Annotated in this window: 40 protein-coding genes and 1 pseudogene (1 of these 41 only partly in view); 21 read left to right on the top strand and 20 right to left on the bottom strand. The window is 47.9% G+C overall.

Features of this window, described 5'->3' with window-relative positions:
* Positions 1-63: 63 nt before the first annotated feature.
* The 5 genes from EOO50_RS08435 to EOO50_RS08415 all read left to right on the top strand — a co-directional run bounded on the left by EOO50_RS08435 (position 64) and on the right by EOO50_RS08415 (position 3,250).
* On the top strand, positions 64-825 hold the full coding sequence (locus EOO50_RS08435) for an enoyl-CoA hydratase/isomerase family protein (RefSeq protein ID WP_290839219.1): 762 nt from the start codon (positions 64-66) through the stop codon (positions 823-825).
* Positions 825-1,373 (top strand): YfiT family bacillithiol transferase, encoded by a 549-nt coding sequence (locus EOO50_RS08430; protein WP_290839218.1) that lies wholly within the window; start codon positions 825-827, stop codon positions 1,371-1,373. Before EOO50_RS08435 ends, EOO50_RS08430 begins: the two co-directional genes overlap by 1 nt.
* A gap of 99 nt (positions 1,374-1,472) precedes the next feature.
* A complete protein-coding gene (locus EOO50_RS08425; RefSeq protein ID WP_290839217.1) occupies positions 1,473-1,928 on the top strand; it encodes a 6-carboxytetrahydropterin synthase in 456 nt (151 codons plus the stop codon).
* A 66-nt stretch (positions 1,929-1,994) separates the two neighbouring features.
* A complete protein-coding gene (locus EOO50_RS08420; RefSeq protein ID WP_290839215.1) occupies positions 1,995-2,783 on the top strand; it encodes a UDP-2,3-diacylglucosamine diphosphatase in 789 nt (262 codons plus the stop codon).
* Entirely contained in the window at positions 2,780-3,250 is a 471-nt protein-coding gene (locus EOO50_RS08415; protein ID WP_290839214.1) for a hypothetical protein, read from the top strand. Before EOO50_RS08420 ends, EOO50_RS08415 begins: the two co-directional genes overlap by 4 nt.
* Here EOO50_RS08415 and EOO50_RS08410 read toward each other — a convergent pair.
* On the bottom strand, positions 3,247-3,600 hold the full coding sequence (locus EOO50_RS08410) for a hypothetical protein (RefSeq protein WP_290839213.1): 354 nt from the start codon (positions 3,598-3,600) through the stop codon (positions 3,247-3,249). The two genes, EOO50_RS08415 and EOO50_RS08410, sit on opposite strands and share 4 nt — an antisense overlap.
* A 76-nt stretch (positions 3,601-3,676) precedes the next feature.
* On the bottom strand, positions 3,677-5,374 hold the full coding sequence (recJ, locus tag EOO50_RS08405) for a single-stranded-DNA-specific exonuclease RecJ (protein WP_290839212.1): 1,698 nt from the start codon (positions 5,372-5,374) through the stop codon (positions 3,677-3,679).
* Positions 5,375-5,661: 287 nt separating this feature from the next.
* Between recJ and ade the strand changes: the two genes are divergently transcribed.
* A complete protein-coding gene (gene ade / locus EOO50_RS08400; protein ID WP_290839211.1) occupies positions 5,662-7,281 on the top strand; it encodes an adenine deaminase in 1,620 nt (539 codons plus the stop codon).
* Positions 7,282-7,518: 237 nt separating this feature from the next.
* Here the strand turns inward: ade and yiaA are convergent, their stop codons facing one another.
* The 4 genes from yiaA to EOO50_RS08380 all read right to left on the bottom strand — a co-directional run bounded on the left by yiaA (position 7,519) and on the right by EOO50_RS08380 (position 11,096).
* Positions 7,519-7,911, bottom strand: coding sequence for an inner membrane protein YiaA (gene yiaA / locus EOO50_RS08395; RefSeq protein ID WP_290839209.1), 393 nt, complete (start codon positions 7,909-7,911; stop codon positions 7,519-7,521).
* Positions 7,912-8,021: 110 nt separating this feature from the next.
* On the bottom strand, positions 8,022-9,071 hold the full coding sequence (locus EOO50_RS08390; RefSeq protein WP_290839208.1) for a hypothetical protein: 1,050 nt from the start codon (positions 9,069-9,071) through the stop codon (positions 8,022-8,024).
* A 9-nt stretch (positions 9,072-9,080) separates the two neighbouring features.
* On the bottom strand, positions 9,081-9,755 hold the full coding sequence (rsmI, locus tag EOO50_RS08385; RefSeq protein WP_290839207.1) for a 16S rRNA (cytidine(1402)-2'-O)-methyltransferase: 675 nt from the start codon (positions 9,753-9,755) through the stop codon (positions 9,081-9,083).
* Positions 9,756-11,096 carry a hypothetical protein gene (locus EOO50_RS08380; protein ID WP_290839206.1) on the bottom strand — a complete coding sequence of 447 codons (1,341 nt, stop codon included), beginning with the start codon at positions 11,094-11,096 and terminating at the stop codon, positions 9,756-9,758.
* A gap of 202 nt (positions 11,097-11,298) precedes the next feature.
* On the opposite strand from EOO50_RS08380, the gene EOO50_RS08375 reads away from it, so the two are divergent.
* The 7 genes and pseudogenes from EOO50_RS08375 (at position 11,299) to EOO50_RS08345 (ending at position 19,292) form a co-directional block, all read left to right on the top strand.
* A complete protein-coding gene (locus EOO50_RS08375) occupies positions 11,299-11,934 on the top strand; it encodes a thymidine kinase (protein ID WP_290839204.1) in 636 nt (211 codons plus the stop codon).
* Positions 11,931-14,375 carry a bifunctional UDP-N-acetylmuramoyl-tripeptide:D-alanyl-D-alanine ligase/alanine racemase gene (locus EOO50_RS08370; protein ID WP_290839203.1) on the top strand — a complete coding sequence of 815 codons (2,445 nt, stop codon included), beginning with the start codon at positions 11,931-11,933 and terminating at the stop codon, positions 14,373-14,375. The genes EOO50_RS08375 and EOO50_RS08370 overlap by 4 nt, the downstream gene beginning before the upstream one ends.
* A gap of 68 nt (positions 14,376-14,443) precedes the next feature.
* A complete protein-coding gene (mscL, locus tag EOO50_RS08365) occupies positions 14,444-14,866 on the top strand; it encodes a large conductance mechanosensitive channel protein MscL (RefSeq protein WP_290839202.1) in 423 nt (140 codons plus the stop codon).
* Positions 14,867-15,161: 295 nt separating this feature from the next.
* Positions 15,162-16,151 carry an aspartate-semialdehyde dehydrogenase gene (locus EOO50_RS08360; protein WP_290839201.1) on the top strand — a complete coding sequence of 330 codons (990 nt, stop codon included), beginning with the start codon at positions 15,162-15,164 and terminating at the stop codon, positions 16,149-16,151.
* A 129-nt stretch (positions 16,152-16,280) separates the two neighbouring features.
* A pseudogene (locus EOO50_RS08355) lies at positions 16,281-16,515 on the top strand (hypothetical protein); the annotation flags it as partial.
* Between the two features lie 165 nt (positions 16,516-16,680).
* Complete coding sequence (locus EOO50_RS08350; RefSeq protein WP_290839200.1) at positions 16,681-17,034, top strand: hypothetical protein; 354 nt, start codon at positions 16,681-16,683, stop codon at positions 17,032-17,034.
* A 56-nt stretch (positions 17,035-17,090) separates the two neighbouring features.
* Complete coding sequence (locus tag EOO50_RS08345) at positions 17,091-19,292, top strand: TonB-dependent receptor (protein WP_290839198.1); 2,202 nt, start codon at positions 17,091-17,093, stop codon at positions 19,290-19,292.
* Positions 19,293-19,376: 84 nt separating this feature from the next.
* On the opposite strand, the gene EOO50_RS08340 is transcribed toward EOO50_RS08345, so the two are convergent.
* Positions 19,377-20,177, bottom strand: coding sequence for a TIGR00266 family protein (locus EOO50_RS08340; RefSeq protein WP_290839197.1), 801 nt, complete (start codon positions 20,175-20,177; stop codon positions 19,377-19,379).
* A gap of 181 nt (positions 20,178-20,358) precedes the next feature.
* Here EOO50_RS08340 and EOO50_RS08335 point away from each other — a divergent pair, with 181 nt between their 5' ends.
* Positions 20,359-20,733, top strand: a complete 375-nt coding sequence (locus tag EOO50_RS08335) for a DoxX family membrane protein (protein WP_290839196.1) — start codon at positions 20,359-20,361, stop codon at positions 20,731-20,733.
* On the opposite strand, the gene EOO50_RS08330 is transcribed toward EOO50_RS08335, so the two are convergent.
* From EOO50_RS08330 to EOO50_RS08320, 3 genes are read right to left on the bottom strand one after another with little or no spacing between them, the layout of a single operon-like run.
* Entirely contained in the window at positions 20,730-21,653 is a 924-nt protein-coding gene (locus EOO50_RS08330; RefSeq protein ID WP_290839195.1) for a lipid A deacylase LpxR family protein, read from the bottom strand. The genes EOO50_RS08335 and EOO50_RS08330 overlap by 4 nt on opposite strands.
* A complete protein-coding gene (mtgA, locus tag EOO50_RS08325; protein WP_290839194.1) occupies positions 21,653-22,330 on the bottom strand; it encodes a monofunctional biosynthetic peptidoglycan transglycosylase in 678 nt (225 codons plus the stop codon). Before mtgA ends, EOO50_RS08330 begins: the two co-directional genes overlap by 1 nt.
* Before the next feature lie 4 nt (positions 22,331-22,334).
* Positions 22,335-23,447: an FAD-dependent oxidoreductase gene (locus tag EOO50_RS08320; RefSeq protein WP_290839192.1), complete on the bottom strand. Its 1,113-nt coding sequence runs from the start codon at positions 23,445-23,447 to the stop codon at positions 22,335-22,337.
* Between the two features lie 251 nt (positions 23,448-23,698).
* On the opposite strand from EOO50_RS08320, the gene EOO50_RS08315 reads away from it, so the two are divergent.
* The 3 genes from EOO50_RS08315 (at position 23,699) to EOO50_RS08305 (ending at position 29,707) form a co-directional block, all read left to right on the top strand.
* The gene (locus EOO50_RS08315; protein WP_290839191.1) at positions 23,699-26,899 is read left to right on the top strand and encodes a reprolysin-like metallopeptidase; all 3,201 of its coding nucleotides are present in this window, start codon (positions 23,699-23,701) and stop codon (positions 26,897-26,899) included.
* Positions 26,900-26,991: 92 nt separating this feature from the next.
* A complete protein-coding gene (locus EOO50_RS08310) occupies positions 26,992-28,896 on the top strand; it encodes a S9 family peptidase (protein ID WP_290839190.1) in 1,905 nt (634 codons plus the stop codon).
* Between the two features lie 148 nt (positions 28,897-29,044).
* Positions 29,045-29,707 (top strand): hypothetical protein, encoded by a 663-nt coding sequence (locus tag EOO50_RS08305; protein WP_290839189.1) that lies wholly within the window; start codon positions 29,045-29,047, stop codon positions 29,705-29,707.
* A gap of 42 nt (positions 29,708-29,749) precedes the next feature.
* Here EOO50_RS08305 and accC read toward each other — a convergent pair whose 3' ends face one another.
* The 6 genes from accC to pdxA form a co-directional block, all read right to left on the bottom strand.
* Positions 29,750-31,096 carry an acetyl-CoA carboxylase biotin carboxylase subunit gene (gene accC / locus EOO50_RS08300; protein ID WP_290839188.1) on the bottom strand — a complete coding sequence of 449 codons (1,347 nt, stop codon included), beginning with the start codon at positions 31,094-31,096 and terminating at the stop codon, positions 29,750-29,752.
* A gap of 85 nt (positions 31,097-31,181) precedes the next feature.
* Entirely contained in the window at positions 31,182-31,670 is a 489-nt protein-coding gene (gene accB, locus EOO50_RS08295) for an acetyl-CoA carboxylase biotin carboxyl carrier protein (RefSeq protein WP_290839186.1), read from the bottom strand.
* A gap of 21 nt (positions 31,671-31,691) precedes the next feature.
* Complete coding sequence (locus tag EOO50_RS08290) at positions 31,692-32,690, bottom strand: beta-ketoacyl-ACP synthase III (protein WP_290839185.1); 999 nt, start codon at positions 32,688-32,690, stop codon at positions 31,692-31,694.
* A 165-nt stretch (positions 32,691-32,855) separates the two neighbouring features.
* A complete protein-coding gene (rpmF, locus tag EOO50_RS08285) occupies positions 32,856-33,050 on the bottom strand; it encodes a 50S ribosomal protein L32 (RefSeq protein WP_290839184.1) in 195 nt (64 codons plus the stop codon).
* Between the two features lie 9 nt (positions 33,051-33,059).
* Complete coding sequence (locus EOO50_RS08280; protein WP_290839183.1) at positions 33,060-33,602, bottom strand: DUF177 domain-containing protein; 543 nt, start codon at positions 33,600-33,602, stop codon at positions 33,060-33,062.
* Positions 33,603-33,667: 65 nt separating this feature from the next.
* Entirely contained in the window at positions 33,668-34,735 is a 1,068-nt protein-coding gene (pdxA, locus tag EOO50_RS08275) for a 4-hydroxythreonine-4-phosphate dehydrogenase PdxA (protein ID WP_290839182.1), read from the bottom strand.
* Positions 34,736-34,791: 56 nt separating this feature from the next.
* On the opposite strand from pdxA, the gene EOO50_RS08270 reads away from it, so the two are divergent.
* Positions 34,792-35,382: a riboflavin synthase gene (locus tag EOO50_RS08270; protein WP_290839180.1), complete on the top strand. Its 591-nt coding sequence runs from the start codon at positions 34,792-34,794 to the stop codon at positions 35,380-35,382.
* 21 nt (positions 35,383-35,403) lie between these two features.
* Here the strand turns inward: EOO50_RS08270 and EOO50_RS17705 are convergent, their stop codons facing one another.
* Positions 35,404-35,478 carry a hypothetical protein gene (locus EOO50_RS17705; RefSeq protein ID WP_363331728.1) on the bottom strand — a complete coding sequence of 25 codons (75 nt, stop codon included), beginning with the start codon at positions 35,476-35,478 and terminating at the stop codon, positions 35,404-35,406.
* Between the two features lie 16 nt (positions 35,479-35,494).
* On the opposite strand from EOO50_RS17705, the gene EOO50_RS08265 reads away from it, so the two are divergent.
* The 3 genes from EOO50_RS08265 (at position 35,495) to EOO50_RS08255 (ending at position 38,068) form a co-directional block, all read left to right on the top strand.
* On the top strand, positions 35,495-35,692 hold the full coding sequence (locus EOO50_RS08265) for a hypothetical protein (protein ID WP_290839179.1): 198 nt from the start codon (positions 35,495-35,497) through the stop codon (positions 35,690-35,692).
* Between the two features lie 288 nt (positions 35,693-35,980).
* Entirely contained in the window at positions 35,981-37,237 is a 1,257-nt protein-coding gene (locus EOO50_RS08260; protein WP_290839178.1) for a putative DNA modification/repair radical SAM protein, read from the top strand.
* A gap of 57 nt (positions 37,238-37,294) precedes the next feature.
* Positions 37,295-38,068 carry a TIGR03915 family putative DNA repair protein gene (locus EOO50_RS08255; RefSeq protein WP_290839177.1) on the top strand — a complete coding sequence of 258 codons (774 nt, stop codon included), beginning with the start codon at positions 37,295-37,297 and terminating at the stop codon, positions 38,066-38,068.
* On the opposite strand, the gene EOO50_RS08250 is transcribed toward EOO50_RS08255, so the two are convergent.
* The 3 genes from EOO50_RS08250 to EOO50_RS08240 form a co-directional block, all read right to left on the bottom strand.
* Entirely contained in the window at positions 38,069-38,470 is a 402-nt protein-coding gene (locus EOO50_RS08250) for a hypothetical protein (protein WP_290839176.1), read from the bottom strand.
* Positions 38,471-38,550: 80 nt separating this feature from the next.
* The gene (locus tag EOO50_RS08245; protein WP_290839175.1) at positions 38,551-41,022 is read right to left on the bottom strand and encodes an AsmA-like C-terminal region-containing protein; all 2,472 of its coding nucleotides are present in this window, start codon (positions 41,020-41,022) and stop codon (positions 38,551-38,553) included.
* Between the two features lie 71 nt (positions 41,023-41,093).
* Positions 41,094-41,582 carry the 3' end of a T9SS type B sorting domain-containing protein gene (locus tag EOO50_RS08240; protein ID WP_290839174.1) on the bottom strand. It continues 2,562 nt past the right edge of the window, so only the last 489 of its 3,051 coding nucleotides appear in the window; its start codon lies off the right edge, out of view; its stop codon occupies positions 41,094-41,096.

Genomic DNA, 41,582 nt, shown 5'->3' with positions numbered 1-41,582 from the left:
CTTTTAGACAAAATACGGAAGCGGTTTTTCTAAAAAGTGTAATTTTAGATAAAATTTACCGCAATGACAGCTCCGGGAACTCTTACCGTAACCAACGACAATAAAATAGCAACTATAACCTTTGGACATCCGTCTGGAAACTCATTTCCCGCTGCGCTCTTACAGCGATTGACAGATGCGCTGGAAATGCTCGGTCGGGACGCCGAAGTCTCTCTAATCGTATTGCGCAGTGAAGGCGAAGGCGCGTTTTGTGCTGGCGCCTCGTTCGATGAATTACTCGCCGTAATTGATCTTGACGGTGGCACAAAATTCTTCTCGGGTTTCGCCAATGTGATCAATGCGATGCGCGTGTGTCCGAAACTGATCGTCGGGCGAGTTCAGGGAAAAGCGGTCGGTGGTGGCGTGGGTTTAGCGGCTGCGTGCGACTATGTTTTTGCGACCGAAAATTCGCTTGTCAAACTATCGGAACTCGCCATCGGAATCGGCCCGTTCGTAATTGCGCCAGCCGTGGAACGAAAAATCGGACTCGCGGGATTATCGGAGCTTGCCTTGAGCCCGACCGAATGGAAAAGCGCGCACTGGGCAAAAGAAAAGGGCCTGTATCCAAACGTTTACAAAGACACCGAATCCATGGACGGCGCGTTAAAATCGTTCTCCGAGAATCTCGCGTCATACAATCCCGAAGCGCTTCGCGAAATGAAAAAAGCACTGTGGAATGGCACCGAACATTGGGGACAATTGCTGTACGAACGCGCGGCGATCTCGGGAAATTTGGTGTTGTCAGGCTTTACGAAAAACGCGCTCGCACAATTCAGGAAATCGTAATGGTACTCACGAAAGAAGAAATGGAAAAACTTCGCTATCCGATCGGGAAATTCGAAAAACCGACCGGGATTACAAGCGACCTCATCGAAAAAGCAATCGCCGAGATCGAAAATTTTCCGCTTAAATTACGTCTCGAAACGCAAGATTTATCCGACGATCAACTCGACACGCCGTATCGCCCCGAAGGTTGGACGGTTCGTCAAGTCGTACATCATTGCGCCGACAGCCACATGAATGCGATCACGCGCTTCAAATTGGCGTTGACTGAAGATAAACCCACGATAAAACCGTACGAAGAAGCGCTTTGGGCCGAACTTGCCGACAGCAAATTACCGATCTCACCCGCTTTGCAAATGCTCGACGGAATTCACGGCCGCTTGTCGGTTTTGCTGAAAAGTCTTTCCGAAACTGATCTGCGTCGCACGTTCATTCATCCCGAACACGGAAGGGAAATCCCGATCGAACAATTGATTTTCACATACGCCTGGCACGGAAACCACCACTTGGCGCACATCACGAGCCTCAAAAAACGAATGCGATGGAGCTGATCGCGGACAACTTACGCCACATTTTTGCCTTAGGCGTTTAATGCTTACCTTTGCCGGGTCGCGCCACATGGCCGAACTCAACGACGTTAAAATCCAGATATGCCCAATATCCGCATCACAAAGCAATTCAATTTCGAGACCGGCCACGCGCTTTACGGCTACGACGGCAAGTGCAAAAACGTGCACGGTCACAGCTATAAATTGTCGGTAACTGTAATCGGGCAGCCGATCGAGGATTCGTCGAACGTGAAATTCGGGATGGTCATCGATTTTTCAGACCTCAAGAAAATCGTGCGCGAGGAAATCGTCGATGTGTTCGATCACGCGACCGTTTTTAACGGAAACACGCCTCATGTCGAATTGGCCGACGAATTGAAATCGCGCGGACATCACGTGATTTTGGTCGATTATCAGCCGACGAGCGAAAATATGGTCACCGATTTCTCGCACAAGATCAAAGCGCGACTTCCGCAACACATAAAACTGCATTCGCTGCGCCTTCAGGAAACGGATTCATCGTACGCCGAATGGTTCGCGAGCGATAACGAAATTTAAGTCATGAACGAAAACGTCCTTCCGAACGCTCATTCAAAATTTATAATTTATAATTTATAATTATAAATGCAGATTCCGCCGAACAAAAAAGTCTACTTTGCCTCTGACCAACACTTGGGCGCACCCACGATGGAGCAAAGCCTTCCGCGTGAAAAGCGTTTCGTGGCTTGGCTTGACGAGGTTAAACACGACGCGGCCGCGATTTTCATCCTGGGCGATCTGTTCGATTTTTGGTTCGAATACAAGCGCGTCGTGCCAAAAGGTTTTGTGCGCGTCTTGGGGAAATTGGCTGAGATTCGCGATTCGGGCATTCCGATCTATTTCTTCGTCGGCAACCACGATTTGTGGATGAACGATTATTTCGCCAAAGAACTCAACATTCCCGTCTATCACGACAATATGGAATTCACGTTCAATGAAAAGCATTTTTTGATCGGGCACGGCGACGGAAAAGGTCCGGGTGACAAAGGGTACAAGCGCATGAAAAAGGTATTCACGAATCCGTTTTCGAAGTGGTTGTTCCGATGGTTGCATCCTGATGTCGGCGTGAAACTCGCACAATATCTTTCGGTGAAGAACAAACTGATCTCCGGCGACGCCGACGTGACGTTTCTGGGCGAAGACAAAGAATGGCTGATCCAATATTCGAAGCGAAAACTTGAAACAAAACACTACGATTACTTGATTTTCGGGCATCGCCACTTACCGATGATCATCAAAGTCGGCGAACATTCGTCGTACGTAAACCTGGGGGATTGGATTTCGTATTTTACCTATGGCGTGTTCGACGGCGTTTCGTTCGAATTGCTCAAATACGAAAACGAGCGCACCCAACCACAAACCAAATTACCATGACAGAACATTTAGAACATAGGCTTCCCGTTGAACTTCTTGAGAAAAGCGTCCAAAGCGGCAGCGAATACGGCTGGAAACAAGAGGATTTTTTAGACGTCGTCGAGGCTGCGAGGAAACTCCAATTGGCTATCGAAGGCGGAATGGTCCAATACGTTTTCGAAGAAGGAACGTGCGAATTACATTGGCTACATTATTTCACCGACGAATTCAAAAAAGGCGAGAACTGGGCCGCATATTGCAACAGGACCGCTAAAGAAGCGTCTGAAAGTTTCAAGAAAATCATTTCAAAAGACATCAAGAAAGACGCGATAGAAAGTTTCGAGCTTGCCAAGACAAAATCGTTGGAGCCGACCGATATAGACGACTTCAAGATATTCATCCTGTCATTCGAGGACAAGTCGAGCATGCCGGCGCCGACTCCGCCCCCGGCGCCCGAAAGCAAGCCGAAGCATAGATCAAGGCGCTAATTTCGTCCGATCCCGAACACGAATTTCTGCAATTGCATGCGAAACAAAGTTCCTTGCACTAGGTCTTTGATTCCATTCAATTCGTACATGGAAACCGCCAAGTCGATTTGTGAAACCGGCGTTTTGAGAAGGAATTTCACACATTCGTGGCGCATTGCGCAACCGTCGCATGTGTTTTTCCTGCAGCTGTCTTCGATGAGCCTGGCGAACGTTTCGAGCTCTTCTTCGCTGAAGTAAAATCCGGTTTCCTTGAACACCAATTGCACTTTGTCGGTTACGATCCCGTCAGATTGTTTCCAGTAGAATGAAGTTCCGTGATCGTTTACATATATGGGTTCGATTTGTCGCATAGCAGGGATTTTTACGTCGGCTTTGCGCAAATATAGAAATTATTTAAATTCGTTCTAAATAATAATCTGGCTTTTATCAACCGATCGATCGAATATCTTTCACTCGAAGTTGCTGCGTAATCGTGCCGTTCCACTCGTTTTCGTCGATACAATAAACCGCTTCGAAAGGCTGTTGATTTTTCACGACATCCAATTTGCTTCCCAATCCGAACGCGATGCCCGAAATTCCACCCGAATCGCGTTGCTTCACGAACAGTTTTAAATGCTTTTCATCCTCGCCTATCCGCTTGGCAAAACCCGTGTCATACAGATTTTTCGTCAGGAAAACCGGCGTCATATTTTGAGGCCCGAAAGGTTCGAACTGCTTCAATATCCTGAAAAATTTAGGCGTGATGTCGGCGAAATCGATCTCGGCGTCAACCGAAATCTCGGGCGTCTTCAAATCAGGATGTAATGTTTCTGAAACCACTTTTTCAAAAGCTTCCTTGAACAGCAAATAATTTTCCTCTTTAAGTGTCAAACCAGCCGCATACATGTGTCCGCCGAATTGCTCGAGATATTCGGCGCAGGCTTCAAGCGCGTTGTACACGTCGAAACCGCGAACCGATCGGGCCGAAGCCGCGAGCTTTCCTTCGCTTTTCGTAAACACCAGCGTCGGCCGATAATAGGTTTCGATCAAGCGCGACGCGACGATCCCGATCACGCCTTTGTGCCAGGTTTCGTGAAAAACGACCGTTGAGGAACGTTCGCTCTCCTCATTTTCGATGATCTGGCGCAACGCTTCCTCGGTAATCCGTTTGTCGAGACTTTTGCGGTCGACGTTATACTTTTCGATTTCACCGGCATAGATTTTTGCCGTCTCAAAATCGGTTTCCGTGAGCAGATCGACTGCGTGATGGCCATGTCGGATCCGTCCGGCTGCATTGATCCGGGGCGCGATGATGAACACGACGTCGGTAATATCGAAACTGCTTTTCTTGGCTTGGTCGACCAACGCTTTTATGCCGGGACGCGGGAATGAGTTGATTACCTGGAGCCCGAATTTAGCGAGGATCCGGTTTTCGCCTGTCATCGGGACAATGTCGGCCGCGATCGCAGCGGCGACCAAATCGAGATACGGAAGCAAATCCTCGATCGTCTCTCCGCGATTCTTCCCGAGCGCCTGAATCAATTTGAATCCGACGCCGCAACCGCACAATTCATCGTACGGATAATCGCAGTCGGCGCGCTTCGGGTCTAAAATAGCGACGGCATCAGGCAAAATATCGCCCGGCCTGTGGTGATCGCAAATAATGAAGTCGATGTTTTTCTCTTTGGCGTACGCGACATGTTCAATCGATTTTATGCCGCAATCGAGCGCGATGATGAGCGAGCAACCGTTGTCGTCGGCGTAATCGATCCCGAGATAGGAAACGCCGTAACCTTCCTTGTACCGGTCGGGAATATAGGTCGCGATGTTCGGATAATGGCTTCTCAAATACGAGGAAACCAATGAAACCGCGGTCGTTCCGTCGACGTCGTAATCTCCGAAAACCAAGATATTTTCGCCGTTATCAATCGCCGATTCGATGCGCGCGACGGCCTTGTCCATGTCTTTCATCAGGAATGGATCGTGCAGGTCTGAAAGTTCGGGCCTGAAAAATTGTCGGGCCTCGTCAAACGTCTCGATCCCGCGCTGCACGAGCAGTTGCGCCACGAGTGGTTCGACATTCAAGGATTCGGCGAGTTGCCTTGTGGTTTGGGGATTGACGGGAGAAGGAAAAGTCCAGCGCATAAGATTGATTTTGAATGGAGTCGATGGGATAAAAGTACAGATTTTTTGCATAAAATCGGTGAATGTTTAAAAGTTTTGAGGTGTGTGTTTTTTGTGATTTTAGGCAGAAAACATGTAGCGAAATGTCTTCGAAAATGTTTATTTTCGTTAGACCTAACAGATTTTAAAAATCTGTTAGGTCTGCAAAACCCGATAAAGCGGAGATTCCCATTTCACATCCGATAACAACCTTCAACCAAACTTCTCATGTGCAAATCCCAACTCGCGACATTCGCACCTAAAAAACCATGATCATTCAAGGCCAAATCGTCGACATCCAAAATCGAAACATTTTTCCCGGTGAAATCACCGTCGAGAAAGGAAAAATCACGTCAATAATCCACAAAGACCACGACGTCGACACCTTCATATTACCGGGTTTTATCGACGCGCACATCCATATCGAAAGTTCAATGCTCGTCCCAAGCGAATTCGCCAAGATCGCGGTCACGCACGGAACGCTCGCCACGGTTTCGGACCCGCATGAAATTGCGAACGTGTTGGGAATCGAAGGCGTCCGATTCATGATCGAAAACGGGAAGAAAACGCCGTTTAAGTTTCATTTCGGCGCGCCATCGTGCGTTCCCGCGACAGTTTTCGAAACCGCAGGAGCTGAAATCGACTCCGACGGAATCGCCGCGCTTCTCGCCTCGCCCGATATTTATTACCTCGCCGAAATGATGAACTACCCAGGCGTGATTTTCGATGATGCCGAAGTCCACAAGAAAATCGAATGGGCGAAACATTTCAATAAACCGATCGATGGACACGCGCCCGGATTACGAGGCGACGACCTCAAAAAATATATTTCGGCGGGAATAACGACTGATCATGAATGTTTCACGTTCGACGAAGCGAAGGAAAAACTCGGGCTCGGCATGAAAGTCATTATCCGCGAAGGAAGCGCCGCCAAGAACTTCAATGCGCTCATCGATTTGTTGCCCGACAATTTCGAGAACATGATGTTTTGTTCCGACGATAAACATCCCGACGATCTGCTCATCGGACATATAAACGAACTTTGTGCAAGAGCCGTCGCCAAAGGGATCGACGTGTTCAAAGTGCTGCAATCGGCTTGCGTGAATCCCGTGAAACACTATAATATGAACGTCGGCCTGTTGTGCGAAGGCGATCCGGCTGATTTTATCGTCATCGAAGATTTGCGAGAATTCAAGGTCTTGCAGACGTTCATCAACGGTAAATCAGTCGCGAAAAACGGTGAATCGTCCATTGAAAACGTGGCGTTCGAGAAACCCAATAATTTCAACATCCGACAAAAAAATGTAACCGATTTCGAAATCGATGCGACGTCCGAAACAATCCGCGTCATCGAAGCGTTAGACGGACAATTAATTACGAACGAATTGCATCTGACGCCGAAAATCGAAAATGGAAAATTCGTGTCCGACGCCGAAAACGACATCCTCAAAATCGTAGTCGTCAACCGATACAAAGAAGTACTACCGGCTGTCGCGTTCATCAAGAATTTCGGATTGAAACAAGGCGCAATCGCGGGTTCGGTCGCGCACGATTCGCACAATATCATCGCGGTCGGAACGTCGGACGAGGAAATTTGTTCGGCCGTAAACCTGATCATCGAAAATTCGGGTGGCGTTTGCGCCGTAAACAAATCCGACAAAAAAATCCTGCCGTTGCCCATCGCGGGAATCATCAGCGATAAAGATTGCGTCGAAACCGCGAAATTATATCAGGAAATCGACGCGATGGCGAAGGAAATGGGAAGTGAATTGAAAGCGCCTTTCATGACGCTATCGTTCATGGCGTTGCTCGTGATTCCCGATTTGAAGTTGAGTGACTTGGGCTTGTTCAGCGGGAAACAATTTAGGTTTGTGGATTTGGGTGTTTGATTTTTAAACAGTTAAGATAGTTAAGGAAGTTAAAAGATTGTGCTAATAAGAATAGTTCACCTATTCGAAAACTATTGATTCACTTAACTATCGTAATGGTTCAAAAAAAGTTTTTGCCTTAGCGACAAGCGGTTTCTTTTACGGATACGGATTTGAACGTTGAAGTAAGCGTCAGACTTAACTATTCTTAACTACCTCAACTGTTCAAAAACTTTTACGTTAACCGCTTAAAAACTCTTACGACTCCGCAACCAAGTTGTCGCGCGTATTCTTCTGAACCGCAATCGCCCCGAAAACCGCCAACAGATACGCAAAAGCATAAAACCCTTTCTCACTTGGTAGAATCGTCGCGTTCCACAATCCGATGATCAAAAGCGCGATCGCCATGATCGTTCCCGTCCAGCAGATTCCGTAGTAAATATCGGTTACGGGAATGCTCTCGATGCGGTCGCGAACCGCTTTCTGCAACGAGATCACGGCAAAGATGCCGAACATCAGAACCGTAAAATAATATCCTTTTTCATTGAGTTCCATGTCGGCGCGTGCAAGCCCGACGATGTACCCGATTATTCCCGCCGACAACGCGATCCACGATGCAGCGATGAATGCATTTGAAACTTTCTGTGCCATGATAAATGTGTTTGGTTCACGCCAAAATTATCCAATTCGGTTGAAATTCAACAAATTCGCAAAAAATTTAAAAGTATTTTAAGGATTTCGGTAAAGCGTCCGCTTATGATTTACCAATACGTGATTTCGAAAATCAGGCGTTCGATTATTGATCCGTCGGCACTTTTCTCTATGGCGACGAGATTGCCTCGTGAGTCGTACAAATAATTTTCTTCAACCTTGTATGGAAATTTAGCGCCGCGCTCGACGTACATCGGGAATTCTTCGAACATCGTTGTGCTCATGATGTGGACATTCTTCTTGGAAACTCGGTTCAAATCGTCGTATTGAATGTCCACTTTTATGGAATCACCATTTCGCTTTGACAGCAAACGTGCCAGGTTTCCTTTTTGATCGTACGCGAAAGTCGCCGAGGAATTCTTCGTTGAATCTTGGGGTTTGCTATTTATTTTCCGAATCAATTTATCGCCTTGATATTCGAATTTTTTAACCGACTCCAACTCAAATTTACCCTTAATGAAGTAATGCAGTTTTATTTCTGACAAATTTCCCGACTCATCATAGGCGAACTCATATTTCGAGCCCGGCCGTTCGTTGACGGTTCCCAAATTCACAAAAAGCCGATATTCCTTGAGTTTTTCACCGTCGAACACACTTTGCCTCCTCGACGACAATTTGCCGAATTGATATTCCGTGACAAGGATTTGACGCCGTTGCTCATCATACTCGAAAACCGATTTCACATTATTGATCGTATCCTTTCCGAGCACCGTCCAATTGTAAGTACTTGTAGGTTTACCGTCTTTCGCCAAAAGCCGTTTGATCGATAGCCGCTGACCCTTTAAAGATTCAGGTTTGTGATTGGTCTGGATTTCCGACGAACCGATGTATTGATAATCGTAAGTCGATTCGCGTTTCGCTTGCAACGAGAAAGAAATATAACGACTCACCTTGCCCTCGACGTATTCCATTATTGCTAACGTATCAGGCCGGTTCGACATTTTCGCCCGCATCTTCACGACGCGCTTTATCTCGGTCTTGACGCTGTCGCCATAATGCTGAATCGTCCGATAAGGTTTAGGTTCCGCATCGAGTGCCGGAGTTTGGGCGTGCGCACCAAGTGAAAAAATCGTCGATATGAAAAAAATCAACTGACGCATTGCCGATAATTACGTTCTCTTTCCGGCCACGACCGCGACGATTTCCCCTTTCACGGTTCCTTTTTCAAAGTGCTTCAAGACCTCCGAAGCTGTTCCGCGTGCGGTTTCCTCGTGCATTTTCGACAGTTCTCGAGAGACGGAAACCTGTCGGTCTTCTCCAAAATATTGCACGAATTCGCCCAAAGTCTTGACTAATTTGTGTGGAGAAACGTAAAAAATCATCGTGCGGGTTTCCTCGGCGAGTGCCAAATAACGTGTTTGTCGGCCTTTCTTTTCGGGCAAAAATCCCTCGAAGATAAAACGGTCGTTCGGAAGTCCTGAATTCACGAGCGCCGGAACGAAAGCAGTCGCGCCCGGTAAACATTCCACGTCGATACCGTTTTCAACACAGGCGCGCGTCAATAAAAATCCGGGATCTGAAATTGCGGGCGTTCCCGCGTCTGAAATCAACGCCAACGTCTCGCCCGATTTCATGCGCGCGATCAATTGCTCGACGGCGCGATGTTCGTTATGCATGTGATGCGAGATCATGTGCGTCCCGATGTCGAAATGCTTTAGGAGCTTTCCCGAATTGCGCGTGTCTTCGGCCAAAATCAAATCGGCTTCCTGAAGCACGCGAATCGCGCGGAACGTCATGTCCTCGAGATTGCCGATCGGCGTCGGGACAAGGAACAGTTTTCCCATTTATTGGAATCTTTTCTCTACGATCTCGATGAAACGCTGCTCGTATTCTTCCTTGCCTTCCCAATTTCCGTAGTCAGGTTTCACGATGTTTTCGATGAAGTTCTTGGCATCGCCGAAATTATCGAACGTAATAAGCTGCGACAACACGCGGTTGTAATCCTCGCTCGAATTGTTGAACAGGTTTTTCATGAACGCGATGCGGTCGTTGAGCCCGATCGTGATGCCTTTCGACAAGCGCTCATTCAATGAAATCGTGCGGTTGTCGTCTTTGTTTATGGGAATCACGTTCGAATTGTCGAACGAACGCGTAATCGGGATCACTTCTTTTTTCGGTTCTTCGACAGGCTCGCTCGTGAAACTCAAATTCGGTTTGTCCTCAGGCTTGTGCAAGTCCTCGGGTTTCACGAAAACAGGATCGGCATAGTCTTTCCCGAGCAGATCATCGAACGTGAAAGTCGGCGATGGCGTGTCTTCTTTCTTGATTTCGTCGTCTTTTGCATCGAACGACAATTCGAACTTCGGCGTAAAGAAATCGTCTTGTTTCGAATCGGCGGGAACTTCGGTATTCGTTTCCGCTGCCGGAACATCTTCAGGTTTCGCTTCCCAGAATAAAGCGCTGGCTGCGTTCGCTTCTTCGGCAAACTTGATTTCTTCTACGGCCTCGGGTTGGTCGAGTTGCGTTCCTTCTTCAAAAGTCGGCGATTCGATTTCCTCGGTTTTCGGTTCTTCCGAATCTTCTTTCGGCTCTTCCGATTTCGGTTCTTCCGAATCTTCAGTTTCCGGTTCGGGTTGTTTGAACACTATTTCATCCGAATCATCTTGGATTTCTTCGGGTTTGTCTTGTTGTTTTTCTTCAGGTTCGTCAGTCGGTTCCTCCGATGCCGAGATTTCCGTTTCAGCTTCGGCAGCGACTTCAGCTTCTTCTTGCGCCTCGACTTCCGCTTCCGGTTCTTCCACTTCTTGAGTTTCGTCGTCCGAATCTTGGTTTTCCGACTCTTCCCGTTCCGACAAATCGGCCGTAAATTCCTCGCTCACGTTTTTCGACGCCGCCAAATTCTCGACCATCGCTGAGATCTCATTGGCCGCCGGAACTTCTTCCTCGGCAGGAATTTCACCGACGATTACTTTTTCTTCAGCCTCGTTTTCGAGTTTTTCCTCGACTTCGGCCATTCCGATCGTAGGTTTTGCATCGGCGAAATGCTCTTCGGCAAAGCGCAGCACCGACAATTTTTCATACAACTTTCGCGCTTCTTCGTGCAAAACGGCAATCTCCGATTTGTTCTTGAGCTGTAAAATTCGGTGGGCAAGGCTTATAAGTTCGGCTTCGAGCTTCTTCTTCATGACTTGGAGTTTATGGTGTGGTTAAGGCACAATCTAAAAATGGCGTTCCTGTTTTATTTGAAGCAAAATTTCCTACTTTTGGAAACGGCCTCAAGGCGTAAAAATATAAAAATTACGATACGGTTTCGGCTTGCACTATGAACTTGTTTCAACATTTTCATAACAAGCGAAATCGATTCACTTATACTGCGAAATTTACGAAATGTTTCTCGAAAATACAGTTAACCATAAAGAACAATTTGGCTGGATAGAAGTCATTTGCGGCTCGATGTTTTCAGGTAAGACCGAGGAACTCATCCGACGGCTCAAACGCGCCCAGTTCGCCAAGCAGAAAGTCGAAATCTTCAAACCCGCGATCGATACGCGTTATCACGATGAAATGGTCGTATCGCACGACTCGAACGAAATCCGATCCACGCCTGTTCCCGCAGCTGCGAATATTGCGATTTTGGCCCAGGGTTGCGACGTCGTCGGGATTGACGAGGCGCAGTTTTTCGATGACGAGATCGTTCGCGTGTGCAACGATTTGGCCAATCAGGGAATCCGCGTGATCGTGGCCGGACTCGACATGGACTTCAAAGGCAATCCGTTCGGGCCGATGCCGGCACTCATGGCAACCGCCGAATATGTAACGAAAGTCCACGCCGTTTGCACGCGAACCGGGAATCTCGCGAATTATTCCTTCCGAAAATCAGATTCCGACCGGCTCGTGCTTTTGGGCGAAACCGAAGAATACGAACCCTTGAGCCGCGCCGCATTTTTCTCGGCCATGTGGCAAAACAACGACCAGCCCGGAACTTCGCCAAACGATCCGCACCGCAAAGAACCAAACGCTTGATCGTGACTTTAAAAAATATCGTTCCCGTCATATCGGCCCATTGGGTCGGGGATTTCGACGGGTTTCCCATAGATAACATTTCCATCGACAGCCGATCGCTCCAAAACGGAGCCGGAACGCTATTTTTCGCACTTTCGGGCCCGAACAATGACGCCCACAATTATTTGGGCGAACTGCTCGACACCGGCGTGATGAACTTTGTCGTAACGCGTATTCCCGACGAAGTGAAAGGCCAGGCGAATTTTCTTGTCGTACCCGATTCCTTGCACGCATTGCAGCAATTTGCGGCTTGGTATCGCGGCCATTTCAAATTTCCGGTGATCGGGATTACGGGCAGCAACGGAAAAACGATTGTCAAGGAATGGCTGAACTTTTTGCTTGGTCCCGATTACAACATCATCCGAAGCCCGAAAAGTTACAATTCGCAGGTCGGCGTGCCGTTATCAGTAATTTCGATCAACGAAAAACACAATCTGGGAATTTTCGAGGCCGGGATTTCGACCGTCGGGGAAATGGAAAAACTGGAGCCGATAATCGCGCCGACGATCGGGATTCTGACCAACATCGGAACCGCACACGACGAAGGTTTTTTGAATATCGCCGAAAAAATCAAGGAAAAATTGAAGCTGTTCAAAAATTCCGAACTGCTGATTTACAATAAAAATAAAACGACCGAAACCTTCATAAGTTCCGACACGAAACGGTTTTCCTGGAGTTTCAAAGACGAGACCGCCGACGTTTTCCTGTCACGCCGATCGGTCGACGAACGCACTTTCGTTTCCATCGTTTGGAATGAACGCGCGTTTGAGGTCGAGATTCCATTCCGCGACGACGCGTCGGTTGAAAATGCCGTGCACTGTTTGATGGTCTTGCTGCATTTCGGGTACGACAACGCGACGATAAAGAACCGGATTTCGATGTTGTTTCCCGTTGAAATGCGATTGAAGGTCAAGAACGGAATCCAAAATTCAACGATCATCGACGACAGTTACAGTTCGGATTTCCAGTCGCTCAAGATTGCGCTTGACTTTTTGGAAACGCAGAAACAGCACAAGAAGAAAACGTTGATTTTGTCGGATATCTTCCAAAGCGGATTGACGAACGAGGAATTGTATTCGCGCGTTTCGCAACTCGTAATTTCGAACAAGATCAACCGCGTGATCGGCATCGGAGCGACGATTTCAGCGTTCAAAAATAAGTTCGTGAATTGCATCACGTTCGATACGACGAATGAATTTTTGGCGGCGTTCGACGGACTGAATTTCGGGCAGGAAACGATTCTGGTAAAAGGCGCGCGCCAGTTTCGGTTCGAAAAAATCGTCGCGCTGCTGGAAGAAAAAACGCACGAAACGGTTCTAGAAATTAACCTCAACGCGATTTCGCACAACCTGAATTTCTTCAAGTCGAAGCTCAAACCTGAAACCAAAATGATGGTCATGGTCAAGGCGTTCGGTTATGGAAACGGCGGTTTCGAAATCGCGCGATTGCTCGAACACCATAAAGTCGATTATTTGGGCGTCGCTTTCGCCGACGAGGGAATTTCACTCAAAACGTCGGGCATTTCACTGCCGATCATGGTCATGAATCCTGAATCGACGAGTTACGCCTCGATCATCCAATACGACCTCGAACCTGAAATCTATAGCTTCAAAGGCCTGGACGCGTTCATAAAAATGGCGTCCGAAAAGAAACTCGAGAATTATCCGATTCATATCAAACTCGACACGGGAATGCATCGTTTGGGTTTTGAGGAAGCTCAGGTTGAGGAGTTGATTTCGGTGCTGAAAAACAACAAATCGGTAAAGGTGAAATCGATTCTTTCGCACATGGCCACGAGCGACGATCTGCAACATCACGCATTCGCGTTGCAACAAATCGCGTTGTTCGAGAAACTGTCGTCGCTTATGATCGCCGAACTCGGAATCGATCCGATCCGACACATCTTGAATACGTCGGGCATCAGCAATTATACCGAAGCGCAATTCGATATGGTTCGTCTTGGCATCGGATTGTATGGCATTTCGAATGATGCGTCGGAACAAAAATATTTGGAGAACGTCGGGACTTTAAAATCAATACTTTCTCAAATCAGAACGATTCCTGCGGGCGACAGCGTTGGTTACGGCAGGCGTTTCATCGCCGATCACGACACGAAAATCGCCACGATCCCAATCGGATATGCTGACGGAATCTCACGACTTTGGGGCAACGGCGTAGGATTCGTGACCGTGAATGGCAAAAAAGCCGCAATCACAGGAAGTGTCTGCATGGACATGTTGATGGTCGATGTCACGGGAATCACTTGTAAAGAAGGCGATCCAGTTACGATTTTCGGCGAAAACCCGACGGTGATTTACATGGCGAAACAACTGCAAACCATTCCATATGAAATTCTTACGAGTATTTCGCAACGTGTGAAGCGCGTTTTTTATCGAGAATAAATCGAGAAAAATGTTAAGGTTTTTAACATTTTTAATTACCTTTAATTTATAATCTAAAAACAAACAATATGGGATTTTTCAGTGATTTTAAAGCGTCGCTCATGAAAGGCGATGTGTTGAGCCTGGCAACGGCTGTTGTCATTGGCGCAGCGTTTGGTAAAATTGTCAGTTCAGCCGTTGACGATATCATTATGCCGATCGTCGGCTTGATCACAGGCGGAATCGACTTTACCCAGAAATTCATTACGCTCGACGGCAATTCGTACGACAACCTCGCACAAGCCAAGGCCGCGGGAGCCGCAGTGATTACATACGGAAATTTCGTTCAGGCCATCATCAATTTCATTATCATCGCATTCTTCATTTTCGTCGTTTTGAGAGCCGCCGAAAAAGCCCGTAAAAAAGAAGCCGATGTTCCTGCCGCACCGCCCGGCCCGACGAACGAAGAAAAATTGCTCATGGAAATCCGTGATGCTTTGAAAAATCGTTAAGAAAGACACCGTACGCTACATTACATATTCTAACTAAACCACGCTCGAAAGGCGTGGTTCTTTTTTATGGAAATTTATGATTTAGTGCAGAAAACATGTAAAAAGCATTCTCGGGATTTCGTTATTTTTGTAGACCTAACAGGTTTTAAAACCTGTTAGGTCTTCACGCGCGCGAAGCGAAATACAAAATACACCTACACCGCTACCGCAGTAAAAAAATCAACGAAAATCCATTAAATCGGTCTCATCGGCGTTTCCTTTTTTTAAGTATTTTTGCACAACAAAATCCCATATTATGAAAGTTGCCGTCGTTGGCGCTACCGGAATGGTAGGCGAAGTCATGCTCAAAGTTTTAGCCGAAAGGAATTTCCCGATTACCGAATTGATTCCGGTCGCATCGGAACGATCTATCGGAAAAGAAATCGAATACAAAGGCCAAAAGTTCAAGGTCGTGGGCATGCAGGACGCGGTGAACATGCAACCGGATATCGCGATTTTCTCGGCAGGCGGAGGAACTTCACTCGAATGGGCGCCGATTTTCGCTGCGGCGGGAACTACGGTAATAGACAATTCATCGGCCTGGAGAATGGATGCGACCAAGAAATTAGTCGTACCTGAAATCAACGCAAGCGAGCTTTCAAAAGACGACAAAATCATCGCAAACCCGAATTGCTCAACGATCCAAATGGTGTTGGCACTCGCGCCTTTGCATAGGAAATACAAGGTGAAACGCGTCGTGGTCTCGACGTATCAATCGGTTACGGGAACCGGCGTGAAAGCCGTGAAACAACTCGAGGACGAATACGCCGGAATCGAAGGCGAAAAGGCCTACAAGTATCAAATTCACAAAAATATCATCCCGCAAATCGATGTGTTCGAGGAAAACGGATACACGAAAGAAGAGATGAAAATGACACGCGAGACGAAGAAAATTTTGTCCGACGATTCGATTCACGTGACGGCGACGGCGGTTCGTTTGCCAATCATCGGCGGACACAGCGAATCGGTGAACGTGGAGTTCGAGAATGATTTCGAGGTTGCCGATGTCCGAAAGTTATTGTCGGAAACTCCGGGAATCATCGTGCAGGACAACATTGATTTATTCGAATATCCGATGCCGCTGTTCGCACATGAGAAAGACGAGGTTTTCGTAGGCCGGATCCGACGCGATGAAAGCCAACCGAACACGCTCAACATGTGGATCGTCGCAGACAACCTGCGTAAAGGCGCGGCAACGAATGCGGTTCAGATCGCGGAGTATTTGGTTGCCAATCAACTTGTTTAATTTTCGACACAAAGACACGAAGTCACAAAGACACTAAGGCCGCTCACGCGGCTTTTTTTTATTGTTGAGCAAAAACCGGTGTGACTTAGACTTCGTGTCTTCGTGGCAAAAACAAACGAACACGCGTTTACACACCCAATGCCGTTGTTACCCAAAAAAAGACGAGGTTTTCATGTACCGGATCCGACGCGATGAAAGCCAGCCAAACACGCTCAACATGTGGATCGTCGCTGACAATTTGCGTAAATGCGCCGCTACGAACGCGGTTCAGATCGCGTTTGGTCGCCAATCAACTTGTTTAATTTTCGACACAAAGACACTAAGTCACAAAGACACTAAGGCCGCTTGCGCGGCTTTTTTTTAGTAGTAAACTCAAAGAACTTCGTGTCTTCGTGCCTTCGTGGCAAAAACAAACGAACACGCGTTTACACATCCAATGCAAAAACCGATGTGACTTCGTGTCTTCGTGTCAATGCAAAAAAAAGTTAAAAAAACAGTCTCCCTTTCCTTCCTTCCCTACTTTTACCGCGTGAAGCAAAAATTCGCCATATTCAATCTACTTGCCGCCATCGCTATCCTATTTTCGGTAGCCTTCCAATCGGTGCACTCTATCGAACACTTGGCCGAAGAATTCGCGTCCCCAAAATGCCAGCACGAAAAAACAAACGCAAAGCACGAGCTGTCGCACCAGCACCACAAAGACGACAATTGCTTCGTTTGCCATTTCAACTTCAGCGGGTTCATAAGCGCGAAAATCACGAGAGTTTTTACACAGAATCCTGAAATCCATCAGGCCTATTCGTATTTCCGATCGAAAGAAATCACTTCGTATTTCATCGGAAGTTTATTCGCACACCGCGGCCCGCCTTCCTTTATCGCATAAAATTCGAATCCCGTAAGCAATCGGGGCAATCTTGTTTTTAACGATAAAATCATCACATGAAATATTTTTTATTGGCCCTTTTCGGGGTCTTTTCGGTCGTTGTCAATGGCCAAAATACACTGTCGGGAACAGTTCGCGACGAAAAACAACAACCACTTATCAGCGTTTCGGTCTATCTGCCTGATTTGCACAAAGGCACGGTCACCGATGTGAACGGACGATATAATTTCAACGGAATTCCGACCGACAAATTGCGCATCGTGTTCACGTACGTCGGCTTCGAAACGCAAAACGCAACGGTTTCCGTAAGCCAATCTCCGTTTGATGTCACGATGCGCGAAAGCGAACACAACCTTGACGAAGTCATCGTATCGACGGCGTTCAACAAACTCCAATCGCAAAACGTGATGAAGGTCGAACACGCGAGCGTCAAGCAGATGCAGCAACAAGGCATCACGTCACTCATCGAAGGAATTACGACGATTCCCGGCGTTTCCCAGGTTTCGACGGGAACATCGATCGGAAAGCCCGTGATTCGCGGCTTGAGTTCGAACCGAGTTTTGGTCTATTCGCAAGGCGTCCGACTCGAAAACCAGCAATTCGGCGATGAACACGGTTTGGGCATGAGTGATTCAGGCGTGGAAAGCGTCGAAGTCATCAAAGGCCCGGCATCATTGCTTTACGGATCGGACGCGCTCGGTGGCGTTTTGTATTTTAATCCTGAGAAGTTTGCCGATGCGAATAAATTTGCAGCCGACTTCAGCCAAAAACTGTTCTCGAATACGCTCGGAAGCAGTTCGTCTCTCGGATTGAAAGCTTCATCCGATAATTGGAAATTCCTCGTGCGCGGCGGTTACACGACACATTCGGACTACGAAACCGGTGAAGGCGACCGCGTCACGAACACGCGATACAACGAAACCGATCTCAAAACGGGCATCGGTTACAGCAACAAATCAATCTCGAGCGTGTTCCGATACAATTACAACCGATTGGATCTGGGCATTCCCGAGGACGGAATCGGTGAACAATCGACGAGTAAAAACACGTTGTTTCCGCGTCAAGGCATCGACAACCATTTGGCGAGTTTGCACAATAGTTTCTTCTTCGGCAAATCCAGTCTCGACGCCAACATCGGATATATCTTCAACGACCGACGCGAATTCGAAGACAGCAACGACGCCATTCTGCAAATGAAACTGCAAACGCTCAACTACGATCTGAAATACCATTTCCCGCAATTCGGGAAGTTCGAGATCATCGCGGGAATCCAGGGAATGCATCAGACGAACGAAAATTTCGGTGAAGAATATTTGATTCCGAACGCCGAGGTCAATGATTTCGGGGTTTTTGGAACCACAAATTTTACTTGGGAGAAAGGCGCGTTGCAAGCCGGAATCCGCTACGACAATAGGCAAATCGAGTCGGAAGCCAATGGAAGCATCGGCGAAGAAGGTTCGTTCGCGGCTTTGGATCGTTCGTTCGACAGCTTCAATGCGTCGTTGGGCTATAAGGCAAACTTGGCAACAGCTTTGGTTTTACGCGTAAATCTCGCCTCTGGTTTTCGCGCGCCGAATTTGGCCGAATTGACTTCGAACGGCGTCCACGAAGGCACGAACCGATATGAGATCGGGAATGCGAATCTCGACAACGAACAAAATTTCCAGGCCGATGTGAACCTCGAATACAAGAACAGCCATTTCGAGTTTTTCATCAACGGATTTTACAACCATGTGAGCAATTATATTTACACGGCTCCGACTGGCGAAACGCTCGATGACAACGACGTTTTTGCATATACTCAGGACGACGCGAAGTTGTTCGGTGGAGAAGCGGGCATTCATTTCCATCCGCATCCCTTGGATTGGCTGCACTTGGAAAGCAGTTTCGAGACCGTGACCGGGAAGAAAGACAACGGAGATTATCTGCCGCTGATTCCCGCCAACAACTGGAACAACACCTTGCGAACCGAATTCAACATAAAAAACTGGCTCCGGAACGGTTTCGCCCGACTCAATGTTTCGACGACGTTCGCGCAGGACAACGTGAGTGGATTCGAGACGAAATCACCTGATTATACGTTGGTAAATCTCGGATTCGGCGGAAAAATAAAACTCGGAAAAACGGCGTTTGAAGTAAATCTTAATGCGAATAATGTGTTCAACAAAACCTATATCGCGCATTTGTCGCGCTTGAAAGTCGACGGCATTCCGAACATTGGGAGAAATGTGGCTTTGGGCGTGAACTTCGGGATTTAGTAAAGAGTGCAGAGTGCAAAGTGCAGAGTGCAAAGCAGCGGACAAATTCAACCTTGCACTTTGTGCTTTGCACCTTGCACTTTTCTAAAACCGATTGTCTCCATCAAGCAAATTCCCGATTCCGCCCAACAAACTTCCCTCATCGCGCCCGCTTCCGCCTGATCGCGGCGCCGAAGCGATGATCCTGTCGGCCAAACGGCTGAATGGCAACGATTGCACGAAAACGGTTCCCGGACCTTGCAACGTCGCGAAAAACAGACCTTCGCCACCGAAAATAGAGTTCTTGATTCCGCCGATGAATTCAATATCATACTGCACGGTCGATGAAAACCCGACGATGCAACCCGTATCGACTTTCAAAATTTCACCCGCTACCAGTTCTTTTCTTGCCAAAGTTCCGCCCGCGTGCACGAAACTCATTCCGTCGCCTTCGAGCTTCTGCATGATGAAACCTTCGCCTCCAAAAAGCCCGCGACCGAGTTTTCTCGAGAATTCGATTCCCACCGCGACGCCTTTCGCAGCGCACAGGAACGCGTCTTTCTGGCAAATGAATTTCCCGTTGTATTGCGTCAGGTCGATCGGAATGATCTTCCCGGGGTAAGGCGACGCGAAACTCACTTTGCTCTTGCGCATGTTCTGGTTCTGATACGCCGTCATGAACAGACTTTCACCCGTAAGCATTCGTTTTCCCGCCGACAATAATTTCCCCATGAACCCCGATTGCTGCTGCGATCCGTCGCCGAAAATGGTTTGCATTTGGATGCCGTTTTCCATCATCATGAAACTTCCGGCCTCGGCAACTACAATTTCCTGCGGGTCCAATTCGATCTCGACGTATTGCATTTCTTCGCCGAAAATCTCGTAATCAATTTCGTGTGCTGTCATTTTTTGAACGTTTTTGTTGATACTGCAAAGTAGTGATTTACCACAATTTCCGGAATCGGAAAATTGCAACAGAAGTCAATTACAAACAACAATTGTTTACAACATTTTACCTGCAACTGCTTATCCGATAATTTTTTAATTATATTTTTACCATATCTCTAATCATTAAAACCAAACTTTTATGAATTCGAAATTTACGATGATTGTTCGCGTTTTACTTGGAATCATGTTGGTCGTGTTCGGCGCCAACAAACTCTTCCCTTTTTTACCGATGCCTGAACCCGCAGGAGCAGCGTCGGCCTTCATGAGTTCGCTCAATGCGACGGGATATATTTTTCCGGTGCTGGGAATCCTTGAAGTTACGATCGGATTGATGCTTTTGTTCAAGAAATGGGTGCCGTTCGCAATTATTCTGCTCGCTCCGATTTCCATAAACATCTTGCTTTTTCACCTTTTTCTCGCGATTCCGGGAGTCGGTCTCGCCTTGTTGGTGGCCGTCTTGAACGCGATATTGATTTACAAACATTGGAGATTGTACAACCCGCTTTTCGCCTAATCCAACAGCCAACCGATTTGTATCGACCCGAAAAAGTAGCCTTTGTTCACCCAATTGTCGGCTTCCTTTCCTCGGTAAATAAATGCGTACGATAAATCCAGGCGGTTTTTTCGGTATTTGAGTCCGGCCTCGCCCGTGAATCGGAACGGGATCAGGTCGAACGTGATCGGACTGTCGTCGTTGAACATACTGCCTTGTATCGTCGCATCGTAGAGTTGGTAATTGACCGATGGCGAAATGTAGAAGAAGAATTCGCTTTGGTTTTTACGGGCCGACAAATCACTGTTGACCGCGGCTCCGTACAAGGTCGAATCATAGATCGGAAGCAACGGTTTCAAGCTCACGCGCGACAAGACGCCAACGGTCGCGCCCGCAAACGCCGTTCCCGCTACGGCATTTCCTTTCGCGTGGAAATCGAAATGATCGCCTCGGAAAATCTTTTTGGAGTACGCCGCGCCCAATTGCAACGCGAGCGTGTTTCGGATTTGATATTCCCAGCCGCGAACAGGCTTGTAACCGAAGACGTCGTGGATGGTTTTCTGGACTTGTTCGGCGCCCGACGCTGGCCCGACGACTCCGACTTGCCCATTTAACCTAAACATGGATTCGCTTTTGTAAAACCGACTTTCAGCATATTGCCCGAAAAGATAACCTGCAAAAGCGCGATCATGTATGTTCGGATCGGCGGCTTTCACGGTCTGCGGGTTGAAGATATATTGCCCGGCGCGGAACTCGTGGATTTTCTTGACGATGTTTTCACTCGTATCTTTTGACAGATATCGGTAGAAAATCTCGACGCCGTTCGTATAGTATTTGTCGTTCACCGACGACGTGAACAAATCGTTCTCAAGCACAAGCCCAATCTCTTTTGACTGCGCGAAAACACCGGCCGAAAATAAAAAAAGCAACAGATATTTCATCAATAATCGAGTTTGACCGCGCGCATTCCGGCAACGATCCGGTTCTTCTTCCTATTGATATATGACGAGGAATTGCTGGCTGCGAATTTCCTCGGATTCGGCAAGATTGCTGCGATTCCCGCGGCCTGCCTTTTATCGAGCTCCGAGGCGTCCTTGCTGTACCAATGTCTCGATGCGGCCTGGGCACCGTAAACGCCGTCGCCCATTTCGATGCTGTTCAAGTAGACTTCCATGATGCGTTCCTTGCTCCAGAAAATCTCGATGAGCACGGTGAAATAGGCTTCGAACCCTTTGCGGATCCAGCTTCGGCCCTGCCATAAAAAAACATTTTTGGCGGTTTGCTGGGAAATCGTGCTGCCGCCTCGAAGTTTCTTTCCTTTCTTATTTTTCTTGAGTGCGATTTTTATCGCCTTGAAATCGAAACCATGGTGTTCCAGAAATAACGCGTCCTCGCTCGCGATCACGGCCTTTTGCAGATTTGGCGAAATGTTTTCAATGGGTTCCCAGTCGTGCCCGAAATAAACTTCCTTGTCTGAAAAAGTATTCTCGAAAAAACGAAAAACCATCAAAGGCGTGAACGGAACCGGCACGAACCGCAACAAAATGACCCAAAAAATCGAAATGGCGAAGAACCAGATCGTTATTTTCTTAATGAAATTGAAAATCTTTCTAATCATAATCTTAAACTAAATCGGCGAGTTCCTGACCCACGAGACTGCCAATGGCAACGCCCATTCCACCGAGCCTGACGCCGCAAAATACATTGGCCGAAAGCGCTTCCACGATCGGGTTCTTGCTCGTTCCTATTCCCATTATTCCGCTCCAGCGATGCTCGATCTCGAAATCGCGTCCCGGTAAAATTACGTCTTTTAGTAGTTGTTCCAAACGCTGTTGGACGATTTCGGTGTTACCAAATCGCGTCGTGGCCTCGGTTTCGAAATCGAGGTTGCGCGCACCGCCGAACAAAATCCTGTCGCCTATATTCCTGAAATAATAATAGCCTTTGTCAAAATGAAACGTGCCTTTGATGTCGAGATCGGCGATCGGCTTAGTGATCAAGACCTGCGCGCGTGCGGGTTTCACGGCATTATCGGTAAGTTGTCCTGCGAATCCGTTTGTGGCAAAAAGCAATTTTGTCGTTTTGAACGTGAAATCGTCCAGACTGACTTCGACCTGGGATCCGATGTCTGAAAAGGCGGTTACTTCAATTCGGTTCAAAATCAAAATATCATTTGCGACCGCCTGCTTGAGTAACGCCTGCATCATATTTCCCGTGTCGATCTGGGCCTCGAACGGATTGAAAATAACGTAGTCGTGGATGTTTCCGAACCCGAACCGATCGACTTCCCTCGAAAAAACATCGGCCTTGAACATCGGACGCAGAATGTCATTTATAAATGGGAGTTTCTGCAAACAATCTTGGAACAGCACTTCGTCGTCTTTCAAAAACAATTCATAGCCGCCGTACGGTTTGAAATCAATCGCCTGATCGCCGAGACGTTTCCGGAGCAATTGCAAACCTTCCCATCGTTTCTTGACGAGAGCGACAACTTCTTCCTCGGAATGCGTCGAAAGGTCGTCGATGATTTCCGACAAACTCCCGAAGCATGCAAAACCAGCGTTTTTCGTACTCGCGCCCTGAGGCAACGCTCCTTTTTCAAGAACGAGGATTTTTGATTCGGGAAAACGCTCTCGCAAACGCAAAGCCGCATGAAGCCCGACGATTCCGCTGCCGACGATCGTAAAATCGACATTCGAAAACCAGTTTTTGAGTTCCCAGTAACTCAGTTCCATTTCAATTTTTTCATAAAAATAAAGCATCGGACGCGAACGGGAATCATTTCGCCAAAGTTTTTTCACGCGTGATTTCATCGCATCGGCGAACTCATATTTCTTGAATTTTAAGAAATGAATTACAAACTACTTAAACATCAAATTGCTATTTTATCGATTTGTTAACTATTTCCCAAATTTATCGACCAACGTTAGCGTAATCCTATTATATTTGATTCAAACTAAATCACTATTAACCCAAATTACAATTTATGAAGTACAGATTACTCTCTATTGCCTTGTTGGCAATGACCGGGTTTTCGTTCGCCCAACAGGGAAGACAAGCCTGGAAACCGACCATCCAAGACCCCGATTTGCAAATCGTGGGCAACAAGACATCCCTAACAAACCCAAGATTGTTCGAACTCAACACTGACCAGTTGAAACAGGCGGTCTCTCAGGCTCCGAAACGTTTCTCGGGAAGCAACGGCGTGATCGTTTCACTGCCGAATCCCGACGGAAATTTCGAGCGTTTCCGCGTGACCGAATTCTCGAACATGGATCCGGAACTCGCAGCCCGCTATCCTGAAATCAAATCCTACACGGGCAAAAGCCTTGACCACGCCGGCGCAACCGTATATTTTTCGATTTCTCCTCTAGGTTTGCAGTCGATGACGATCAATCCCGACAAGTCGGCGGTTTTCATCGAACCATATACGACCGACCAAAGCGTTTACACCGTCTACCGCAAAAGCGACAAGGTGGCGACGCTCACGCAATGGGACTGCAACGTGATCGCCGAGGCCACGAAAGACCTTGACGCGAGCATGCTTCGCCCGAACGCCGACGACGGAAACCTGCGCAATTACCGTCTCGCAATGTCGGTCACGGGTGAATATACCGCGTATTTCGGAGGAACGAAAGCCCTCGCCCTCGCCGCGATCAACAATTCCATGACGCGCGTGAATGGTGTTTTCGAAACCGATTTGGGCATTCACATGAACCTCATTTCAAACACCGATGCCGTGATTTATACCTCGGCGTCGACCGATCCATATTCGAATGCTTCAACCGGAGCCGGCGGCGCGTGGAACCAGGAATTACAGACGACGTTGACCAATACGATCGGAAGCGCGAATTATGACATAGGGCATTTGTTCGGGGCGACCGGAGGCGGTGGAAATGCTGGCTGTATCGGTTGCGTCTGTAAAAATCCGACGACGTCCGTTCCGCTTGGAAAAGGTTCAGGCTATACATCCCCGGCTGACGGGATTCCATCGGGTGACAACTTCGACATCGATTATGTCGCCCACGAAATCGGGCATCAATTTGGAGGGAATCACACGTTCTCAATGAGCAACGAAGGAACGATCGCGCAGTGTGAGCCGGGATCAGGATCTACGATCATGGGTTATGCGGGAATTACAGGTTCTACCGACGTTCAGGCGCACTCTGACGCATATTTCCACGCGGTTTCCATCCAACAAATTACGAACTACGTAAAAACCACGACCTGCCAAACCACTACGGTTACAGGCAACGCGATCCCAACTGCAAATGCGGGCGCCGATTATACGGTTCCAAAAGGAACGCCTTTCATCCTGAACGGTTCAGGTTCGGACGCAAATGGCGGCGCACTCACGTATTGCTGGGAGCAAATGAACCAACGCACGACTACGAATTCGATGCCGACCGCGACAAAAACGGGCGGCCCGAACTTTAGATCGTATTCTCCGACGACAAGCACTTCACGTATGTTCCCGCGTTTGGAAACCGTGAAAACAGGCGCGACCGCTTGGACTTGGGAAGCCGTTCCGACGGTAGCCAGAACGTTAAACTTTAGATTTACAGTGCGCGACAATCAAGGTTCGCTCGCGGCAAACAATTCCGACGACATGGTCGTAACGGTCAACGCGACTGCAGGACCTTTTGCGGTCAGTGTTCCGAACACGGCGGTTTCGTACGTCGGCGGATCGAGCCAGACCGTAACTTGGGCAGTTGCCGGAACCACTGCGAACGGTGTGAACTGCGCGAACGTCGACATCTTGCTTTCAACCGATGGCGGAAACACGTTCCCGATCACACTCTTGGCCGCAACGCCAAACGACGGAACGCAAGCCGTAACGATTCCAAATACGCCGGGCACGCAAAACCGCATCATGGTGAAAGGAACGAACCATATTTTCTTCGATATGTCGAACGCGAATTTTACGATTACGGGCGGAACGAGCGACACGACAGCGCCATCGACTCCGACGCTATCAGCTTCAGCAACGACGCAGTCTACGACGAACTTGTCTTGGACCACTTCGACTGACAATGTCGCGGTAACTGGATATGATGTTTACAGAAACGGCGCCTTCTTGGCTTCATCGACTACGACTTCACTTGCCGTGACTGGCTTGACAGCTTCGACGACGTACACTTTTTATGTAAAAGCGAAGGACGCGGCGGGCAACCAATCGGCGAACTCGAACACGGTTTCGGTGACGACTTTGGCTCCGACGACAGATACGACGGCTCCATCGGCTCCGACGTTGTCTGCTTCGGGAACTACGCAAACGACTACGAATTTGTCTTGGACGGCTTCGACCGATAACGTCGGCGTAACAGGTTATGATGTGTACAGAAACGGAGCTTTCCTCGCTTCATCGACAACGACTTCGTATTCGGTTACAGGCTTGACGGCCGCAACGACCTACACGTTCTACGTATTTGCGAAAGATGCTGCCGGAAATCAATCGGTAAATTCAAATACGGTTTCGGTGACGACACTTTCATCATCGGTAACATATTGCACGTCTCAAGGAAATAGCGTCGCCGATGAAAAAATCGGGAAAGTTGTTTTCGGAACCATCAACAATACCTCTACCGGCGGAACGGGTTACACGAACTTTACGGCGCTTTCAACGAACGTAACGAAAGGTTCGGCGTACACGATTACGATCACACCGCAATGGACGAGCACGATTTACAACGAAGGTTACGCGGTATTCATCGATTACAACCAGGACGGCGATTTCGCTGATTCAGGTGAGACCGTTTGGACGAAAACCGCTTCCAAGACGACTCCGGTTTCAGGTTCGATCACGATTCCGGCTTCGGCGTTGAACGGCGCGACGAGAATGCGCGTTTCCATGAAATACAACGGAGTTCCGACTTCGTGCGAGACTTTCTCTTACGGACAGGTCGAAGATTACACCGTGAACATCGTTTCATCGGGCAGAATGGACGAATCGCAACCGCAGATTTCTTACACCGTATATCCGAATCCGGTTCAAGGCAGCGAACTTTTCATCTCGAATGTCGACGACAACGCGACGTTCCGAATCGTGAACACGCTTGGGCAGCAAGTCGGAAAAGGAAAAATTTCGAACGGATCAGTTCAGGTCGATACGTTGAAAGCGGGCACGTATTTGCTCGAGATCACATCGGGCGAACAAACGCAGGTGAAACGCTTCATCAAACAGTAAATCCGCTCAACTCAATTTTGAAAGCTGCTCGCAATGGGCAGCTTTTTTTGTTTTTAATCCGTACTTTTAGGCCGCATTTCAACACTGCCAATATGAGAAAAATAGCTTGCTTAACCTTTATTTTATTGAGTATGACCGCTGTCAAAGCCCAAAACGTCATGACGCCCGAATTGCTTTGGAAACTGGGTCGCGTGACCGGACTCGGCGTTTCGAAAGACGGAAAAAACATCGTGTATAAAGTCTCGACTCCGTCGGTCGAGGAAAACAAATCGAGTTCGAAATATTTTACGGTTCCCGTTGCGGGCGGAAATCCTGTCGAAATCAGTGACTACAAATCGTTGCTAAACGACAAGAATGTCTCGCCCGACGGAAAATATCTTGTTTACGACGAAGAAGTGAAACTCGCCAAAGTCGAAGGCAAGGATTTTTATCCCGAACTTCAAAAATCGGACGTGCAGATCTACGACGGCCTCGACTACCGACATTGGGACAAATGGAATACGGGTTCGTACAACCATGTGTTTTTCCGAGACAACAAGGAAGGCAGCAAAGGCACGGATCTGTTGAAGGACGAGCCGTTCGATTCGCCCCAGAAACCTTTCGGTGGCGATGAAGATTACGCCTGGTCGCCTGACGGGAAAAGCATCGTTTATGTCGCCAAGAAAAAATCGGGCACCGAATACGCGAAAAGCACGAACACCGATATTTACCAGTACGACATCGCGACCGGAAAAACCACGAACCGCACCGAAGCGAATTTGGGTTACGACACGCATCCGAAATTCTCCCCGAGCGGCGATTTGACGTGGTTGCAGATGAAGCGCGACGGTTATGAAGCCGACAAGAACGACATCATCGTGAGTTTCCGCGGCATGAACATGAACCTCACGGCGAATTGGGATGGAACGGTCGACGATTTCACGTGGGCGAAAGACGGGAAGAAAATCTACTTCACGGCGGCAGTCGGCGGAACGAAACAACTTTTCGAAGTTAATTTCCCGGGACTGACCAAGATTGCGGTCACCGTCACGCAACTCACAGACGGACAATTCGACGTCGCGGGAATCGTCGACATTACGGGCAATACGGCAATCGTGAGCCGCACCGACATGAACCACGCCGCGGAATTGTATTCGTACGATCTCAAAAAGAAAACATGGAAACAGCTTACGTTTGCCAACAAAGCGACGTACGATAAACTGGCCTTGAGCAAAGTCGAAAAGCGCATCGTCAAGACAACCGACGGCAAAAATATGGTCGTTTGGGTGATTTTGCCGCCGAATTTCGACGCGAACAAGAAATATCCGACGTTATTGTATTGCCAGGGCGGACCGCAATCGGCGTTGTCGCAGTTCTATTCTTTCCGATGGAACTTCCAGTTGATGGCCGCCCAAGGTTATATCGTCGTCGCCCCGAACCGACGCGGAATGCCCGGGCACGGCGTGGAATGGAACGAAAAAATCTCCAAAGATTGGGGCGGACAGGTCATGGACGATTATTTGTCGGCGATCGATGACGTTTCAAAAGAGAAATATGTCGATAAATCGCGTTTAGGCGCTGTCGGAGCGAGCTATGGCGGCTATTCGGTGTTCTATCTCGCGGGAATACACGAAAAGCGTTTCAAGACGTTCATCGCGCATGATGGCGTCTTCAACTTACAGTCGATGTACGGCACGACCGAGGAAGTTTTCTTCAATCATTGGGATTCGGGCGGCGCGTATTGGGAAAAAGACAACGCGGTCGCACAAAAAACATACGGACAGTTCAATCCCATCAACAGCGTGAGCAAATGGAACACGCCGATCTTGATCATCCAAGGTGGAATCGATTACCGCGTTCCGATCGGACAAGGTCAGGAAGCGTTCCAAGCCGCGCAGTTGCTCGGGATCAAAAGCCGTTTCCTGTATTTCCCTGAGGAAAATCACTGGGTGTTGCAACCTCAGAACGCCATGGTTTGGCAACGTGAGTTCTTCAAATGGCTCAAGGAAACGCTTTAAACGGCAAAGACAAATTTTTGAAATGGCTTCGGGTAAATCGCTCGAAGCCATTTTTTTTACGATTACACAATTATTTTGCATAATTAAGTTCTCATTGTGCGATTATTTAAATTTAGGTGTAACTTTATGATACCTAAATCTATACGCTATGAGAACGCTTATTCTCTGGCTGTTCATGACTTCGTTGTCAGGGATGGCTCAGGTCGGTGTCAATACGACAAGCCCGACCTCGATGCTCGACGTGAATGGAGATACACGAGTGCGAACACTGACCTCAACGACCGACGAAACGACCGCCCGAACGCGTGTAGTAGTCTCGGACGCGACCGGGGTTTTGCAGAACACGACGTCGAAAGCTGTCGTCACGAGCCATCTCAAATCCTACGTGAAAGGCGGTTTCAGTTCGGCGACCGATCAACCTTTGACCGTTACCGCGGGTTCTGTGAAGATTCCGTTCAATTACGAGGATTTCGACGAGAACAGCGAGTACACGCCGTCAACCGCGACGTTCACCGCAAGGGCAGCGGGAATATACAGCATAGACGTCCAGATAAAATCAACTGCCGCGTTGGCCGTAGCGAGTAATTTCGGGGTGGCGATCGTAAAGAACGGCGTCGTCGTAGCGCGATCGGGGTTCGCTAATCTTTCCATCGTCGGTGCAGCGGTCACGCCACCGATACGCCAAGTTCACACTCTCCAGAAACTCACCGTCAACGACAATATCACGTTTATCATCTACACGGACTTATTTAGTGCGGGATTGCTCGGAAATCGGGAGGATTCGTTTTTCACTATCGCCCAGGAGCAATAAAAAACCCGCCATATAGACGGGTTTCAAGGTATTTTATTCCGATTATTCGGGATCGTTCATCTTAAACGACTCCATGAATTTCGTAGTGTAATTTCCTTCGACATAAGCCGGTTCATCCATCAACTGACGGTGAAACGGAATCGTCGTTTTGATGCCTTCGATGACGAACTCGTCAAGCGCGCGTTTCATCTTGTTGATCGCTTCCTGACGCGTTTGCGCCGTCGTAATCAACTTGGCGATCATCGAATCGTAATTCGGCGGGATCGTGTAACCTGCGTAGACGTGCGTGTCGAGACGGACTCCGTGACCGCCCGGCGCGTGAAGCGTCGTGATTTTGCCCGGTGACGGACGGAAATCGTTATACGGATCCTCGGCGTTGATACGACATTCGATCGCATGCAATTGCGGAAGGTAATTCTTGCCTGAAATCGGCACACCGGCCGCAACCAAAATCTGCTCGCGGATCAAATCGTAATCGATTACCTGCTCCGTGATCGGGTGCTCGACCTGGATACGCGTGTTCATTTCCATGAAATAGAAATCGCGGTTCTTATCGACAAGGAATTCAACTGTCCCGGCGCCTTCGTATTTGATGAACTCGGCGGCGCGAACGGCGGCCAATCCCATTTTTTCACGCAATTCGTCGGTCATGAATGGCGATGGCGTCTCCTCGGTCAACTTTTGGTGACGACGTTGCACCGAACAATCGCGTTCCGATAAGTGACACGCTTTCCCATACGCATCGCCGACGACCTGAATTTCGATATGACGCGGCTCTTCGATGAGTTTCTCCATGTACATTCCATCGTTCCCGAAAGCCGCAGCAGCTTCCTGACGCGCACTTTCCCAAGCCTTCAAAAGCTCGTCTTCTTTCCAGACGGCGCGCATTCCTTTTCCTCCGCCTCCGGCCGTAGCCTTCAACATCACCGGAAAACCTGATTCGCGTGCGATTCGGAGCGCATCCTCGTACGACTCCAACAATCCGTCGGAACCTGGAACGCAAGGAACGCCTGCCGCTTTCATGGTCGCTTTGGCCGAAGCCTTGTCGCCCATCCTGTCGATCATTTCAGGTGAAGCACCGATGAACTTGATGCCGTGCTCCTGGCATATTTTTGAGAATTTCGCGTTTTCGCTAAGGAAGCCGTAACCTGGATGGATGGCGTCGGCGTTGGTGATTTCGGCGGCTGCGATGATGTTCGACATCTTGAGGTACGACTGCGCGCTTGGCGGCGGACCGATACAAACGGCCTCGTCGGCAAATTTCACGTGAAGGCTGTCGGCGTCGGCGGTAGAATACACGGCAACGGTCTTGATTCCCATCTCACGGCAGGTACGGATCACGCGCAATGCGATTTCCCCTCTGTTTGCTATCAATATCTTCTTAAACATACAAATCTGTTTTAAATGAAAAATGCTGAGTACCGAATCTCAAACGGAAACCATTTAAAATTCAACACTCAACATTCAAAATAACTTAAGACGGGTCAACCAAAAATAACGGTTGGTCAAATTCTACAGGCGACATGTCATCCACAAGGATTTTCACAATTTTACCTGAATATTCCGACTCGATCTCGTTGAAAAGTTTCATCGCTTCGATCACGCAAAGAACATCTCCTTTAGAAATCGTGCTTCCGACCTCGACATACATCGGTTTGTCGGGAGCCGGTTTGCGATAGAAAGTCCCGATGATCGGCGACTTGATCGTGATGTATTTTGAATTTTCGTCGGCGGCCGGAGCTGCAGTAGTTCCCGACGCCGCTGCCTGTGGAGCAACCGCTTGTGGAGCCGCGACCTGTGGCATTTGTTGAACCGGCGCTTGTTGGATGTAAGTTACCTCAGGCGTGCTTGGCTCATTGGTGGTTTTGATGGTAATCTTAAAATCGTCCATCTCCAATTTTACTTCGGTCGCTCCTGATTTTGCGACGAAACGGATAAGGTTTTGAATGTCTCTGATATCCATGGTTTTGTATTTTGGTTGTTTCTATTTTTTATCGTAAGCCCATTTCAGGTAAATCGATCCCCAAGTGAATCCGCCGCCGAAAGCCGCGAAAATCAAGGTGTCGCCTTTTTTGAACTTGTGTTCGAAATCACTTAGCAAAAGTGGCAATGTGCCCGATGTCGTGTTTCCGTAGCGTTCGATGTTCACAAGGACTTTCTCCTCATCGACATCCATTCTCTGGGCAGTTGCATCGATGATTCGTTTGTTCGCCTGGTGCGCGATGAGCCAATCCACGTCGTCTTTTGAAAGATTGTTGCGTTCCATGATCTTCTCTGAAACGTCGGCCATTCCCGTAACGGCGTATTTGAAAACGGTTTTGCCGTCCTGGAATACATAGTGCTGACCGTTTTCCACGGTTTCTTTCGATGCCGGGAGCAACGATCCGCCCGCGTCGATCTTTAAATATTCACGCCCGATTCCGTCGGAACGCAAAAATTCGTCGATAAGACCAAGACCTTCGTGATTCGGTTCGAAAAGTGCGGCTCCTGCCCCGTCTCCAAAGATGATACAGGTTGCGCGATCGGTATAGTCGATGATCGAAGACATTTTGTCGGCCCCGATCACGAGTACTTTTTTATAACGTCCGGTTTCGATGTAAGCGGCGGCTGTCGACATTCCGTAAAGGAAGCTCGAACAGGCGGCCTGTAAATCATAAGCGAATGCATTGACTGCACCGATTTGGGTCGCTACGAAAACCGCGGTTGCGGCTACGGGCATGTCGGGAGTCGTCGTGGCCAGTAAGACCATATCGATTTCGGCAGGATTTATATTTCCGCGCGAAATCAAATCTTTAGCGGCTTGGATGGCAAGATAAGATGTGCCTTTCCCCGGTTCTTTTAAAATTCTTCTCTCCTTGATTCCGGTTCGGCTGGTGATCCACTCGTCGTTTGTGTCGACCATGGTCTCAAGAACCTTATTCGAAAGTACGAAGTCAGGAACATAACCTCCTACAGCAGTGATTGCGGCTGTGATTTTATTCATAGGATGCGGTAATTTTCTCTTTGGGAATTTCCCCGTAAAAGTTGTTGAAATTACAAAAAAAATCGGAACGCAACGGCTTGCGAAATCGTTATTTCCGATTAAAATTCAGGGTAACAAAAAAAACTCCCACAAGGTGAGAGTTCATTTGTATTGAATTACAACGTATTAAGCAACAGCTTCAGCCTTGTCGATGACAACCTGGCCTCGGTAGTACATTTTACCTTCATGCCAGTAGGCTCTGTGGTACAAATGCGCTTCTCCTGTAATAGGGCAAGTTGCGATCGTAGCTACGGTTGCTTTATAGTGTGTTCTTCTCTTGTCTCTTCTGGTCTTGGAAACCTTTCTCTTAGGATGTGCCATTTTATTCTTTTATTTATCTAACAGTGACTTTAATTTATCCCAACGCGGGTCGGTATTTTCTTCTTTTTTGTCTTCCTTGACTTCTTTGTGGGCTACTTTTAGCTCGTTCAATCGATCGAGTGCTTCCGATTTCAAAGTGCCGTCCTTTATTCCGGGATGCACTCTTTTGATTGGAACCGACAACGCGATCATCTCATACACATACTGTGAAATATCGATCTGATGCTCGCCATGCGGCAAAATCAAAAGCTCTTCGTTGTCGTTGTTGAACGAATCCCCAAACTGCACGATCAGTTTCATTTTGCCTTTGATCGCAAGGTCGAACATCTCGCCTGTCGTATCGCAAGGTACGTGAACCGTGCCTTTGTGCTTGAAATGAAGTTCGAGCATCGTGCTCTTTTTCTCGAAAACCACGTTTACCGTGATGTCGCAACTTTCAAACTCGTCGTAACCAAATTGGTCAAAGAACTTTTTATCAATCTGATATTCAAATTGGTGTTTTCCTAATTTTAATCCCGCGAACGAAATCAAAAACTCATTCAGCTGTTTCATCGTCACACAATTTGCCCCGTATTTCGGGTGGGCAAAGATAAAAAATATTTACAATAACAAAAGGCTTAATGCCCTTTTTTTGATTCAAGGCTTTTTTCCTTGATTTTCAGCGGGTTTTTGGCTATTTCACTATACTCATTTCTCGAATGAAAAATGTCTATTGCGAGATATACCGCTTCGCTGAAAGAGCTGTGGTCGGCAATTCCCTTACCGGCGATGTCGTAGGCCGTGCCGTGGTCGGGCGACGTCCTGATCTTATCGAGTCCGGCAGTGAAATTTACCCCTTTTCCAAAAGCCAACGTCTTGAACGGCACCAATCCCTGATCGTGATAGGCGGCGATTACGGCGTCGAACTTCTCATATTGACCGCTCCCGAAGAAACCGTCGGCGGGATACGGCCCGAAAACCATGGTTCCCGATTCGAACATTTTTTTGATTACGGGTTTCAGGATTGCATCGTCTTCTTTGCCGATGACGCCATTGTCGCCCGCATGCGGATTGAGTCCGAGCACGGCGATCTTTGGCTTGTTGATGCTGAAATCGCGCGTCAATGTCAATTTTATCGTTTCGATTTTTCGTCGGACCAATGCTTCGGTCAAATGCGACGCGACGTCGGTCACCGGAACATGGTCGGTCAACAAACCAACGCGCAAATCATCCTTGACCATCAACATCAACGCGTCTCCGGGCAATTCCTTATCGAGATAATCCGTATGCCCCGGAAATTTAAATTCGTCCGATTGTATGTTGTATTTATTTATCGGAGCCGTGACCAGAACATCGATCGTGCCTTCTTTCAAAGCCGCAACGGCCGCCGTGAACGATTTGATCGCATAACTCCCGATCTGTTCATCATTTACCCCGAAATTCACGTCGACAGGTTCGCGCCACACGTTGAGCACGTTGATTTTCCCGGTGACGAGTTGGTCGATCGAATCGATTCCGTGCAGCATCGATTGCGATTCGAACGTCTTCTTCACGAACGACAAAATCTTCACGTTCGCGAAAATCACGGGCGTGCACAACTCAAGCATTCGCGAATCTTCGAAGGTTTTGAGTACGACTTCACTGCCGATGCCGTTCAAGTCGCCTATCGATATTCCTACGATTATGTTTTCTGCTTTTTTGGTCATGCCCTAAACGGTATTTATTCCTTAATTTTGTACGCAAATTTAGCAAATAAAAACCAATGTTTACGGGAATCATAGAAACGCTCGGCACGGTCCGAAATATTGTACGCGAAGGCGAAAATTTAAATGTGACGATCGGCTCCCCGATCGCCGCTGAACTCAAGATCGACCAAAGTGTTTCGCACAACGGAATATGCCTTACGGTGGTTGCGATCGATGGAGACGAATACACGGTTACCGCCATTCACGAGACTATCCTTAAAACCAATATCGGCGAATGGAAGATGTTCGACGAAATCAATCTGGAACGCGGCATGAAGCTGGGCGATCGCCTCGACGGACATATCGTCCAAGGTCACGTCGACCAGACTGCATCATGCAAGTCGATTCGCGAAGACGACGGAAGCTGGTACTACACATTTCAATACGATACCCAAACCAGCAACATCACAATTGAGAAAGGTTCCATTACCGTGAACGGCGTGAGCTTGACGGTCGTGGATTCAAAAGACGGTGAATTTAGCGTCGCAATCATACCGTATACGTTCGAACATACGAATTTCAGCGAGTTCAACGTAGGCACAAAAGTCAACCTCGAGTTCGACGTCGTAGGCAAATACGTCGCCCGATTATACGGAATGCGTCAATAGAAGAAAATGAAAAAGCCCTGATTATCTCGGGGCTTTTCTATATTTAGATTGGTATATCTTGTAGATTCCAAGGCCAGCGGCAGCAACAATAAGCATTAGAATACCACTATCTATGGGAAGTCCGGGCGGAACCGGATCCGGAGATGGAGGTGGCGGATTGTTTGGCGCAGCAAGCGATATGCCACCGACAAAAGCGGCTGCAAGTGACGCCGCGGCCACGAAGGTTATTGTTAAAACTGCTTTTGGGACAAATTTCATAGGCCGTAAAAGTAAAGAAAAAATCTATTTAGCAAAATTTTTCGGCAAATAAATTAATTTTTTAAACAAATCCCAACATTAATCTACCAAACCCGATTTAAATCGACGTATTTAACATTAAGTTGTCATAAAATCAACAATTGCAAAATTTAGCGGTTGCAAATGTACAACTTATGATGTAACAGTTTGCATTTTGATTTACTATTAACGTATAAACCTGCAATTTAGTTTCATTACACCTTCAAATAAAACCGAATTGTAACTTTAAGAGTAGCAATTTTAACTATTGTTTTAAAAACGATTGCTGTGGTTTACCGTATTTTTATTAAAATGCCCCCAAATGTCCGATAGAATCCGAGAAAAACTTTCAATATTGGCAGACGCCGCCAAATACGACGTTTCCTGCTCATCGAGCGGCGGAAATAGAAAAAACAACAACAAAGGTCTCGGCGACAGCAGCGCTTCAGGAATCTGTCACACGTATACGGAAGACGGACGCTGCGTATCACTTCTTAAAATTTTACTTACGAATCATTGCATTTACGATTGCGCGTTCTGTGTTTCCCGAAAAAGCAACGACGTAAAACGTGCGGCGTTCACTGTAGAAGAGGTTGTCGAGCTCACGATGAATTTTTACCGACGCAACTATATTGAAGGACTTTTCCTAAGTTCCGGTATCTTTAAGAGCGCCGATTTCACGATGGAACGCCTCGTTCGCATTGTAAAGTTGCTCCGCATCGAGCATAAATTCAACGGTTACATCCATTTAAAGACGATCCCGGGCGCGAGTCCTGAATTATTGACCGAGGCCGGATTATACGCCGACCGCATGAGCATCAACCTCGAAATGCCGACCGAAGCCGGACTGAAACTGCTCGCCCCTGAAAAATCGCACGACGATGTCAAGAAACCTCTTGGGTTCATCCAGAACAGCATCGCGCATTACAAAGACGAACGCAAAACGATAACGCGCGCGCCAAAATTCGTTCCCGCCGGACAAAGCACCCAAATGGTGATCGGCGCAACGCCCGAAACCGACATGGAAATCATGTACAGCGCCAACGAATATTACAAGAATTTCGATTTGAAACGCGTGTATTATTCGGGTTACATCCCGATAAGTTATGACGAACGCATGCCGATGATCGGAAGCCAGCCGCCGCTTCTTCGCGAAAACCGGCTGTACCAAACCGATTGGCTCATGCGATTCTACGGTTTCGACGTGCACGAAATTCTCAATGCCAAAAATCCGCATCTCGACGTCGACATAGACCCTAAACTGAGTTGGGCGTTGCGCAACATGGAAAATTTTCCAGTTGACGTGAATACCGCCGACTACAAAATGATCTTACGCATTCCGGGAATCGGAGTCGGTTCGGCCAAAAAAATCGTGCAGGCAAGAAAATTCGGACGATTGCGATCGGATCAATTGCAGAAGTTCGGAATCGCATGGAACCGCGCCAAGCATTTTTTGAGATGCGCCGACAGTCTGTACCAGCTCAACACACCCGATGCTTTTCACGTGAAGAGTCGGATCTTGGCTGAGAGCAACAGCAAATATTTAAAGGTTCCGCAGAACCAACTCACACTATTTTAAATGTTTAGGGTTTAAGGTTTCGAGTTTAACACTAAACCTAAACAAAAAAAACAAAATTTGACAACCTATATTTTTGACGGCTCGTTCGAAGGCTTACTGACGTCGATTTTCGATTTTTATGAATTAAAACCGAAGTCCGTCCAGCTCGTTTGTCGCGCATATCATCAACCCGGATTGCTTGAGGAAACGCACGAGGTCATTTCAGACGAAGCGAAAGCGAAACGCGTTTGGGACGGTCTCAAGAAAAAACTTTCGTTCGACTGGCAGCAACGATTCTACAAAACCTATTTGTCGGAACTGCCTGAGAGCTTCTCGCACCTGTTCGAATTCGCGCGTTACATTTTCGACAATCCCGCGGGAGCCGAAAAAAATTACGGTCACGAATCGGTGATCGCGATTTCCAAAATGGATCGCAGCGTGAACCGCGAACGCCATCGCATGAAAGCATTCATCCGTTTCCAAGAAACCGCCGACGGCATTTTTTACGCTCCGATAGAACCCGATTACAACGTCCTGCCGCTCATCGCCTCTTTCTTCAAAAGCCGTTACGCCGACCAGAAATGGATCATCTATGACCTGAAACGCAAATACGGTTTGTATTATGATCTCGAGAAAGTCGAGGAAATCACGTTCGATTTCGTGTCGGAAATAAATAGCGGACAACCGTATTTACCCGTTGATTCGCTCGATAAAAAAGAAGAACTATACGGACTTTTGTGGAACGATTACTTCAAAAGCACGAATATCCCGGCGCGCAAGAACATGAAACTCCATATTCAGCACGTCCCGAAACGATACTGGAAATATTTGACCGAAAAGCGACCGCAATGATCACGGATCCTTCACCGTAAATACGACCTCATCCTCGAGTTTGTACTCTCCTTTTTTATAGATTTCTCCCGTCGACAGGATAATCTCGTACGTATAGATCGCTTTCAGCAGCAGAAACAGACACTCCTTTCCATTTTTCTGGACGACGACTTCCTTTGTAATCAGGTTCTCATCCTGATCATATCCGACGAGTCGAAACGTGATTTTCTGCAGCATCCGATTCTTCACGCAGACACTTTCAACAGTCGTTTTTGAACTCTTTTTCGTGTCGTCGGAACGCGCGGCTTTCAGGATGCTCAAACCGCCGAGCAAGATCTCGCCTCCGCGCATGACTTTGTCGACATCAGATTGGGAAAAAAGTTGAAATGGGATCGCGAGCGCGAGCAGTAGCAGTGTTTTCATGACATTCAGGATTTTGGCGTGTATTCCATAAAGATACTTCCACGGACCGAATCACTGGTACATAAAACATGTAATCAATGTTAATTCGTCTCTTCCTGACTGTTTTTTCCGGTAAGGCCGATCTTGATTTTGCCGGTTTCGGCGTCGTCGCTCGCCAGCAAATGAAGTACGATTCCGCGGTGGCGGCGTCTTTCGAGTTCTTCCTTGTCAGTTATGTCCTCATCACGTTTTGGATTCCGCAACGGCACGTCGATCTTAAGGTTCGTGCCTTTCCCGAACGAATAAACGCCCGCCAAATCCATATTAAGCACGTTTGAATTGATTTTCATGGGCGCGACGGTGACTTTCTCGCCTTTCACCTCGAACGCTCCGTTAAGGTCGGCGAATGTGATGTTCTTGACGTCGCGTCGTCGGAACGCGATCTTGCCCACGGTTTGTATCGGTTCGAAATTCACGAGGCTTCCATTCTTCAACGTAAACGACGCCTTTCCGTCCATCGAATTTTTTTGCAGACGATTATCGGGCGTGATGCGTCCGCCGAGGTTCGCCTGAAGCGAAAGTTTGCCCGAAATGTTGTCGCTTTTCAACGTTTCCATCCCGAAATTCTCGAATGCGTTGAAAAACTTTCGGACGTCGACCGATTCCACGAACGCCTGAAACGAATACGCGCTGTTTCCGGCCGAACCGCGCCTGAGATCGCCACTGAATCGAATGCGCCCGCCCGCGTGGTTCAAACCCGTATTCCGGATCGTCACGGTTTCGTCAGAGAAAGCGACGATCGCGGTCGTATTCGTGGCAAGGAATTTCTTGTAATACAACTTATCGATTTTCATCGCCATGCGGACTTGGCTTTTCTCGAAAAGTTCGGTGAGCTCCGATGTGAAATTCCCTGTTTTCTTGTTGTTCTTCGTCGCTGCTTTCTGTCGATTCCCGACGTAACCCAAAAATTCCCCGAGATGCAATTGCTTACTGTAAACGTTCCAATTGAGTACGATTTTCTCGGGCGCGCTATAATATAGATTGAGGAAATTCAAGACTTTCCCGTCCATCAAAACTTCGCTCTTCGCGGTTTTCACCTTTATGTTTCGGATAAACAGATCCTTGTCGTCGAAATCGAGGTTTACCGAAACGTCGTTGACCTGCAAATTGCGTTGCGGATACGCGATATCGGCTTTTTCGATCGCGACTTTACCGATGATCTTTGGCTTCGTGAGTTGATAATTGACGACATCGGCCGTAAAATCGACTTCGATATTCGCCTTTCCTTTTTTGAACTCAAGCAGATCCTTGTCGACCAAACCGTTAAGACGCGACATGTCGAACGCCGACGAAAATTTGCCGCGGGCGATCGGATCGTCGAGGTTTACGATGGACGCGATCGCCATCCTGAACGGAACGGTTCCGTATTCGCCCGTCAAATTCCGAAGCAAAATCACCGAATTTGGGTCGCTGAATTCCTTTTTCTTGTCGTAATTGTTCGCGAACGTGCCGTCAAAATTGCATTTGTCGACGTTGCCGCCCGGAGTCGTGAGCGTGTTGTTCCTGATTTTCGCCTCGACATAAATCAACGGATCGCCCATCGAATCGAAATCGCCTTCGAGATCGCAGCGCACGCTGATTGGTTTCTCGAGATCGAACATATCGAGCTTCTCGCGAATGTTGTCGGCGAGCAAAGCCGATGTGTCGCGCCATCTGATCGACTTGTTTTTGATGTGGATCGCGAACAACGACGACGTTTCCCCGAAATTGAATTCGGCGGCGAGCGTGAAATTTTCCTTTCCGATGTTAAGCGGTTGTTCCGCGAATACGAGCTTTCCGTTTCCGTCGGCCGAAATATCGAAGGTTCCCGTAATTTTCTGATTTTTTATGAAACTGCCGCGTTTGGTGTTGAACGACAGGCTGCGCGCCATGATGTCGATGTCGGTTTCGCACTTCCAGCCGTCGCCTTCCGGTTCCATGCGTCCGTCGATTTGGTTGATCTCGAAATCGTGGAGTTTGTTCGCCTTGTCGTTTCGGACGGTGAATTTCACGTTCTCAAGTTGGAATTTATTGCATTCCATCGCGGTCGAACTTCCTGAGGATTTCTTGTCGGACTTCTTGAAAACGGCTGTGTTCGAATAACCGTCGGGCGCGACATATAATATTACCGAAGCGTCGCTGATGGAAATCTTCTTGATCTCGATGGTTTGCCGCAACAGCGCGAGGATATTGACCGTGATGTCGATCTGGGACGCGCGCAGCAATTCGTATTTGTGTTGGTCGAATTTATTGTCGCGCAGCGAAACGTCTTCCAACCGTAGCGAAACCCTTGGGAAATTGCTGAAAAACTCGGGCTTCATGTCTTTGATGACAAGTTTTCCATCGAGATCTTCGTTGAGCTTTGCCGTGACTTTCGCGAGCACTTCCTTTTTATTGTTCTGGATGTAGATCGATACCGAAACGATTCCGATGAGCAACAAAAGCACTAGCGAACCCAACGAAATCAACGTGATTTTGAGCCATCGGCGTTTGCGTGAAAGTTTTGGTTTTTTGTTCGGTTCGGCTGTCTCCATATTTAAAAATAGAGCTAAGGCCCGAATAATGTGCGTAATGTAATGTTAAATTAGGAAGCGGCCGCGAAACTTTATCGTTTCAGGCTGAAATGCCCGCGGTATTCCCTGCCGTTTTGCCTCTTGGCGACGAACCAATAATCGGTTGACGGAAGTTGTTTGCCGTTGTAGGTTCCGTCCCAGCCTTTGTCGTTGGCGTGGATCGACGTCACGATTTTCCCGTATCGATCAAAAATCAAGACTTCAAGATCAGGCTCCGATTGGGACGCCTTGATTTGCCAGTAATCGTTTTGTGCATCTCCGTTTGGCGTAAAGAATTTCGGATACATGAGCAGATAAACCGTGTCGGTCACAAGCCCGCAACCGTTGGCATCGTTCACATAAACCGTGTATTCGCCAGGAATGAGCCCTGAAAATTCGTTGCTCGTTTGATAGTTGAAACCGTCAAGCGAATATTCGTAATCGCCGTCTCCGGTTACAAAAATTGAGATCGTGTTGTGGTTGTCGGTCCAATCGTGGATGTCGATTCCCGTAAACGTCGCGACGTTCGAATTCTCGACTTC

It is taken from the genome of Flavobacterium sp., from assembly GCF_004211145.1.
Taxonomy (GTDB): domain Bacteria; phylum Bacteroidota; class Bacteroidia; order Flavobacteriales; family Flavobacteriaceae; genus Flavobacterium.
The sequence above is the reverse complement of the archived record's forward strand: the minus strand, read 5'-3'. Positions and strand labels throughout refer to the sequence as shown.

Bases quoted from the DNA above. Each gene is read 5' to 3' on its own strand.
- accC (WP_290839188.1), bottom strand. From the start codon at position 31,096: ATGTTTAAGAAGATATTGATAGCAAACAGAGGGGAAATCGCATTGCGC.
- EOO50_RS08270 (WP_290839180.1), top strand. From the start codon at position 34,792: ATGTTTACGGGAATCATAGAAACGCTCGGCACGGTCCGAAATATTGTA.
- ade (WP_290839211.1), top strand. From the start codon at position 5,662: ATGATCATTCAAGGCCAAATCGTCGACATCCAAAATCGAAACATTTTT.
- EOO50_RS08410 (WP_290839213.1), bottom strand. From the start codon at position 3,600: ATGCGACAAATCGAACCCATATATGTAAACGATCACGGAACTTCATTC.
- EOO50_RS08245 (WP_290839175.1), bottom strand. From the start codon at position 41,022: ATGGAGACAGCCGAACCGAACAAAAAACCAAAACTTTCACGCAAACGC.
- EOO50_RS08305 (WP_290839189.1), top strand. From the start codon at position 29,045: ATGAGAACGCTTATTCTCTGGCTGTTCATGACTTCGTTGTCAGGGATG.
- EOO50_RS08320 (WP_290839192.1), bottom strand. From the start codon at position 23,447: ATGGAACTGAGTTACTGGGAACTCAAAAACTGGTTTTCGAATGTCGAT.
- EOO50_RS08330 (WP_290839195.1), bottom strand. From the start codon at position 21,653: ATGAAATATCTGTTGCTTTTTTTATTTTCGGCCGGTGTTTTCGCGCAG.
- yiaA (WP_290839209.1), bottom strand. From the start codon at position 7,911: ATGGCACAGAAAGTTTCAAATGCATTCATCGCTGCATCGTGGATCGCG.
- EOO50_RS08310 (WP_290839190.1), top strand. From the start codon at position 26,992: ATGAGAAAAATAGCTTGCTTAACCTTTATTTTATTGAGTATGACCGCT.
- accB (WP_290839186.1), bottom strand. From the start codon at position 31,670: ATGGATATCAGAGACATTCAAAACCTTATCCGTTTCGTCGCAAAATCA.
- mtgA (WP_290839194.1), bottom strand. From the start codon at position 22,330: ATGATTAGAAAGATTTTCAATTTCATTAAGAAAATAACGATCTGGTTC.
- EOO50_RS08380 (WP_290839206.1), bottom strand. From the start codon at position 11,096: ATGAAGAAGAAGCTCGAAGCCGAACTTATAAGCCTTGCCCACCGAATT.
- EOO50_RS08260 (WP_290839178.1), top strand. From the start codon at position 35,981: ATGTCCGATAGAATCCGAGAAAAACTTTCAATATTGGCAGACGCCGCC.
- EOO50_RS08340 (WP_290839197.1), bottom strand. From the start codon at position 20,177: ATGACAGCACACGAAATTGATTACGAGATTTTCGGCGAAGAAATGCAA.
- EOO50_RS08425 (WP_290839217.1), top strand. From the start codon at position 1,473: ATGCCCAATATCCGCATCACAAAGCAATTCAATTTCGAGACCGGCCAC.
- EOO50_RS08375 (WP_290839204.1), top strand. From the start codon at position 11,299: ATGTTTCTCGAAAATACAGTTAACCATAAAGAACAATTTGGCTGGATA.
- EOO50_RS08420 (WP_290839215.1), top strand. From the start codon at position 1,995: ATGCAGATTCCGCCGAACAAAAAAGTCTACTTTGCCTCTGACCAACAC.
- EOO50_RS08390 (WP_290839208.1), bottom strand. From the start codon at position 9,071: ATGCGTCAGTTGATTTTTTTCATATCGACGATTTTTTCACTTGGTGCG.
- EOO50_RS08345 (WP_290839198.1), top strand. From the start codon at position 17,091: ATGAAATATTTTTTATTGGCCCTTTTCGGGGTCTTTTCGGTCGTTGTC.
- EOO50_RS08415 (WP_290839214.1), top strand. From the start codon at position 2,780: ATGACAGAACATTTAGAACATAGGCTTCCCGTTGAACTTCTTGAGAAA.
- pdxA (WP_290839182.1), bottom strand. From the start codon at position 34,735: ATGACCAAAAAAGCAGAAAACATAATCGTAGGAATATCGATAGGCGAC.
- EOO50_RS08280 (WP_290839183.1), bottom strand. From the start codon at position 33,602: ATGAAACAGCTGAATGAGTTTTTGATTTCGTTCGCGGGATTAAAATTA.
- EOO50_RS08360 (WP_290839201.1), top strand. From the start codon at position 15,162: ATGAAAGTTGCCGTCGTTGGCGCTACCGGAATGGTAGGCGAAGTCATG.
- EOO50_RS08290 (WP_290839185.1), bottom strand. From the start codon at position 32,690: ATGAATAAAATCACAGCCGCAATCACTGCTGTAGGAGGTTATGTTCCT.
- EOO50_RS08435 (WP_290839219.1), top strand. From the start codon at position 64: ATGACAGCTCCGGGAACTCTTACCGTAACCAACGACAATAAAATAGCA.
- EOO50_RS08265 (WP_290839179.1), top strand. From the start codon at position 35,495: ATGGGAAGTCCGGGCGGAACCGGATCCGGAGATGGAGGTGGCGGATTG.
- rpmF (WP_290839184.1), bottom strand. From the start codon at position 33,050: ATGGCACATCCTAAGAGAAAGGTTTCCAAGACCAGAAGAGACAAGAGA.
- EOO50_RS08315 (WP_290839191.1), top strand. From the start codon at position 23,699: ATGAAGTACAGATTACTCTCTATTGCCTTGTTGGCAATGACCGGGTTT.
- EOO50_RS08430 (WP_290839218.1), top strand. From the start codon at position 825: ATGGTACTCACGAAAGAAGAAATGGAAAAACTTCGCTATCCGATCGGG.
- recJ (WP_290839212.1), bottom strand. From the start codon at position 5,374: ATGCGCTGGACTTTTCCTTCTCCCGTCAATCCCCAAACCACAAGGCAA.
- EOO50_RS08335 (WP_290839196.1), top strand. From the start codon at position 20,359: ATGAATTCGAAATTTACGATGATTGTTCGCGTTTTACTTGGAATCATG.
- mscL (WP_290839202.1), top strand. From the start codon at position 14,444: ATGGGATTTTTCAGTGATTTTAAAGCGTCGCTCATGAAAGGCGATGTG.
- rsmI (WP_290839207.1), bottom strand. From the start codon at position 9,755: ATGGGAAAACTGTTCCTTGTCCCGACGCCGATCGGCAATCTCGAGGAC.
- EOO50_RS08250 (WP_290839176.1), bottom strand. From the start codon at position 38,470: ATGAAAACACTGCTACTGCTCGCGCTCGCGATCCCATTTCAACTTTTT.